This is a genomic window from Paraburkholderia humisilvae, assembly GCF_902859855.1.
GTDB lineage: Bacteria > Pseudomonadota > Gammaproteobacteria > Burkholderiales > Burkholderiaceae > Paraburkholderia > Paraburkholderia humisilvae.
Window position 1 is genome coordinate 1 of record NZ_CADIKH010000027.1, and the last position, 57,047, is coordinate 57,047.

Annotated in this window: 52 protein-coding genes, 3 tRNA genes, 2 pseudogenes and 1 riboswitch (1 of these 58 running past the window's edge); of the genes and pseudogenes, 32 read left to right on the plus strand and 25 right to left on the minus strand. The window is 64.4% G+C overall.

The window, feature by feature from the left end; all coding sequences use genetic code 11:
* Positions 1-95: 95 nt before the first annotated feature.
* The 5 genes from HV796_RS25180 to rph form a co-directional block, all read right to left on the minus strand.
* Positions 96-521, minus strand: coding sequence for a hypothetical protein (locus HV796_RS25180; RefSeq protein WP_175229222.1), 426 nt, complete (start codon positions 519-521; stop codon positions 96-98).
* A gap of 154 nt (positions 522-675) precedes the next feature.
* A tRNA-Ser gene (locus tag HV796_RS25185) sits at positions 676-765 on the minus strand.
* A gap of 52 nt (positions 766-817) precedes the next feature.
* Positions 818-2,035, minus strand: a complete 1,218-nt coding sequence (gene hemW / locus HV796_RS25190; protein WP_175229223.1) for a radical SAM family heme chaperone HemW — start codon at positions 2,033-2,035, stop codon at positions 818-820.
* Positions 2,032-2,679, minus strand: coding sequence for an RdgB/HAM1 family non-canonical purine NTP pyrophosphatase (rdgB, locus tag HV796_RS25195; protein WP_175229224.1), 648 nt, complete (start codon positions 2,677-2,679; stop codon positions 2,032-2,034). The genes hemW and rdgB overlap by 4 nt, the downstream gene beginning before the upstream one ends.
* A complete protein-coding gene (rph, locus tag HV796_RS25200; RefSeq protein WP_175229225.1) occupies positions 2,672-3,412 on the minus strand; it encodes a ribonuclease PH in 741 nt (246 codons plus the stop codon). Before rph ends, rdgB begins: the two co-directional genes overlap by 8 nt.
* A 198-nt stretch (positions 3,413-3,610) precedes the next feature.
* On the opposite strand from rph, the gene HV796_RS25205 reads away from it, so the two are divergent.
* From HV796_RS25205 to HV796_RS25225, 5 genes are all read left to right on the plus strand, one after another.
* Positions 3,611-4,534 (plus strand): YicC/YloC family endoribonuclease, encoded by a 924-nt coding sequence (locus HV796_RS25205; RefSeq protein WP_175229226.1) that lies wholly within the window; start codon positions 3,611-3,613, stop codon positions 4,532-4,534.
* A gap of 78 nt (positions 4,535-4,612) precedes the next feature.
* Complete coding sequence (gene gmk, locus HV796_RS25210) at positions 4,613-5,296, plus strand: guanylate kinase (protein WP_175229227.1); 684 nt, start codon at positions 4,613-4,615, stop codon at positions 5,294-5,296.
* Positions 5,297-5,356: 60 nt separating this feature from the next.
* Positions 5,357-5,560 (plus strand): DNA-directed RNA polymerase subunit omega, encoded by a 204-nt coding sequence (gene rpoZ / locus HV796_RS25215; RefSeq protein ID WP_006025620.1) that lies wholly within the window; start codon positions 5,357-5,359, stop codon positions 5,558-5,560.
* 96 nt (positions 5,561-5,656) lie between these two features.
* Positions 5,657-8,050, plus strand: coding sequence for a RelA/SpoT family protein (locus tag HV796_RS25220; RefSeq protein WP_377692836.1), 2,394 nt, complete (start codon positions 5,657-5,659; stop codon positions 8,048-8,050).
* A 126-nt stretch (positions 8,051-8,176) separates the two neighbouring features.
* Positions 8,177-8,680, plus strand: a complete 504-nt coding sequence (locus tag HV796_RS25225) for a phage protein NinX family protein (RefSeq protein ID WP_175229228.1) — start codon at positions 8,177-8,179, stop codon at positions 8,678-8,680.
* An 82-nt stretch (positions 8,681-8,762) separates the two neighbouring features.
* Here HV796_RS25225 and HV796_RS25230 read toward each other — a convergent pair.
* Positions 8,763-8,839, minus strand: a tRNA-Arg gene (locus HV796_RS25230).
* A 219-nt stretch (positions 8,840-9,058) separates the two neighbouring features.
* Between HV796_RS25230 and greB the strand changes: the two genes are divergently transcribed.
* Positions 9,059-9,631, plus strand: coding sequence for a transcription elongation factor GreB (greB, locus tag HV796_RS25235; protein WP_175229229.1), 573 nt, complete (start codon positions 9,059-9,061; stop codon positions 9,629-9,631).
* Between the two features lie 82 nt (positions 9,632-9,713).
* Here the strand turns inward: greB and HV796_RS25240 are convergent, their stop codons facing one another.
* Both HV796_RS25240 and HV796_RS25245 read right to left on the minus strand, forming a co-directional pair.
* Positions 9,714-10,859 (minus strand): porin, encoded by a 1,146-nt coding sequence (locus HV796_RS25240; RefSeq protein ID WP_175229230.1) that lies wholly within the window; start codon positions 10,857-10,859, stop codon positions 9,714-9,716.
* A gap of 530 nt (positions 10,860-11,389) precedes the next feature.
* Complete coding sequence (locus HV796_RS25245) at positions 11,390-11,632, minus strand: hypothetical protein (protein WP_175229231.1); 243 nt, start codon at positions 11,630-11,632, stop codon at positions 11,390-11,392.
* A 340-nt stretch (positions 11,633-11,972) separates the two neighbouring features.
* Here HV796_RS25245 and HV796_RS25250 point away from each other — a divergent pair, with 340 nt between their 5' ends.
* Together HV796_RS25250 and HV796_RS25255 are read left to right on the plus strand one after the other, a co-directional pair.
* Positions 11,973-12,176: a cold-shock protein gene (locus HV796_RS25250; RefSeq protein ID WP_175229232.1), complete on the plus strand. Its 204-nt coding sequence runs from the start codon at positions 11,973-11,975 to the stop codon at positions 12,174-12,176.
* A 325-nt stretch (positions 12,177-12,501) separates the two neighbouring features.
* On the plus strand, positions 12,502-13,731 hold the full coding sequence (locus HV796_RS25255) for an exonuclease domain-containing protein (protein WP_175229233.1): 1,230 nt from the start codon (positions 12,502-12,504) through the stop codon (positions 13,729-13,731).
* Here HV796_RS25255 and HV796_RS25260 read toward each other — a convergent pair.
* Together HV796_RS25260 and HV796_RS25265 are read right to left on the minus strand one after the other, a co-directional pair.
* Positions 13,728-14,324, minus strand: a complete 597-nt coding sequence (locus HV796_RS25260; RefSeq protein ID WP_175229234.1) for a chorismate mutase — start codon at positions 14,322-14,324, stop codon at positions 13,728-13,730. The genes HV796_RS25255 and HV796_RS25260 overlap by 4 nt on opposite strands.
* Positions 14,325-14,638: 314 nt before the next feature.
* Positions 14,639-14,788 carry a hypothetical protein gene (locus HV796_RS25265; protein ID WP_166676390.1) on the minus strand — a complete coding sequence of 50 codons (150 nt, stop codon included), beginning with the start codon at positions 14,786-14,788 and terminating at the stop codon, positions 14,639-14,641.
* A gap of 349 nt (positions 14,789-15,137) precedes the next feature.
* Here HV796_RS25265 and HV796_RS45885 point away from each other — a divergent pair, with 349 nt between their 5' ends.
* Positions 15,138-15,425, plus strand: a complete 288-nt coding sequence (locus HV796_RS45885) for a hypothetical protein (protein ID WP_175229235.1) — start codon at positions 15,138-15,140, stop codon at positions 15,423-15,425.
* A gap of 288 nt (positions 15,426-15,713) precedes the next feature.
* Positions 15,714-15,957: pseudogene (locus HV796_RS25275) on the plus strand (exo-alpha-sialidase); the annotation flags it as partial.
* 56 nt (positions 15,958-16,013) lie between these two features.
* Here the strand turns inward: HV796_RS25275 and HV796_RS25280 are convergent.
* The gene (locus HV796_RS25280; protein ID WP_175229236.1) at positions 16,014-17,153 is read right to left on the minus strand and encodes an aldo/keto reductase; all 1,140 of its coding nucleotides are present in this window, start codon (positions 17,151-17,153) and stop codon (positions 16,014-16,016) included.
* Between the two features lie 157 nt (positions 17,154-17,310).
* On the opposite strand from HV796_RS25280, the gene HV796_RS25285 reads away from it, so the two are divergent.
* Positions 17,311-18,228, plus strand: coding sequence for a LysR family transcriptional regulator (locus HV796_RS25285; protein WP_175229237.1), 918 nt, complete (start codon positions 17,311-17,313; stop codon positions 18,226-18,228).
* 90 nt (positions 18,229-18,318) lie between these two features.
* On the opposite strand, the gene HV796_RS25290 is transcribed toward HV796_RS25285, so the two are convergent.
* The 5 genes from HV796_RS25290 to pepN form a co-directional block, all read right to left on the minus strand.
* Positions 18,319-18,394, minus strand: a tRNA-Thr gene (locus HV796_RS25290).
* A gap of 54 nt (positions 18,395-18,448) precedes the next feature.
* Complete coding sequence (locus HV796_RS25295; protein WP_175229238.1) at positions 18,449-19,465, minus strand: class 1 fructose-bisphosphatase; 1,017 nt, start codon at positions 19,463-19,465, stop codon at positions 18,449-18,451.
* A gap of 280 nt (positions 19,466-19,745) precedes the next feature.
* Positions 19,746-20,246, minus strand: coding sequence for a HigA family addiction module antitoxin (locus HV796_RS25300; RefSeq protein WP_175229239.1), 501 nt, complete (start codon positions 20,244-20,246; stop codon positions 19,746-19,748).
* 17 nt (positions 20,247-20,263) lie between these two features.
* A complete protein-coding gene (locus HV796_RS25305; protein WP_175229240.1) occupies positions 20,264-20,545 on the minus strand; it encodes a type II toxin-antitoxin system RelE/ParE family toxin in 282 nt (93 codons plus the stop codon).
* Between the two features lie 179 nt (positions 20,546-20,724).
* Positions 20,725-23,433 carry an aminopeptidase N gene (pepN, locus tag HV796_RS25310; protein ID WP_175229241.1) on the minus strand — a complete coding sequence of 903 codons (2,709 nt, stop codon included), beginning with the start codon at positions 23,431-23,433 and terminating at the stop codon, positions 20,725-20,727.
* Between the two features lie 257 nt (positions 23,434-23,690).
* On the opposite strand from pepN, the gene HV796_RS25315 reads away from it, so the two are divergent.
* The gene (locus HV796_RS25315) at positions 23,691-24,404 is read left to right on the plus strand and encodes a DUF4136 domain-containing protein (RefSeq protein WP_175229242.1); all 714 of its coding nucleotides are present in this window, start codon (positions 23,691-23,693) and stop codon (positions 24,402-24,404) included.
* A 52-nt stretch (positions 24,405-24,456) separates the two neighbouring features.
* On the opposite strand, the gene HV796_RS25320 is transcribed toward HV796_RS25315, so the two are convergent.
* The gene (locus tag HV796_RS25320; protein WP_175229243.1) at positions 24,457-25,029 is read right to left on the minus strand and encodes a TMEM165/GDT1 family protein; all 573 of its coding nucleotides are present in this window, start codon (positions 25,027-25,029) and stop codon (positions 24,457-24,459) included.
* A 12-nt stretch (positions 25,030-25,041) separates the two neighbouring features.
* Positions 25,042-25,222, minus strand: a riboswitch (yybP-ykoY riboswitch).
* A gap of 514 nt (positions 25,223-25,736) precedes the next feature.
* Here HV796_RS25320 and HV796_RS25325 point away from each other — a divergent pair.
* The 18 genes and pseudogenes from HV796_RS25325 to HV796_RS25410 all read left to right on the plus strand — a co-directional run bounded on the left by HV796_RS25325 (position 25,737) and on the right by HV796_RS25410 (position 43,038).
* Positions 25,737-26,483, plus strand: a complete 747-nt coding sequence (locus tag HV796_RS25325; protein WP_175229244.1) for a beta-ketoacyl synthase chain length factor — start codon at positions 25,737-25,739, stop codon at positions 26,481-26,483.
* Entirely contained in the window at positions 26,467-27,255 is a 789-nt protein-coding gene (locus HV796_RS25330) for a lysophospholipid acyltransferase family protein (protein ID WP_175229245.1), read from the plus strand. The genes HV796_RS25325 and HV796_RS25330 overlap by 17 nt, the downstream gene beginning before the upstream one ends.
* Complete coding sequence (locus HV796_RS25335) at positions 27,236-27,535, plus strand: phosphopantetheine-binding protein (protein ID WP_175229246.1); 300 nt, start codon at positions 27,236-27,238, stop codon at positions 27,533-27,535. The genes HV796_RS25330 and HV796_RS25335 overlap by 20 nt, the downstream gene beginning before the upstream one ends.
* A gap of 3 nt (positions 27,536-27,538) precedes the next feature.
* Positions 27,539-27,790 (plus strand): acyl carrier protein, encoded by a 252-nt coding sequence (locus HV796_RS25340; RefSeq protein ID WP_175229247.1) that lies wholly within the window; start codon positions 27,539-27,541, stop codon positions 27,788-27,790.
* The gene (locus HV796_RS25345) at positions 27,790-28,428 is read left to right on the plus strand and encodes a COG4648 family protein (RefSeq protein WP_246356030.1); all 639 of its coding nucleotides are present in this window, start codon (positions 27,790-27,792) and stop codon (positions 28,426-28,428) included. The genes HV796_RS25340 and HV796_RS25345 overlap by 1 nt, the downstream gene beginning before the upstream one ends.
* 2 nt (positions 28,429-28,430) lie before the next feature.
* The gene (locus HV796_RS25350) at positions 28,431-30,140 is read left to right on the plus strand and encodes an ApeI family dehydratase (RefSeq protein ID WP_175229304.1); all 1,710 of its coding nucleotides are present in this window, start codon (positions 28,431-28,433) and stop codon (positions 30,138-30,140) included.
* The gene (locus HV796_RS25355) at positions 30,137-31,963 is read left to right on the plus strand and encodes a glycosyltransferase family 2 protein (protein WP_175229248.1); all 1,827 of its coding nucleotides are present in this window, start codon (positions 30,137-30,139) and stop codon (positions 31,961-31,963) included. Before HV796_RS25350 ends, HV796_RS25355 begins: the two co-directional genes overlap by 4 nt.
* Positions 31,950-33,593: an HAL/PAL/TAL family ammonia-lyase gene (locus HV796_RS25360; RefSeq protein ID WP_175229249.1), complete on the plus strand. Its 1,644-nt coding sequence runs from the start codon at positions 31,950-31,952 to the stop codon at positions 33,591-33,593. The genes HV796_RS25355 and HV796_RS25360 overlap by 14 nt, the downstream gene beginning before the upstream one ends.
* Positions 33,577-34,017 (plus strand): acyl-CoA thioesterase, encoded by a 441-nt coding sequence (locus tag HV796_RS25365; RefSeq protein WP_175229250.1) that lies wholly within the window; start codon positions 33,577-33,579, stop codon positions 34,015-34,017. The genes HV796_RS25360 and HV796_RS25365 overlap by 17 nt, the downstream gene beginning before the upstream one ends.
* A complete protein-coding gene (locus tag HV796_RS25370) occupies positions 34,005-34,736 on the plus strand; it encodes a LolA family protein (protein WP_175229251.1) in 732 nt (243 codons plus the stop codon). Before HV796_RS25365 ends, HV796_RS25370 begins: the two co-directional genes overlap by 13 nt.
* Positions 34,736-37,156 carry an MMPL family transporter gene (locus HV796_RS25375; protein WP_175229252.1) on the plus strand — a complete coding sequence of 807 codons (2,421 nt, stop codon included), beginning with the start codon at positions 34,736-34,738 and terminating at the stop codon, positions 37,154-37,156. The genes HV796_RS25370 and HV796_RS25375 overlap by 1 nt, the downstream gene beginning before the upstream one ends.
* A complete protein-coding gene (locus tag HV796_RS25380) occupies positions 37,153-38,361 on the plus strand; it encodes a beta-ketoacyl-[acyl-carrier-protein] synthase family protein (RefSeq protein WP_175229253.1) in 1,209 nt (402 codons plus the stop codon). The genes HV796_RS25375 and HV796_RS25380 overlap by 4 nt, the downstream gene beginning before the upstream one ends.
* Positions 38,362-38,368: 7 nt before the next feature.
* Positions 38,369-38,872 (plus strand): hotdog family protein, encoded by a 504-nt coding sequence (locus tag HV796_RS25385; protein ID WP_175229254.1) that lies wholly within the window; start codon positions 38,369-38,371, stop codon positions 38,870-38,872.
* Positions 38,869-39,594: a 3-ketoacyl-ACP reductase FabG2 gene (locus tag HV796_RS25390; protein ID WP_175229255.1), complete on the plus strand. Its 726-nt coding sequence runs from the start codon at positions 38,869-38,871 to the stop codon at positions 39,592-39,594. Before HV796_RS25385 ends, HV796_RS25390 begins: the two co-directional genes overlap by 4 nt.
* Positions 39,594-40,820 (plus strand): annotated as a pseudogene (locus HV796_RS25395) (beta-ketoacyl-ACP synthase). Before HV796_RS25390 ends, HV796_RS25395 begins: the two are co-directional and overlap by 1 nt.
* Positions 40,817-42,097 (plus strand): beta-ketoacyl-[acyl-carrier-protein] synthase family protein, encoded by a 1,281-nt coding sequence (locus HV796_RS25400; protein ID WP_175229256.1) that lies wholly within the window; start codon positions 40,817-40,819, stop codon positions 42,095-42,097. The pseudogene HV796_RS25395 and the gene HV796_RS25400 overlap by 4 nt, the downstream one beginning before the upstream one ends.
* Before the next feature lie 43 nt (positions 42,098-42,140).
* Positions 42,141-42,566 (plus strand): signal peptidase, encoded by a 426-nt coding sequence (locus HV796_RS25405; RefSeq protein WP_175229257.1) that lies wholly within the window; start codon positions 42,141-42,143, stop codon positions 42,564-42,566.
* Positions 42,567-42,600: 34 nt separating this feature from the next.
* Positions 42,601-43,038: an excinuclease ABC subunit A gene (locus tag HV796_RS25410; RefSeq protein ID WP_377692867.1), complete on the plus strand. Its 438-nt coding sequence runs from the start codon at positions 42,601-42,603 to the stop codon at positions 43,036-43,038.
* Positions 43,039-43,066: 28 nt separating this feature from the next.
* Here the strand turns inward: HV796_RS25410 and HV796_RS25415 are convergent, their stop codons facing one another.
* Positions 43,067-43,801, minus strand: coding sequence for a class I SAM-dependent methyltransferase (locus HV796_RS25415; protein ID WP_175229259.1), 735 nt, complete (start codon positions 43,799-43,801; stop codon positions 43,067-43,069).
* Positions 43,802-43,924: 123 nt separating this feature from the next.
* On the opposite strand from HV796_RS25415, the gene HV796_RS25420 reads away from it, so the two are divergent.
* A complete protein-coding gene (locus HV796_RS25420; RefSeq protein ID WP_175229260.1) occupies positions 43,925-45,175 on the plus strand; it encodes an NAD(P)/FAD-dependent oxidoreductase in 1,251 nt (416 codons plus the stop codon).
* A gap of 72 nt (positions 45,176-45,247) precedes the next feature.
* Here HV796_RS25420 and guaD read toward each other — a convergent pair whose 3' ends face one another.
* From guaD to HV796_RS25455, 7 genes are all read right to left on the minus strand, one after another.
* Complete coding sequence (gene guaD / locus HV796_RS25425; protein WP_175229261.1) at positions 45,248-46,585, minus strand: guanine deaminase; 1,338 nt, start codon at positions 46,583-46,585, stop codon at positions 45,248-45,250.
* A 41-nt stretch (positions 46,586-46,626) separates the two neighbouring features.
* Positions 46,627-47,679, minus strand: coding sequence for an adenosine deaminase (locus HV796_RS25430; protein ID WP_175229262.1), 1,053 nt, complete (start codon positions 47,677-47,679; stop codon positions 46,627-46,629).
* Between the two features lie 40 nt (positions 47,680-47,719).
* Complete coding sequence (xdhC, locus tag HV796_RS25435) at positions 47,720-48,733, minus strand: xanthine dehydrogenase accessory protein XdhC (RefSeq protein ID WP_175229305.1); 1,014 nt, start codon at positions 48,731-48,733, stop codon at positions 47,720-47,722.
* Positions 48,734-48,857: 124 nt separating this feature from the next.
* Positions 48,858-51,296 carry a xanthine dehydrogenase molybdopterin binding subunit gene (gene xdhB / locus HV796_RS25440; RefSeq protein ID WP_246356035.1) on the minus strand — a complete coding sequence of 813 codons (2,439 nt, stop codon included), beginning with the start codon at positions 51,294-51,296 and terminating at the stop codon, positions 48,858-48,860.
* Positions 51,297-51,388: 92 nt separating this feature from the next.
* Positions 51,389-52,918 carry a xanthine dehydrogenase small subunit gene (gene xdhA / locus HV796_RS25445; RefSeq protein WP_175229264.1) on the minus strand — a complete coding sequence of 510 codons (1,530 nt, stop codon included), beginning with the start codon at positions 52,916-52,918 and terminating at the stop codon, positions 51,389-51,391.
* Between the two features lie 371 nt (positions 52,919-53,289).
* Positions 53,290-53,799 (minus strand): disulfide bond formation protein B, encoded by a 510-nt coding sequence (locus HV796_RS25450; protein WP_175229265.1) that lies wholly within the window; start codon positions 53,797-53,799, stop codon positions 53,290-53,292.
* A gap of 74 nt (positions 53,800-53,873) precedes the next feature.
* On the minus strand, positions 53,874-55,250 hold the full coding sequence (locus HV796_RS25455) for an amidase (protein WP_175229266.1): 1,377 nt from the start codon (positions 55,248-55,250) through the stop codon (positions 53,874-53,876).
* 149 nt (positions 55,251-55,399) lie between these two features.
* Between HV796_RS25455 and HV796_RS25460 the strand changes: the two genes are divergently transcribed.
* On the plus strand, positions 55,400-57,047 hold the 5' portion of the coding sequence (locus HV796_RS25460) for a cation:proton antiporter (RefSeq protein ID WP_175229267.1). 110 nt of this gene lie beyond the right edge of the window; 1,648 of the gene's 1,758 nt are visible here — the first part of the coding sequence; it begins with the start codon at positions 55,400-55,402; its stop codon lies beyond the right edge, outside the window.

A 57,047-nucleotide genomic window follows, 5' to 3' on the forward strand; every position in this document is an offset into this window, starting at 1 on the left:
CCCGTCAACACTTCCATCACTTCGTTCTTGTTGTTAGTCATATACACAGTCTTATGCCTACCCGCTATTGTAAGTGGGAGACTGTGTCCGGACTTTCAGGGGGCTGTTCCACCGACCACAACAGGAAGGAAGTTCCATACCGTGAGATAAGGAGCCCATCGTTGTGAGGGGAGCGCCCAGCCGATGATTCCCGGTCCATCGTATGCGTCAGGCTTATGAACGTTCCACCAGTTCAGTAGACGATCTGTGGCAATTGCGCTACCCAAAAGTCCAAGAAGCGAAATAACAGCGACACCCAGCCCTGCGTAGCAGATTGCCTTCATCATTGGAACTGCAGTCTCTCGTGGCAATTCTTTAGATACCAGTGCACCAAATCCGGCAAACAAGAATCCTTCGAACGCAGTCAGCCACGTAATCCGATGATTTAAGACAGTTGACTCGTGCACCAACATCTGACGGACGTCCTCGGACATCTGCCGTGCGGCTACACGATCGATATCAGTGCCTGGATTCGTACTCATCTATCCCCTCCATGTCCGCGCGTCGAGTTCAGAGCAGAGTATCGGTTCAATAACCGGGCCTATGTGGGATCGGTCACACGACTTCGATTTTTGGCGGGCTCTATGGTGGGTACAAAATAAAAACGGGCCGATGGGCCCGTATTCACTGATGCTCTGGCGGAGGGCGTGGGATTCGAACCCACGAAGGCCGTAAAGCCTTGCCGGTTTTCAAGACCGGTGCATTCAACCGCTCTGCCAGCCCTCCGAGCCCAAAATTATAACCTGAACTGCGCCGCCGACCTCCGCGCAGTGAACCTTTATGGCGATTCTTTAAGAAACAGCGCCTGCAAATCATTCAGAAACGCTTGGCCCAGCGGCGTCGGCGCGATCTTCTCATAGTCCCGCGTGATCAGCTTGCGCCGTTCCGCTTCCTGCAACGCGGGTTCGATCGACGTCATCGTCAGTCCGGTGCGCTCGATGAAGCGATGCACCGGAAAGCCCTCGACCAGCCGCAGCGCGTTCAACATGAACTCGAACGGCAGATCGCGTGTGCCGACCTCGTGCTCTTCCTGCACCGCGCGGCCGGCTTTGGCTTCCTCGATAAACGTCGACGGATGCTTGTAGCGCATTTGCCGCACGATCCGGTTCGGAAACGACAGCTTCGTATGCGCGCCCGCGCCGATGCCGAGATAGTCGCCGAAACGCCAGTAGTTCAGATTGTGCTTGCATTGCCGATGCGGCTTCGCATACGCGGACACCTCATAGCGCTCGTAACCCGCGTCGGCCGTACGTTCGTGGATCCAGTCCTGCATGTCCGCGGACGCATCGTCGTCGGGCAGCGGCGGCGGAAACTTCGCGAACAGCGTGTTCGGTTCGAGCGTCAGGTGATACAGCGACAGATGCGGTGGCGCGTAGGACAGCGCCGTTTCGACATCCGCCTGACATTCGGCGAGCGTTTGCTGCGGCAGCGCAAACATCAGGTCGAGGTTGAAGTTGTCGAACGTGTGCGCGGCAACGTCGACCGCATGACGCGCCTGCGCCGCATCGTGAATGCGGCCAAGCGCTTTCAGATGCGTTTCATTGAAGCTCTGGATGCCCACCGACAACCGGTTGACGCCACTCGCGCGAAACTGCGCGAACTTTGCTGCTTCAAACGTACCGGGGTTCGCTTCGAGCGTGATCTCGGCATCGGCATCGAGCGGCAGCAGCGCGCGCACGTCGGACAACAGCCGGTCGAGCCCCGGCGCGGACAGCAGGCTCGGTGTGCCGCCGCCGATAAACACCGTATGCACCTGGCGGCCCCAGACGAGCGGCAACGCGTGTTCGAGATCGGCGCGCAGCGCATCGAGGTAGTCGTCTTCCGGAAAACGATCGCCTTTCCATTCGTGCGAGTTGAAGTCGCAGTACGGACACTTGCGCACGCACCATGGGAAGTGCACGTAAAGCGCAAGCGGCGGTAGCGACGTGAGGCGGATGCTGCCCGGAGCAGTAAACGTCTGGATCACACCGCCGCCGCCGGCGGACGCGGCGCTCACGCGTCCTCCTCGAGCCGCGCAAGCAATTGCCGCAGCGCAATCGCGCGATGGCTCGTCCTGTTTTTCACCGACGGTTCGAGCTCGGCGGCCGTCGCGTTGAGGGCAGGAACATAGAAATGCGGATCGTAGCCGAAGCCATGCGCACCGCGCGGTGCGTCGACGATTTCGCCTTGCCAGCGCCCTTCGGCAATCAGCGGCTCGGGATCGTCGGCCGCGCGCACGAGGACCAGCACGCAGAAGTAATACGCGCGGCGGTCCGCGACGTCCGCGAGCTGCGCGACCAGGCGCGCATTGTTCGCGGCGTCGCTTTTCTCGCCGCCGGCAAGCTGCGCATAGCGCGCCGAATAGACGCCAGGCGCGCCGTGCAACGCGCGCACGCATAGGCCGGAATCGTCGGCGAGCGCGGGCAGCCCGGTGAGCCGCGCCGCGTGACGTGCCTTCGCCAACGCGTTTTCGACAAACGTCTGATGAGGTTCTTCTGCCTCAGGCACGTTGAGCGTGCCCTGCGCGATCAGTTCGATGCCCGCCGCGGCCAGCATGGCCGCGAACTCGCGCAGCTTGCCGGCGTTGTTCGATGCGAGTACCACCTTGCCCCGCGTCGGCTTCACTGTGCCGCCGTAGCCGGCTTCCTGACGATCATTCACCCTGTAACTCCAATGCTTCCTTCTGCTTCGCGATCAGCGTTTCAATGCCGCTTTGCGCGAGGTCGAGCAGCGCGTTCATTTCATCGCGCGTAAACGGCTCGCCTTCCGCGGTGCCCTGGATTTCTACAAAGCCGCCGTCGCCGGTCATCACGACATTCATGTCGGTATCGCACTGCGAGTCTTCGTCGTAGTCGAGATCGAGCACCGGCAGCCCGTCGAACACACCGACCGAGATCGCCGCGACATAGTCGGTGATCGGCGATGCTTCGATGCGGCCGGTGGCGAGCAGCTTCGCGATCGCATCGTGTGCCGCGACGAACGCGCCGGTGATGCTCGCCGTGCGCGTGCCGCCATCCGCCTGGATCACGTCGCAGTCGATATGCAGCGTGCGCGCGCCCAGCCGCTCGAGGTCGAACACCGAGCGCAGCGCGCGGCCGATCAGCCGTTGAATCTCCTGCGTGCGGCCGGTCTGCTTGCCGCGCGCCGCTTCGCGGTCGCTGCGCGTATGGGTCGCGCGCGGCAGCATCCCGTATTCGGCGGTGAGCCAGCCCTGGCCGCGGTCGCGCAGAAAGGCGGGCACCTGCTCGGCGATGCTCGCCGTGCAGATCACCTTGGTATCGCCGAACTCGATCAGCACGGAACCTTCGGCATGTTTCGTGTAATGGCGCGTGATGCGCACGTCGCGTAGCTGGTCGGCGCGGCGGCCGCTCGGGCGGGTCGTGAGGTCGTTCATTGTGGTCGTCGGAAGGAGGGCGCTCGGGAAACGTCGATTTTACCGCCGATCCCGCCGCTGGCCGCAGACGCACGTCCGACGGGCACTTCCGCCAAAAATGGGATAATGCGCGTTCCCCGCCCCGCGTCTCGTACACGCCGGGCGGCCCGCATCCGGGGCCGTGCGCAGCGCCGCACGCCCCTCTTCGCGAGACGAACGATGATCTACAGCATGACTGGTTATGCGAGCGCCACACGCGAGCTCGCCGCGGCGTCCGGTAATGGCGGCGTCAGTGTGTCCGTTGAACTGCGCACGGTGAATTCGCGTTTTCTCGATCTCAACTTCCGCATGCCGGAAGACGTGCGCGTCTGCGAACCGACGCTGCGCGAAATGCTGATGAGCAAGCTGTCGCGTGGCAAGGTCGACATTCGCGTGAACCTGCAGCGCAGCGAACAAACGGCTAACGCCGGTGCATTGAACCGCGACGCGCTCGATCAGCTGGCCGGGCTGGAACGCGCGGTGCTCGAAGCCTTTCCGCAGGCTGCGCGGCTGCGCACCGGCGAAATTCTTCGCTGGCCCGGTGTGCTCGCCGAAAGCGGTGTATCGGCCGACGTGCTGCGCGACGCAGTGCTCGAATGCGGCAAACAGGCGATTGCCGAGCTGATCGACGTGCGCGCGCGCGAAGGCGCGCAGCTTGCGGCGATGCTGCTCGCGAACGTCACCGAAATGGAGTCGATCGTCACGAAGATCACGCCGCTCGTGCCGGAGCTGATTGCAAAGCACCAGCAGAAGATCGTCGAGCGCCTGCAGGAAGCGCTAGGTGTCGCGGCGCCCGATGCTTCGGCGACGATCGTGTCGCGCGAGGAAATCGCCGAACGCATCCGTCAGGAAGTGACGATGTACGGCATTCGCATCGATATCGCCGAAGAACTGTCGCGGCTCACCGCGCATCTGAACGAGACGCGCCACGTCATCCAGAAGGGCGGCAAGGTCGGCAAACGGCTCGACTTCATGATGCAGGAGTTGAACCGCGAAGCGAATACACTGGGCTCGAAGGCGGCGGCGAAAGAGCTCGCCGATTCGTCGATGACGCTGAAGCTCCTGATCGAGCAGATGCGCGAGCAGGTGCAGAATCTCGAATAAAGAGGCGCACGCGAGCGGACTCATCGGCCGCTTGCGAAGCGCAGATCAAAGAGCAGGTTACAGGCAGGAGCTACGGGCATGACCGACCCTACTCGCGAAACCACCGCGCCGCGCAATCCTTACACGGGCGTTTATCCGGGCAACCTGTTCATGGTTGTCGCACCGTCCGGCGCGGGCAAATCGACGCTCGTCAATGCGCTGCTCGCGCGCGATCCGGCGATCCGTCTGTCGATTTCGTACACGACGCGCCCGCCGCGCCCTAAAGAGCAGGACGGCGAGCACTATCACTTCACCAGCGTCGAGGACTTTCTCGCGCGCCATGCGTCCGGCGAGTTTCTCGAAAGCGCGGAAGTGCATGGCAACTACTACGCGACGTCGCGGCTCTGGATAGAAGAGCAGATGAAAAGCGGCCATGATGTGCTGCTCGAAATCGACTGGCAGGGCGCACAACAGGTGAAGCGTCAGTTTCACAATGCCGTTGAGATTTTCATCCTGCCGCCGTCGCTCGAGGCACTCGAAGATCGACTGAGAAAGCGCGGCCAGGATGAGACGAACGTGATCACGCGGCGGCTGCTCGCGGCCGGTGGCGAGATGGCACATGCGGCCGAAGCGGAGTATGTCGTGATCAACGAAAATTTCGATCGCGCGCTCGCCGAATTGCAATGCCTCGTCGCGGCGACGCGCCTGCGCTTCGGATCGCAGTACGCACGGCACACGAACCTCTTCGTGCAGCTTGGCATCCATTTGCCGCACGCGGGCTGACCGGGCGTCGATTCGAACACATAAGGTAGAATAAGCAACAACCAGAGAAGGAATTTCAACATGGCCCGCATTACCGTCGAAGACTGTCTGAAACAGATCCCGAATCGCTTCGAGCTGGCGCTCGCCGCGACGTACCGCGCGCGTCAGCTCGCACAAGGCCACACGCCGAAGATCGAAAGTCGCGACAAGCCCACCGTTGTCGCGCTGCGTGAAATCGCGGCGGGCCAGGTCGGCGTCGAAATGCTGAAGAAGGTGCCGGTATAAGCTTGCACCTTCACCCGCTGTCGTTCGTCATGTAATTCACCCACGCGTGCGGACTTGCGCGTCGCTAGCGTCGATTAACCCGGTCAGGAGGCGGACATGAGCTCGAATCCCTCGTCCTCCATGTCGGACGTCGCATCCCACACGGACCACACGGACGACGCGCACGATACTGACGCACCTTCGTCCGCACGCAAGTACATCGACGCGGTCCTCGAACAATCGTTTCGCCATCTGTTCGGGCCGACCGCGACGCCGGAGCAGCCACGCCGGCACGACGTCGTCTCGATCGCCAAGCTGACCGCCGCGTTATCCGGCTACCTGTCGCCGGAAGACATCAAGGCCGTCAAGGCGGCGTTCCACTTCAGCGACGAAGCCCACCTCGGGCAATACCGCCAAAGCGGCGAACCCTACATCACGCATCCGGTTGCGGTCGCGGAAATTTGCGCCGGCTGGAAGCTCGACGTGCAGTCGATCATGGCCGCGCTGCTGCACGACGTGATGGAAGACCAGGGGGTGACCAAGGCCGAGCTCGCCGAGCGCTTTGGCGCGAAGGTCGCGGAACTGGTCGACGGGTTGTCGAAACTGGATAAGATGGAGTTTCGCAATCGCGAGGAAGCGCAGGCGGAGAACTTCCGCAAGATGCTGCTCGCGATGGCACGCGATGTGCGCGTGATTCTCGTCAAGCTCGCGGACCGGCTGCACAACATGCGCACGCTCGGCGCGGTGCCGCCTGAGAAGCGCCGGCGCGTTGCACGCGAGACGCTCGATATCTATGCGCCGATTGCGCATCGGCTCGGTTTGAACAATACGTATCGCGAGCTGCAGGACCTGAGCTTCGCGAACTTCAATCCGCATCGGTACGCGACGCTCGAGAAGGCGGTGAAGGCCGCGCGCGGCAACCGGCGCGAAGTGGTCGGCAAGATTCTCGAATCGGTGCAGCGCGCGCTGACCGATGCAAAGCTCGATGCGGAAGTCACCGGTCGCGAGAAAACTATCTTCAGCATCTACAAGAAGATGCGCGACAAGCAGTTGTCGTTCTCGCAGGTGCTCGATGTGTACGGTTTCCGCGTGGTTGTGGAAAGCCCGCTCGAGTGCTATACGTGTATTGGCGCGCTGCACGCGCTCTACAAGCCGGTGCCGGGCAAATTCAAGGACTACATCGCGATTCCGAAGGTCAACGGCTATCAGTCGTTGCATACGACGCTGGTCGGACCGTTCGGCGCGCCGATCGAATTCCAGGTGCGCACCCGCAAAATGCATGAGATCGCGGAGGCCGGCGTCGCCGCGCACTGGCTGTACAAGAACGGCGGTGCGGATCTGAACGATGTGCAGAAGCGCGCACACCAGTGGCTGAAGTCGCTGCTCGATATTCAAAGTGAGGTTGGTGATTCGAGCGAGTTCCTCGAGCACGTCAAGATCGATCTGTTTCCGGATGCGGTCTATGTGTTCACGCCGAAGTCCAAAATCATGGCGTTGCCGCGCGGCGCGACCGCGCTCGACTTCGCGTATTCGATTCACAGCGACCTCGGCAATCAGTGTGTCGCGGTGAAGATCAACAATGAATTGCTGCCGCTGCGCACCGAGTTGAAGAGCGGCGACATCGTCGAGGTGATCACCGCGCCGTATTCGAAGCCGAATCCGGCGTGGCTCGGCTTTGTGCGCACCGGTAAGGCGCGTACCGCGATTCGCCACTATCTGAAGACGATGCGGCTCAATGAGTCGGTGCAACTGGGCGAGCGGCTCGTCGACCAGTCGTTGAAGGGCTATGGGTTATCGCTCGCCGATGTCACGCCCGAAGCGTGGGAAAAGCTCGTGCAGTGGACCGGCAACAAGAATCGCCAGGAAATCTTCGCCGATATCGGCTTGGGCCGACGGGTCGCCGCGGTGATGGCCAAACGCATCGAAGTGCTGATGAGCGGCCACGATGGCGACGATGACGGTCATCATCCGCGCGCCGAACATGGCGCTACGAACGCACCGCCTGTCGTCATTACCGGCACTGAAGGCATGTCGGTTCAGTTGTCCGCATGCTGCCGGCCGATTCCGGGTGACAACATCATGGGGTATATCGGCATCGGCCTCGGCATGGCGATCCACACCACCGATTGCCGCGTGGCGCAGCGAATCCATCGGCGCGATCCGGGTCGCTGGATCGACGTTGCGTGGGCGCCGCAGCCGGGGCGTCTGTTCGATGTCGCGGTCAAGGTGCTCGTCAAGAACACGAAGGGTGTGTTTGCACGCGTCGCGGCGGATATTACCTCTGCCGATGCGAATATCGTCCATATCGCGATGGACGAAGATCAGTCGCAGGAATCGACGGTGCTACGCTTTGTCATTCAGGTGAGCGACCGCGTGCATCTGGCCAACGTGATGCGGCGCGCGCGGACCAACCCTGATGTGATGCGCATCGCGCGCGAGCGGCCGAGCGAAGAAGGACATCATCGCCACGATGGCGGCATGCGGATCGATCGCGAGCGGGCCGACTACTGACGCTTGCGACGTCTCTGGCGCCTCGCGCCGGGTTGGATTGCCGGATGTCTGTGTGTGTGTCCACCAGGTTCTCGTGCAGCTTGCTGCAATGCAATGAACCTGCGTTTGTTATCGGGAGCGAACCCAGTGAACGTAGCGGACTTGAGCGGTTTAGCGCTCGACTATTGGGTCGCGCGCAGTCTGCACGACTTCGTGCGCGAAATTCACTTCACCGACAGCGGCCGCACCGTGTCGATTCGCGGCAATGTCTGGGGGCGGCCGTGGGACGGGCGCTTTACGCCATCGACGTCGTGGGAGGTCGCGGCGGTCGTTTTTGACCGCGCCCGACGGATCGAGGTGCGCGAGCGCTTGCGCAGCGGCGCGGTGCATTGTGTGGCCGAATTCGAAGGCGACGACGACATGGACGGTCAACGGGTCGCGCAAGCGCGTGGTGAATCGCTGCGCATCGCGATGCTGCGGGCATTCGTTGCAAGCCGTTTCGGCGATACCGTCGACGATGTGCTGCGGCAGTCGCAAGCGTTGTTCGGCATGCGCGCGGAGCCGGTCGGCGAGCAGACGGCGATGAGCGCCATTGACGACCCGCCGATGCCCGATGCGCAGATCGGCGACATCAAGTCCGCCCCGCGCTAGGTCCCGCGCCAGGCGCCGCGCAAGGAGCAAAGGACAGCCTGGAAAAACAAAGGGCCTTCCTGATGGAAGGCCCTTTCGAGAATGGTGCGGCTGGCAGGATTCGAACCCACGACCCCTTGGTTCGTAGCCAAGTACTCTATCCAACTGAGCTACAGCCGCACGCAGAAACGGGATTATAGCAAAGCTGAGGGAAAAGGGAAGCAGCAATCGGCGATTTGTCCCGCTGCGGCGATCGTGTAGGCTTGATGGGCAGGGCGTTTGAGCATCCGTCCGGGCTTCGTATGTTGTGTGCTTCATTGCTTCATTGCCTGGCGCAAACCAGACGTCATTCAGGGTTGACGCTGATTCGATGGGCGTTGACGGTATGGGTGGATCATCATGAACAAGGCTTTTGTCAAAGAATCGAGTGACGACAATGACGACGATCTTGACGTCGCGCAACCCGACGTTCCCGCGGGAACGAAAAACTACATCACGCCAGCCGGCTATCGCAGGTTGCGCGACGAATTGCTGCATCTGATCGATGAAGAGCGGCCAGAAGTCGTGAAGCTCGTGTCGTGGGCCGCATCGAATGGCGATCGGTCCGAGAACGGTGACTATATCTACGGCAAGCGCCGGCTGCGTGAAATCGACCGGCGCATCCGCTTTCTGACAAGGCGCCTGAATCTTGCGGAAGTGGTCAACAGCAGCAGGCAGGAGAACACCGATCAGGTGTTCTTTGGCGCGACCGTCGACTATGCGACCGGCAATGGCGAATCGCATACGGTCACGATTGTCGGTGTCGACGAGGTCGATCTGGATCATGGGCACGTGAGCTGGATTTCGCCGATCGCGCGTGCGTTGTTGAAGGCGAAGATCGGTGATCAGGTCACGTTGCACACGCCGGCCGGGCCGGAGTCAATCGATGTGCTGGAGGTACGGTATCCGTCCGCGGCAGAGGAAGGGGCGTAACCGCCGGCGTGTCGCTGCGGCGACACCAATAAAAAAGGCGCCGCAAGCGGCGCCTTCAAAACTGCGGATACTGCTGTAGTGCTTAGAAGCGGTGACGCAGACCAGCCGTAACAGCGACCTGGTTGCTCGTCGACGACTGACCGCTCAGGCCGTTGATGATCGGGTGAAGGACCGCGTTTTCGTTGGTGACCTGGTATTCAGCCTGCAGGTACACGTCCGTACGCTTCGACAGCGCGTAGTCCGTCTGCAGGTTGACCTGGTTAAAGTGCTGGCTCGTCGCGTCGACGTTCGTACGCGTGTACGTGTACGAACCGGCGATGCTCAGGGCCGGCGTCAGAGCGTAGCGCGCGTTAGCTTCGAAGTTCTGGAAGCGTGCGCCCTGCGGATTGCCGGTGAAGGTCGCCTGCGTACCAGCGCCGGAGCCGAGGCCGGCGAGGTCCTGCAGATTGGTCTGCGTGTACACGAGGCCGAACGTTGCCGGTCCGAGCGTGTAGTTGGCACCCGCGCCCCACGTTTGCTGGCGGGTAGCGAAGAACGTGTTGTCAAGCGCGACCGCGCCGGACGAGTTGATCGTGCCCTGGCTGATTGCGCCGGCGCTGTTGTTGAGCTGCAAGTAGCCCGCGCCGAAGTTGAAGCCCGCGAAGCTATACGACGCGCCCGCGCTGTACACGCGGTTGTTCGCGAAGCCGTCGGCCTGGTTCGAGAAGCCGTACAACGCGCCGAACTTGAAGCCCGCGTAGTTGACGCTCGTGAACTTCACCGAGTTGTTCACGCGGAACGAGTTGTTCAGGTTGTCGTTATCGAACGGGTGGGCAAACTGCGTGCCGCCGTATTGCGTGCCCGTCAGTGCCAGCGGAGCGACGTAGTCGACCATGCTGTCATATTGACGGCCAAGGGTAACGGCGCCGAACTGGTCGCTCGCAAGACCAACGAACGCTTGACGGCCGAACATCCGGCTACCTTGCTTGAGCGTACCGTCATTGATGCCGAAGCCGTTTTCCAACGTGAAGATTGCCTTCAGACCGCCACCGAGGTCTTCAGCACCGCGCAAGCCCCAACGGCTACCGTTGATCGAGCCGCTCGTTTCTTGCCAGTTGCTGTGGCCCTTCTGGTTGTTCGTATAGGTGATGCCGGCGTCAATCAGGCCGTACAGCGTAACGCTGCTCTGCGCGTGGGCGGCAGTAGCAAACACGCCCGTCAGGGCGGCGACCATGAGTGTCTTTTTCATCTTTGTAACTCCGAGAACAGGATGGGTTTTGGAAACCCAGGCTTGAAGAAAACCTACACGCGAGGCGCTGCGAGAGGCGAATTTCGCGTGAAAACGCGCTTACACCGAGCGCGTTCGTTTTCCGGTAGGCAAAGTGTAGAGACGCTGGTCGCCACGTGACCGTTCCAGTTTCCGCAATAAAGTATTACGAGATGGGAAATGATGAGGATTCCCCCTCGAAGCCTTACTGGCAAAGGCCTTACAGGTATTCGGGATGACCCTGGGGTATGATTCAGCGACGTGGCGTTGTGTAATTGCTACGTCAAATGATGCGGAAAAACAACAAAATTCCCGGCAAAGTTCAGATTATTGCCGAAAGGGGAATGATCGATTGTGGGCGGTGCGGATAATTAAATTCAAATGGGGCGCTATACTGAAATTTCTGCTTTCCGAAGCAGACTTTTTCGTTGACGAAAAAGATCTCCAAACTTTGTCAGCGCGACTTTTCAGTCGCGCTTTTTTTTGCTCGTCCGTTCGGGGATTTCCGGAGTTCAGCGGCGCCCGGCCTTGACCTGGACCGGCACGCATTCGAGACCCGGAGCCACGCTCCAATCCTCCATAACGTAGTGGCGTGCGTCCATTGGGGAAGACAGCAGGTTCTGCCAGTGATCGCCGTGCCAGACCGGATCGATCTGGAACGGGGTCGGCAGCGTCGTGGCTTGGAGTTGGGCGGGATTTTTCTCAGACGAATCAGAGAACAGTGCCGTGAAGCGGCGAATAACGTGTAACAGCATGACAGCCTCCCTAAAACCTACTGCTGTGGACCATCATGTAATGCGCGTTAGGCTTCAACAACCCGTAGAAACACTTACGAATCTCACGTTTTGTTACATGTCGGCATAAATTTCCCATTTAGCCAGACGCGGCGGTAAGAATGCCGTTAACGACTTATTGCGCCGTTTAAAAGAAAAGCACGGAATGCCCGCTGCATTAGTCAAACTATCATTTGACACTGGTAAACGAGTGCTTGACGATTTGTGGCATTTACACGTATAAATGCGAGGCTGATATCGAGTGAGGTTCGGTTCGGTGCAATGTGTTGTTCGTCTCAAAAACAAATTCGAGGAAATGGATATGGAAACCGGTGTCGTCAAATGGTTCAACGATGCTAAGGGCTTTGGTTTTATCACCTCCGATGCGGGTGGCGACGATTTGTTCGCGCACTTCTCCGAAATTCGCGCTGAAGGGTTCAAGTCGTTGAAGGAGAACCAGCGTGTCTCCTTCGAGGTCAAGACCGGCCCGAAGGGGAAGCAGGCAGCGAACATCCAGCCGCTGTAACAGCATCGCGCGAACCCGGCGCCTGACAGAAGCCCTCGCATTGGCGAGGGCTTTTTATTTTTTTGCCTTGAAACGGCATTACGTGGAAAACCGGATCAGGAATCGGTAGGCAGTGAATCAGATAATCTCAATTAATTATAAGATTTATCTCATAAACAATAAATTCATTACTTGAAAATGCGCTGGGACATTACGTTTGGCCAAAGCCCATGAGGTTGATCGGCGCACCCGCGGCGGCGAGGCTAACACAAAACTTTCGCGCCGGCCGGCGGGTCGATGGTGCATACTTGGGCTGAAATAGTCGCACTTAAACCCTTTCTTATTCATGTCTGAACAGTTCCTGGCGGCGTCGGCTGCGCTCGATGTGCCGATCGCGTTTGTCGACCTTGAAACGACCGGCGGCTCGACCGGTGTGCATCGGATCACCGAGGTCGGTGTGGTCGAAATCGGTCCGCAAGGCGTGTCCCGCTGGAGTTCGCTGGTCGATCCGCAACAGCCGATCCCGCCATTCATCCAGCAATTGACCGGCATTACCGACGCGATGGTACGAGGCGCGCCGACCTTCGACGCGATTGCGCCCGAGCTGTTTGCCCGCCTCGAAGGCAAGCTGTTCGTCGCGCACAACGCGAGTTTCGATCGCGGCTTCCTGCGCAGCGAGTTCGAGCGCGCTGGACTCGCATTCAACCCGGACGTGCTGTGCACGGTCCGCCTGTCGCGCGCGCTGTTCCCCGCCGAAAAGCGCCACGGGCTCGATGCGTTGGTCGAGCGGCACGCGCTCGTGCCGTCGGACCGGCATCGCGCGCTCGCCGATGCGGATTTGCTGTGGCAATTCTGGCAACGCCTGCATGAGCTCGTGCCGCTCGACGCGCTTCGCGCCCAGATCGACCGCACGTTGCGGCGCTACCGGCTGCTCGGCGACCTCACCGAAGACTCGCTCGACGCGGCCCCGGCTGGCTGCGGCATCTATATGTTTTACGGGGAAGGCGACGTGCCGCTGTATGTCGGCCGTAGTGTGCGTGTCCGGCAGCGGATTCGCGCTCATCTCACCGGGGAACGACGCTCGTCGAAGGATCTGCGGCTTGCCCAGCTGGTGCGTCGGGTCGACTGGCGCGCAACCGGTGGCGAACTGGGCGCGCTGCTTGCCGAAGCGCAATGGATTGCCACGCTGCGCCCGAGCCACAACCGCGCGCCGCGGTCGTCGAGGCACGATCCGGTCGACGCGCCATGGCCATTCGACGGCGCGATTGTGTTCGAAGAGAGTGGTGTGGACCGCGGTGAGCCTGCGGGGGAACGCGCGGGAGAACATGCGTGCACCCTTCACGTCGTCGATCGTTGGTGCTATCTCGGCCATGCGCGATCGCTCGCGCAAGCCGATGCGCTGCTCGCGCAAAACGCGACGCGTGCGTTTGAGCTTTCGACTTACCGGATCATGCAGACCCATCTCGCACGCGGACTCCGTGTGATGCCGCTCGTGCCGTCGGAGTCCCTGGCGTCGCGCGAGTCTCCGGCCACGCCGGTCGTCGAGGACGCCTCCACGGTGGCAAACGCCGGTTAGCCCGTCGCGCCGACCCCGCCCGATTCGCAGACATGCCCGAGCGCCCGGGTAAGCGCGGCCGATTGCGCCGCGTCGTAACGCGTCAGCGATTTCCAGTTAGCGACGCCCTGCGCGACTCGCGTCGGGCAATCGGGCATCGAGCGCATTGTTTGCACACGCGCCAGCCCCGCGAGCATCGATTGCGTCAGGCGGTCCAGCTGTGGACGCGTGCGCGAGTCGAGATCCGGCGCCGGTCCTTCCGGCGGCCGCAGCTTGCGCCACTGTTCGAACAGCGCATTCTGGATATCTTTGTTCGCGTCGATCTGATCCTGGAAGAACGCGTGCGCGAAGTCCGGGTCGATGCCGACTGCCTGCGCGCGCTTCGCAACGTCGGCGAGCAGCGCGGTTTCGCGGCTTGCGTCGTCGACCGGGCGATGATTCAGCCACTTCCACTGCGCGACAGGTTCGGCAAGTGCCAATCGCTGCGAGACAAGCGAAATCAGGTTAGTGAGGGCGGTGTCATCGGAGTCGGCTTGAGCGTGGGCGGACGCGAACGCGATTGCGAACGCTGATCCCAGCGCGCATAGTGCGCCGACGCGACGTGAACTTGCCATAGAAGAGAGGAAGGACGGAAAACGGGTAGGGCCAAGGGTAGCCCGCCCGGAGGGTTGTGCCGCTACGACGACTACCGTACGCGACGGGGCAAGGTTCGAACGATACGCGCATCGGCGCGCTTACGCCAACCGACGCAGCCGCATAACGTGCGCTCACGCTGGTCCGACCCGCCAGCAACGCGTGCGATGACGCGGCGCATCAGCTTATAGCGAAGCTCGCGAACCCACGGTCGCGTGCGGAAGGACGCGAGCGTGCAACGCAACCCGCGGCATCGCACGTGCAGCATCGCCCCTCGCGAAGTCCCCGTTCGTCGTTACTTCGGTTCGCACGACTTGCGCTGCTCGTCGAAAAACGCTCGCACGTGCTCTGGCAATTCGGCCCCGAGAAATTCGACGCCTGCGGGTTCCGGATCCGGGCTGAACACCTTGTCGGGGGTCGGAATCTTCGGCGGTTTCGTGTCCATGATCTTTCTCCTTTACAAATCAATTATCTGCCTCAGTCCCCGTTTGCCACTAGTGCGGTTGACCGCAAAACGACTGTTTGAACACGTTGTTGTTGCTTTAACGGCACATCGGTTTCGCGATTGAAGATGCTTGAATAAAATTTATCGCTTGTCCTTAGTACTTCGCACGGACCACTTCCACACCACTTCAAGTCCACTTCGAACAGGGCCTGCTCGAGCCCTTGCTACACCGCGTGTTTACTTTTGCCCAGGTAGCGATGAAACGTTCAATGCGCTAGAAGGGCTTCGTATGCGTTCTCTTCTACGAACGTTCGAATCGCCGTCGTTTTTTGTGCGTCGCAGCGTTCGCGTGCCTTCCACGTGGGCCGACCCGGACTCCGCGCAAGTGCATCCGCGCGACGCGCACGCGTCTTCCGGCACACCGCTGCCTTCCACCATAACGACCGATTCGGACAGTACGTTGACGTCGCCGCAAACGCTGAAGGCGGTCAACGTAACCGCTGCGTCCGCGCAACCGGCGTTCGACCTGGATACATCGGGCGTTGTCGAGGCGATCGGCCGCGACCCGATCGACGCACGCAACGTGGTCGCGACGGACGACGTATTCAAGTACGCGCCGGAACCTTCTAGTACGTAAACGCTTCACCGGCGATCGCAATTCCGTCTTCGCAGGTCGTGAATTCAACGAGCTGCAAATCGCGCGCAGCAGTAGAACAAAAGCGTGCGAATGGGCTATGCGATCACCGATCACGTTGACGCGACGCTCACGCTCGGCCGTTGCGCGTACCTCACGACACGGACGTGGCCAAACGTTTCTGACCGTTGTGGCAGGAAATGCCGTTTATGCCGGCAATGTGACATCCGGAGGCACGAATTACAGCACCGCGTCGAGCGCGTTCGCGCTGCGCAACGGTGATCAGGAGAACTGGTCCTGCGCGTTCCGCTTGCGACCCGCGCCGCGTTCGATGCGCGGCGTCGGCTGTGGGTCGCGTGGCTCGGAGGGCAGCACGGGGTTGTCGCGCAGTCGGATGATCGGGGCCACACGTTGTCCGCGCCGGCGGTAGTGAATGCAATTGCCGGAGCCGATCTGCACGAACGCGCGCAACCCGCCGGAAATCCCGGCGAGTCCCGATGCGCGCACCGTCTATATGAAGTGGTCGATGCCGCTCGCTCGATATGCGGCGCCAATAGCCGCAATCAGCTAGTCGGTAACCATTGAAGGACGTCAACGGGTCGTCGCGTTGGCCGCGTTCGCTTCCGGCGCGGGCACGACCACCGGTCGATCGTATGCGGCCGGCTTTGATGCCACTTCGACGTGCCCGTGAATGCGTGCCTGATGTCCGTCGGCGAACATGTAGTAGGGGAATGGCCGGGCCGGTGCCGATACCGCATCGAGCCGCGCGATCTGTTCGGGGGCGAGCATGAAGTCGAGCGAGCCCAGCGTCTGTTGCAACTGCTCGGGCTTTGTCGCGCCGACGATGATGCTCGACACGCCGCGCTTCTGATAAAGCCAGTTCAGCGCGACCTGGGCCATCGGCCGGTTCACGTCGTTCGCGACTTGCTCGAGTTCGGCGACGATCCGGAAGTTGCGTTCGGTCAGCTTGTCGAAGCCCGGCGGCGGCGCGCTCGCGAGCGATGCAAGCCGGCCGCTGCCGGATACGTGCGAGGGCGCGCCGTCACGCGACGGCCGGTATTTGCCCGACAGCACGCCCATGCCGAGCGGGCTCCAGGGCACAAGACCCATACCGAGTTGCGCGGCGAGGTCAGCGAACTCGTGTTCCGCGTGGCGCTCGATCAGCGAGTATTCGAGCTGCATCGCCGCGACCGGTTCGAAGCCGCGCCACTCGGCGAGCGTCTGCGCGCGGCCCGCAAACCACGCGGGCGTATCCGACAGCCCGACATAGCGGATCTTGCCGGCGCGCACCGCATCGTCCATCGCGCGCATGACCTCGTCCACTGGCGTCATCCGATCCCATGTGTGCAGGTAGTAGAGATCGATGTAGTCGGTGGCGAGGCGCTTGAGCGAACCGTCGAGCGCGCGCAGCAGATTCTTGCGATGGTTGCCGCCGGCGTTCGGATTGCCCGGCTCGGCGTTATACGTGTACTTGGTCGCAATCACGAGGCGATCGCGCAGGCCGCGTTGCGCGACGAACTTGCCGACCCAGCGTTCGCTCGTGCCCTCGGTGTAGCCGTCGGCCGTATCGATGAAGTTGCCGCCTGCGTCGACGTAGAGATCGAACAGCCGTTGCGCGGTCTGTTCTTCGGCGCCCCAGCCCCATTCGGTGCCGAACGTCATCGTGCCTAGCGAAATGGGGCTGACGCGCAGGCCGGATCGGCCCAGCAGCGTATAGCGGTTCATCGTCATCGCAGTCTCCTGATTTGTCTGAGTGCCGGCGCAGCGCCGGTTCATGGGTTCATGCTTCGTGCTCGTATTGCGATGCCTATCGTGCACCGGATCGTTTCGTGGAAAAATCGGGTCCAGCTACAAGGATTATGAAGATTTGCTTCGTAATGGAAACGATATGGACTCGACCCAGCTACCGGCTTTGATGGCGTTCGCGTCGGTCGCGCGACACGGCAGCTTTACGCGTGCGGCGGGCGCGTCGGGCGTGTCCGCGTCCGCGTTGTCGCAGACGGTTCGTGCATTGGAAGCGCAAGTGAACGTGCGCCTGTTCAACCGGACGACGCGCAGCGTTTCGCTAACCGAAGCCGGCGCACAGTTTCTCGAACGCGTGCAGCCCGCGCTTGCGGCGCTCGAGGCGGCGTTCGACGCGCTCGACGAAACGCGCGAGCATCCGGCGGGCACGTTGCGAATCAATCTGCCGCGCATCGCGAGCGAAATGCTGGTGTTGCCGCATCTTGCGGAGTTTGGCCGGCTGTATCCGCACATTCGTCTTGAGATGACGCTCGACGATGGGCTTGCGGATCTGGTTGCGGAGGGTTTCGACGCGGGGATTCGTCTGGGTGAGCGGCTCGCGCGCGATATGGTCGCGATACCGCTGAGCGGCGAACTGCGCGCGATTGTCGCCGGCGCGCCCACGTATTTCGAGCGCTATCCGGTGCCGCTCACGCCGGATGACCTCGCGATGCACGATTGCCTTCAATATCGCTTTGCGACCCGTGGTGGCATTTATCGATGGGAGCTTGCACAGCCTGATGAGCGGTCAAGGGTGTTCGAGGTGGAGACGCACGGACATTTCATCACGAACGATCTGCATACGATGGTGCGCGCGGCGGAGCAGGGCGTCGGCCTGCTGCATGTGATCGACGATTATGTGCGTGCGCAACTGGATGACGGCAGGCTTATCCGTGTGCTGGATGACTGGTGTCCACGGTTCCCGGGGTTTTATCTGTACACCGCTAGCCGGGCCCATATGCCGCTCAAGCTACGGGCGTTGATTGATTTCCTGCAGAAGAAGCGCAAGGGGGCGGTGCTTTGATGGCAGTGGCGCGGGGCGGTGAATGTGCAAACGGCGCCCTGAACGCAAAAAGCCCAGTCGCAACGACTGGGCTCCGTGCTTGATTCTGGTTGGTGCCGGAAAGAGGAATCGAACCCCCGACCTTCGCATTACGAATGCGCTGCTCTACCGTCTGAGCTATTCCGGCATCAGAAGAACCGCGATTATAGGGACTTCTTTATCCGTTTGACAAGCCCCAAGCCTATTTTTTTCTTTCGAGATGGTAGCGGGTCACGCGGTCGACTTCGTTCTTCGAGCCAAGGAATACGGCGACACGCTCATGCAAATGTTGCGGTGTGATGTCAAGGATGCGTTTTTCGCCGTTGGTCGCCGCGCCGCCCGCCTGCTCGACGATAAACGCCATCGGATTGGCTTCGTACATCAGCCGCAGCTTGCCGGGCCGATCCGGCGTGCGCTTGTCCGCCGGATACATGAAAATGCCGCCGCGGTTCAGGATGCGGTGCACATCCGCGACCATCGACGCGATCCAGCGCATGTTGAAGTCCGCCTGCCGCGGGCCGTCCTTGCCGGCGTTCAGCTCATTGATGTACTGCTGCACCGGCTCGTGCCATTGGCGCGAGTTCGACGCATTGATCGCATATTCGCGGGTATCGACTGGAATGCGCATATCGCTTTGCGTGAGCACCCACGAGCCCAGCTCGCGATCGAGCGTAAAGCAGTTGACACCATTGCCGGTTGTCAGCACCAGCACCGTTTGCGGACCGTACACCGCGTAGCCGGCCGCGACCTGCTGCGTGCCCGGCTGCAGGAACGATTGTTCGGTCGGCTGCTGGCCGTCCGGACAGCGCAGCACCGAGAAGATCGTGCCGATCGATACGTTCACGTCGATATTCGACGAGCCGTCGAGCGGATCGAACACGAGCAGATATTCGCCGCGCGGATAGTTGGCCGGAATCGGAAAGAACTGTTCCATCTCCTCCGACGCCATCCCGGCGAGATTGCCGCCCCACTCGTTCGCTTCGAGCAGGATTTCGTTCGACAGGATGTCGAGCTTTTTCTGCACTTCGCCTTGCACGTTTTCGCTGCCGGCGGTGCCGAGCGCATCGCCGAGCGCGCCCTTGCTGACGTGATAGCTGATCGCCTTGCACGCGCGTGCAACGACTTCGATCAACAGGCGCAGATCGGCAGGCAGATTGTTGTTTTCGCGCTGCTGCTCGATCAGGTACTTCGTGAGAGTGGTGCGGCGTTGCAGGGACATTGCAGTGCTCCGAACAGGCTTGGGGAATGTCCCGATTTTACCCGCTCGCCTGACATGATTCCGCATAAAGAAAATGCGCGTCGCAGGTTGCCGCAATTTTGCGACGAAGCATTGACAGGGGCGCGTGCAGCAAAGCAGGTCACGTACGCTGCGTACAGTTCGCCGGCGAGCGCCGCCCCGTCGGCTTTGCATACCGGCCGCGCGCTCACATGACGCTTGTCGAGACAGGTCGTGACGGCCCGGAGCGCTGCGCCGCAGTCCCGCGGCGGCTGGTTGCGCGTCAGGTCTTGCGCGACGACGTGATGGCCGTACTTCGCGTCGCACTCCGGGTTGCGCCGCGGGCCGTACTGCGGCTAACCCGCTGCGCCGCGCTGGTCGCGAGCGCGGCGGCGCGCGCATGCGCGGCCTGCGTTTTCGGCGGCTTCGGCCGCTCGCGCGGCGGCAGCGGTTCGATTTCGCGTTCGATTTGCGCGCCCGATTCCTCAGTGACGACGCGCAGGTCGTACGCGATCTGCAGGTTCATCCAGAAGAGCGGACTGGTGCCGAAATAGCGTGCGAGGCGCAGCGCGGTTTCCGGCGACACTGCACGCTTGCCGCGCACCACATCGTTGATGCGCGGAGCCGGCACACGTAGCGCGAGTGCGAGCGCATTCACCGACATGCCGCGCGGGTCGAGAAACTCCGCGCGCAGCACTTCGCCGGGGTGCACCGCGGCGATGCGCTCGCCGGTAGCAATGTCCGAAAAATCTGTGCTGGCCAGTTCGGAACGTTTGATGACCATACCGCCCTCCGTTTGTATCAGTGATAGTCGACGATTTGCACGTTCAGCGCTTCGCCTTCGACGAAGTAGAAACAGATTCGCCATTGGTCGTTGATGCGAATGCTCCATTGGCCGCTGCGCTCGCCCTGCAACGCCTCGAGGCGATTGCCCGGCGGCGCGAACAGATCCGATATCGACGCGGCCGCATCGATCAGTAGCAGCTTGCGATGCGCGATGGACTGAATGTGCGCCGGTAATGTGCGAGCAAAGCCACCCGCAAAAACGAGGGCAGTTGCCTTATCGCCAAATGTTGAAATCATAGGTAGTGTATAACGCACGACGTTAAATGTGAAGTGTTATCAGGGTGCGTTTACTTTGACCTCTTTGCGCGTGCTCGAGTAGTCGACCGAATGGCCAGGGTGCGTGCAAATAAAAAAGCCGGCAACATGTGCCGGCTTGTGTGCTGCAAGAACGGAAACGGGTCGTGCGGGTCGCTTCGTCAGGCGAGTGCCTTCTCGACAATCTCCCGCACGTCGCGCGACCTCACGTGTGCGGCGACCTTTTCGAGCGCGCCGCGCATCTGCTCGCGCAGCGCGGGCGTAAAGCGGCGCCACAGCTCGAGCGTGCGCGCAAGGCGCGCGGCGACTTGCGGGTTGAGCGCATCGAGCGCAATGACCTGCTCGGCCCAGAATGCGTAACCGGAGCCGTCTGGCGCGTGGAATTGCGCCGGATTCGCTGCGCAGAAGCTGAAGATCAGTGAGCGAGCGCGATTCGGGTTCTTCAGGTTGAACGCGGGGTGCGTCATCAGCCGGCGCACGATGTCGATCACCGGGCGCTGTGGCGTGCCGCGCTGGGTTGCCTGCAACGCGAACCATTTGTCGATCACGAGCGGTTCCTTTTCGAAGCGCCGGTAGAAATCGTCGAGTGCGTGCTGCGCTTCGCCATTGCCGGAGTTCGCCGCCGCGGTGAGCAGCGCGGACAGCGCGGCCGAGCGGTCGGTCATATTGTTCGCCGCCGCATATTGCGCGGACGCGAGGCGCACCGCGTCGCGTGGGTCGTCGAGCTCGGCGAGATACGCGAGCGCGAGATTCTTCAGGCCGCGATGGCCGGCGTCGTCCGGCGTCGACTGATAGGCGCCCGGCGTCTGATGCCGTTCGTAGATCGCGAGCCAGTCGCGCTGCAGCGCGCTCGCGAGGCGCTGACGAACGAACTGGCGCGCACGGTGCACCGCCGCCGGGTTGGATTCGTCCATCTGCTCGGCCAGATACGCTTCGGACGGCAGCATCAGCGCCAGTTCGCGGAACGCCGGCGACAGCGTCTCGTCGTTCAGCACGCGGGCGAATGCGGCGACCACCGCGTCGGCGAGCCTGAGCGGCGCGCCGCTGGACGCATGGTCGGCCAGCGTCAGCAACTCGCGCGTCGCGAGGCGTTGGCCCGCTTCCCAGCGGTTGAACGGATCGCTGTCATGCGCGAGCAGGAACGCGAGTTCGTCGTCGCTATAGTCGTACTCGACGACAACCGGCGCCGAGAAATTGCGCAGCAGCGACGGCAACGGCTTTTCGGCGACATCGATGAACGTGAAGGTCTGTTCGCTTTCACTGAATTCGAGCACGCGCGTGGTGGCGGAGGAGGGCCCGCTTTCGCCTTCCAGGCGCAGCGGCAGGTCTGCGCCGTCCGCGCCGATCAGGCCGATCGCAAACGGAATCAGCAACGGCCCTTGCTGTGTTTCGCGCGCCGCCTGCGAGCTGTCGCCATAGCCCTGTTTGAGCGTGACGCGATAACGGCGTTGCGCCGCATCGTAGCCGGTCGACACGGTCACGCGCGGCGTGCCGGCCTGGCTATACCAGCGCTCGAATTGCGCGAGATCGCGGCCGTTCGCGTCGGCCATCGCCTCGCGGAAATCGTCGCAAGTCACCGCGTGCCCGTCGTGGCACTTGAAGTACAGATCCATCCCGCGTCTGAAGCCGTCGCGGCCGAACAGCGTCTGATACATCCGCACGACTTCCGCGCCTTTTTCATAGACGGTCATCGTGTAGAAGTTGTTGATTTCGACATAACTTTCCGGCCTCACCGGATGCGCCATCGGACCCGCGTCTTCGGCGAACTGCATCTGACGCAGCACGCGCACGTCTTCGATACGCTTCGTTGCGCGCGCGCCTTCGTCGCCGGCATGGCTGTCGCCGGCGCCGCCCGCCATGTCGGCGGAGAATTCCTGGTCGCGAAATACCGTCAGACCTTCCTTCAGGCTTAGCTGGAACCAGTCGCGGCACGTCACGCGGTTGCCGGTCCAGTTATGGAAATACTCATGGCCCACCACCGCTTCGATGTTCGAAAAGTCGGTATCAGTGGCCGTTTCCGGGTTCGCGAGCACGTACTTCGTGTTGAAGATGTTCAGGCCTTTGTTCTCCATCGCGCCCATGTTGAAGTCGCTGACCGCGACGATCATGAAGCGGTCGAGATCCAGTTCGAGCCCGAAGCGCCGTTCGTCCCAACGAATCGAATGGATCAGCGAGTCCATCGCATGCCGCGTCTTGTCGAGATCGTGCGGTTCGACCCAGACCTGCAGCAGCTTTTCCTGGCCCGAGCCGCTCTTCACGCGCTCCTCGAGCGCGACCAGTTTGCCGGCGACGAGCGCGAACAGATAACTTGGCTTCCTGAACGGATCTTCCCAGCGCGCAAAGTGCCGGCCGTCCGGCAGATCCCCTTTTTCAAGCAGATTGCCGTTCGACAGCAGCACCGGGTACGCCTCCTTGTCGGCGCGCAACGTCACCGTGTAGGTCGCCATCACGTCCGGGCGGTCGAGGAACCAGGTAATGCGGCGAAAGCCCTCCGCCTCGCACTGCGTGAAAAAGTTGCCGCTCGACACATAGAGGCCCGACAGCGTCGTGTTTTCCGCGGGATTGCAGGTGCCGACGAGCGTTAGCTCGAACGCATCGGGCAGGTTCTCGAGCGTCAGGCCGTGCTCGTGCACGCGCACGGCGGCGTGCGGCGTGCCCTCGACCGTCGCGCTCACGAAGTCGAGTTGTTCTCCCATCAGTTCCAGGTGCGCGGCGCGGGCTGCGTCCGGGTTACGGCGCACACGCATCGTGTTGCTGATGGTGGTGCGTTCAGGCACGAGGTCGAACTCCAGCGCGACGGTATCGATCAGGAAGGCGGGCGGCGCGTAATCGGCGCGGCGGATGACGGGGGGCGTAGCGGTATCGGCCATGGTCGGTAGAAAATGAGAGTCTCGAAGCCGGCTTGCGCAGCGCGCGAGCCGGGCGGATCGGGTTATTTTAAAAGCAAAGGCGCGCTTCGTCCGGCGCGGGCTTCCCGGTCCGTTCCAGCGGCTTGCGGCAAAAGGGTTAGCGCCGCACGGACAGCCGCTGCGCGGCCCGAACTTTTCGCGCGGCCGAACGGTCAGCGTATTATCTGGGCCGCCTGCGCGGCGTGCGCGGGCGGCGACAGCGACAGAAAGGAATGGCGATGAAGCTCGATCGATGGACCCGTCAAGCGGCGCTGATGTTGACCGCGCTGGCTACGTTACTGGCAGGCTGCACGTCATATGTGACGACCCAGGTGACCGCGTTCTCCAACTGGGAAGGCGGCAGCGACGCGAGCCGCACCTACGCATTTGAGCGCAACCCTTCGCAGCAGAACAGCCTCGAAGACTCAACCTACGAACAGGTGGTGGCGAACGAACTGGCGACGCATGCGTTCACCCAGGCCGATCTGCAGCACGCGCATTACCTGGTCGCGATTGCTTATGGCACGCGCTCCGACATGGCGGTGTCTTCTACGCCGGCTTACTACTACGACCCGTGGCCGGGCCCTTATTACTGGGGCCGCCCGTACGGGTGGGGCGGCTGGGGTCCCTGGGGGCCGTACGGCCCGTACGGCGGCGGATATGTGACACAAAGCTATCCGGTGTTCACGCATACGCTCGGCATTCGTATCACCGACCGCGCAAGCGGCAAGGAAGTCTATAACGTGACCGCGCGCAGCTCGGGCGATGAACCGTCGCTCGTGTATGCGATGCCCTACCTCGCGCGCAGTGCATTGGCGGATTTCCCGCTCGGCAACGGCGTGGTGCGCACCGTGAAGCTTCCGGTCGATCAGCAGAGCGGCGCGCCGAACGAAGTCGCAGCGGGCGTCGCGGCGCCCGCTGCGCCGGCGTCAGGCGCAAAAACGGTGCAGTAGGCGGCCGCGCGGCGGGCGGCGGTGCGATAGCGGTTCAGCAGCAGGTCGTGGCTCAGATCCCGACGCCGCATAGCGCGAGCACGCCGAGCACGACGAACATCACTGCGGCGATGCCGTGCACGAGCCTGGTCGGAAGCTTGTGCGCGAAGCGATCACCGAGCAGGATGGCCGGCACATTCGCGATCATCATCCCCAGCGTGGTGCCGGCGACGACGCCAAAGAAGTCGTGGAAGCGCGCAGCAAGCGCGACGGTGGCGAGTTGCGTTTTGTCGCCCATTTCCGCGAGGAAGAACGTGACGACCGTCGCACCGAATACGCCGAGATGCGAGCGGTTGGCATTGGCCTCGCCTTCCTCGAGCTTGTCGGGCACGAGAATCCACAGCCCCATGCCGACAAACGATGCGGCGAGCGCCCAGCGCATGACGGTTGGCGTGACGAGAGAGCCGAGCCACGCACCGAGCGCGCCGGCGCCGGCGTGATTGACCAGCGTTGCGGCGAGCACACCGAGAATGATCGGTATTGGCTTGCGATAGCGGGCTGCGAGAACGAGCGAGAGGAGTTGTGTCTTGTCGCCGATTTCGGCGAGCGCGACCGCGCCGGTCGAGACCAGAAAGGCTTCATTCACGTTTTATTGATTTCCTCGGGCCGGATGTGAGCGAGCGACGATCCATCGCGCACCGGGCCCTATTGCAGCGCGCTTTGGATCATCGGTCTCGCCAGGCCAGAGGCTGTGTCTGCCATGGCCGCACGGGCCAAGCTTGTTGACAGACACCCCCGCTGACGACGCAGCAGGGCGGCTACTCCCCAATGAGCGGCGAAGTATAGCACGGCAGTTTGCGTGGAGCGCCCCGTTTGTCGCGCTTTTTTGTCAAGCTGGCCTTTCGGGATATTTCATTGCGACGCGGCTTCTTTCAAACTCCGTCTTCGCCAGGCGCGTCGGAATCCTGAATGCCGGGTCATGTTTCGTAAAGCGATGCGTTTTGAATACCGTGTCATTGTTTAACGTTTGCTTCGGCGCGGCCTGCGTGAGTCCGCCGTCTGCCGCGTCGCATGGGCGAGACGGACGATCGCGAACGGGCCCGTTTCTGGCTGATTTATTGACGAATGTTGAGTATGATCACGGCCTGTCGCGAACATCGCGACAAGACACCATGAAGGTTTGGCGACACGACGCTAAATAAATATTGGTTTGTGCCGTTATATATCGCTAAACCGAAGCAGGACCGGACGACCTGATCGGCGATCGATCTCGATGAAGGATGAGCCTGTGCGCCGTCATGGGCCGGCTTACCTTTCGCAGGCCCCCGCAATCCCATTCGCATGAGCACCGAAATGACCAATTTGCACTGGAGCCTTCCGGTCGCTCGGTGGTCCACATGGCCTGTCGCCGCATCCGCCGCCCCCGATATGGGCTTTATCGAGCCGATCGTACGGCGTCGCCTGAGCAGCCTGTCGCGTATCGCGTTGAAGGTTGCGCACGATTGCGCGGCAGGCCGCGATAGCGTTCGCGTGCTGTTCGCATCCCGGCACGGAGAATTGCGTCGGACTACCGAGATTCTGCGTTCGATCAGCGCAGGCGAGCCGGTATCGCCGACTTCGTTCAGCCTGTCCGTGCTGAATGCGATGTCCGGTGTGTTCGGCATCGCACGCGGTGACCGGTCGGTTGCGGGCGCGTTGTCGGCGGGCGCCGAGACGCTCGGCTACGCGCTGCTCGAAGCTTACGCGCAGTACGCGACGCAGCCGTCGGAACCGGTGCTGCTGGTGTATGCGGACGAGCCGGCGGATCCGGCGTATGGCGCGATCGAAGACGAAGTGAACGGCGGCGCGCTGGCGATTCTGCTCGACGCGTCCGCAGCGGCGGGACGCCTGTCGTGCAGAACGGTGAGTGCAGGCGCGTTGGCCTCCAGCGACGCGAACACGGACAGGACGTCCACCGGCATGGCAGCCGGTGCGCTCGCGCCGGCGGTCTTCGCCACGCAAAGCGAGGCGCTGCTGTATTGCCTCACAGCGCGGACCGCGGCGCAGTGGCGGCGGGGTTTCGTAACATGGGAGTGGAACTGGCATGACGGCCAGGTTTGACTACTACTGGCGCTTGTTTGCCACCGGCATGAGCTTCGTGGCATTCGGCATCTGCGGGCTCGCCTTTTCGCTGCTGGCGTTCCCGTTCGCGTGCCTTTGGCCGGACCGCGCAGCGCGGCAGCGCGCGGTATCCGAACTGATCCACGCGTACTTTCGCGCGCTGGTCGCCGTCCTGCGGGCCATCGGCGTGATGAAGCTCGACGCGGTCGGCGCACAGGCGCTGCGTGTGCGCGGACCCGCCATCGTCGTGGCGAACCATCCGACGTGGCTCGATGTGATGGTGCTGCTGTCACTGACGCCGCGCGCGTGCTGCGTCGTCAAAAGCGCGCATTGGGGCAATCCGGTTTTCTGGGGAATCGTGCGCGCCGCCGGATATGTGAGCAACGCCGATCCGGTCGCACTCGTCGAAACGGGCGCGCGCCAGCTTGCCGCCGGCTACACGATGATCATTTTTCCAGAAGGCACGCGCAGCCCGGCGCCGAACCGGTTGCATGCGTTTTCGCGTGGCTTCGCGTACATGGCGCTCGGCACCCGCGCGCCGGTGTTGCCGGTGCTGATGGATTGCGATCCGCCGGCTTTCTCAAAAGGGATGCGCTGGTACGACGTACCGGCGCGCGCGTTTCATATGCGTGTCAACGTGCTTGCGCCGGTCGCGGTCGAAGGGTTCGCCGCGCCTGACGTGCCGGCGGCGCTCGCGGCGCGCCGCATGACGAATGCGATCGAAGCTCACATTACCCAGCATCTGCTCGACTATGGATTCTTTAAAGCTTGAGATCAAACAGCTTCTGATCGAAGCGCTCGATCTTGAAGACCTCGCACCCGCCGACATCGACGACGACGCTCCGTTATTTTCGACCGACGGCGTGGGCCTTGATTCGATCGATGCGCTCGAGATCGGCATCGTATTGCGCAAGCACTACCAGTTGACGATCGCGGCGAACGATGAAAGCACGCGCGAGCACTTCCGTTCGATCAACACGCTTGCGGCGCTGGTGGCGAGCCAGCGCGAACCGGCGCAGGCCGGCAGTCAGACAATAAAGAAAGGGGAGTAGACCGTGACCGACACAGAAATTCTTGAGCGCATTCGCGCGATCTTCAAGGAGAACTTCGCGATCGAGCCTGAACGCGTAACGCCTGATGCCCATCTGTTCGAAGAACTCGATCTGGACAGCATCGACGCGGTCGATCTCGCGATCAAGCTGCAGGAAATGACCGGACGCCGGATCAAGCCGGAGGAGTTCAAGTCGGTGCGCACGGTGGGCGATGTGATCGTGGCGGTCGAGTCGCTGCTCGCGGCGCAGGGCTGATGCAGCCCGACCGTTCGCGCACGTTGCCCGCCGGCGGCGCGGTGCGGCGGCGCGCGGCACGTACGCTGAGCGTCGCGGCGAAGCTCGCTTATCCGGTCGTGATTCTGGGCGCGTGGCACGGGCATGCGCCGCGTTATATCGGCGGCATGCTGTTTGCGTTGTTCTGTCTGCAGCAGTTGCCGCGCAGCCGCGCGTTCGCGGCATCGATCAAACGTTTCTCGCTGCTCGACTGGACGGTTGCCGCACTGCTCGGGTGCGGCTCGGCGCTGATCGTGCTGACCAACAGCGAACTGCTGCTGCGCATCTATCCGTCGCTCGTGAATCTGGGCTTGCTGATCGCGGTCGGCGCGACGCTCGTGCACGGGCCGTCGATGGTCGAGAAGTTCGCCAGACTGCGCACGCCGGATCTCAGCGCGACGGCGGTCCGCTACACCCGCCGCGTCACGCAGGTGTGGTGCGCGTTCTTCCTGCTAAACGGCGCGTTTTCGCTCTACACCGCGCTGTGCTGGCCGCGTCACGCATGGTCGCTGTATAACGGCGCGGTCGCGTACGGCCTGATCGGCGCGCTGCTGGTTGCCGAAATCGTCTGGCGCCGTCTGGTCGTGCTGCCACGCGTTGCCCGCTCGGAGGCGGCATGAGCCTGGTCGCGCTGCACGACCTGCTGCGCGCCACGCGCGCGTCGCAAACCCCGGTTTGCCGCGATGCGGTGCACGCGGCATCCATCGATTTCGCCGCGTTCCGCGCGCGGGTCCACGCGCTGGCCTCGTGGTTGCGCACGCACGCCGGAGCGCGCTGCGCGCTATGCATCGACGACACCTATGACTTTGCGTGTGCGCTCTTCGCGCTGTTCGCGTGCGGCAAGGAGCCGGTCATTCCGGCCAGTGCGACGCCAGGCTATCTGGCCGATCTTGCCGGCGGCTACGACACAGTGGTGACCGATGCGGACCTGCAGGCGATCGGCAGCGAGCTGACAGCAGACCGCGCCGCGCACGGCGATCGCGCGCTCGACCCGGATGCGCCGCTGACGCTGTACACATCGGGTAGCAGCGGCGCACCGAAGGCGGTCCGCAAGACGCTCGCACAGTTCGACGCCGAGGTCCGAACGCTCGAGCGCGAGTGGGGCGCGCTCGCCGGCGATGCAACAGTCGTCGCGAGCGTGCCGCATCGCCATATCTACGGCTTGCTGTTTCGCGTGCTATGGCCGCTGGCGGCAGGGCGTCCGTTCGATCGCACCGCGCTTGGCGAGCCGCAGCAGTTGCAGGCGCGCATCGACGCCTATCACGCGACGGTAGTCGTGTCCGCGCCCGCGCAGTTGTCGCGCTGGCCCGCGTTGCCTGGATTCGCGACACTCGCGCCGGCGCCGCGTGCATTCTTCTCGTCCGGCGGTCCGCTCGATCGTCCGGCTGCCGATGAATACGCTACGGCATTCGGCACGGCGCCGGTCGAAATCTACGGCAGCACCGAGACCGGCGGTATCGGCTGGCGCCGTCAAAGCGAGTCGTCCGCATGGCGGCCGCTGGCCGGCGTCGCCGCGCGGCGCGGTGCGGAAGGCGCACTCGAAGTGCGCTCACCGCATCTGGGGCATGACGGCTGGCATCGCACCGACGATGCCGTGACCTTCGACGGCGACGGCCGCTTCAGTCTGCAAGGCAGGCTTGATCGCATCGTGAAGCTCGATGGCAAGCGCGTGTCGCTGCCGGAGCTGGAAGCGCGGCTCGCGTTGCATCCGGCCGTCGCGCAGGCAGCGGTGGTGCTGCTTGCCGGTGCGTCGCGCGAGCGCGTCGGCGCGGTGGTGGCGTTAAGCGATGCGGGCAGTGCCGCGTTGCGCGGCAGCGGGCGTGTTGCACTCGCGAAGACCTTGCACCGACACCTTGCCGCGTATTTCGACGCGGTCGTGCTGCCGCGTCGCTGGCGGTTCCGTATCGCGTTGCCGTTCGACGCGCGCGGCAAACTGCCGGCCGTCGCCTTAACCGATGCGTTCCGGCCGGACGCGCAGGGCGTTGAAGTGCTGGCACAAACGCGCAGTGGCGACGACTTCCATTACGACCTGCGCGTACCGCCGACGCTGGTGCATTTTGCCGGCCACTTCCCGGGCGTGCCGATCCTGCCGGGCGTGGTGCAGCTCGACTGGGCGATCCGCTTTGCGGCCGAGCACGTGCCGGGCGTGCGCGCGGTCGCATCGGTTGACCGGTTGAAGTTCATGGCGCCGGTGCGACCCGGCGCGCTGCTCAGCCTGGCGCTGTCGCACGACGCGTCGCGGCGGCGCGTTCAGTTCGCCTACCGGCTCGGTGAGCGGGATTGCGCATCAGGTGTGATCGTGTACCGGGAACAAGCGGGAGAGCGCGCATGAGCTTTGCCGCCTGTATCGTGATTCCGATCTACAACCACAAGGATGCGATCGGCGACACCGTGGCGCGGCTCGCGGTGCATCGGCTGCCGATCTTCGTGGTCGACGACGGCAGCGATGACGCGACGCAAAAGGTGCTGCAGGCGCTGTCTGCGCAATACGCGCCGCAACTGACGCTGCTGCGCCTGCCGGAAAATGGCGGCAAGGGCGCGGCCGTGATGGCCGGGCTGCGCGCCGCGCGCGATGCCGGCTATACGCACGCGCTACAGATCGACGCGGACGGCCAGCACGACGCGAACGACGTGCCCCGCTTCGTCGCGGCGGCGCGCGCGGCGCCCGCGGCCGTGATCATCGGGCGTCCGGTGTACGACGCGAGCGTGCCGAAGGCGCGGCTGATCGGCCGCTATCTGACGCATCTGTGGGTGTGGATCGAAACGCTGTCGTTCACCATCCGCGATTCGATGTGCGGCTTCCGGATCTATCCGCTCGCCAGTGCGTGCGCGCTGATCGAGCGCGTCGCGCTGCCAACCCGCATGGACTTCGATATCGAGATTCTGGTGCGTCTGTACTGGCGGCGCGCGGCGTTTCGCACGATTCCGACGCGTGTCACGTACGCGGCCGACGGCGTGTCCCACTTCGATGTTTGGAGCGACAACCTGCGCATCTCGCGTAGTCATACGCGGCTCGTCTGCGGCATGGTGGTGCGCTTGCCGATGCTGCTCGCGCACAAGGCCATGCCGCGCGATGCGGGCATGCCGCTCGACGCGGACATCCGCACCGGCACCGGCCTTAACACAGCGACGCATGAAGTCGCGCGCGTCGACAGCCGTCACTGGGCGCGTATCGCGGAGCGCGGCAGCCGCGCCGGCATGCTGACGCTTGCGCTGAGTTGCCGCTGGTTCGGCCCGCGCGCGACGGGCTGGTTGCTGCATCCGATCGTTGCGTATTTTCTGCTGACCGGCCGCGCCGCACGCGCGGCGTCGCGACTCTATTTCACGCGTCTCGCGAGCGCCGCACAGGGCGAGCCTGTGCCGCGTCCAGGGTGGCGCTCCGCGTATCGCCAGATGTTCGCGTTCGCGCAGGCGGGGCTCGACAAGCTTGCCGCATGGTCCGGGCGCGTGAATGCCGATGCGGTCGAATTCGACGACCCGCGCATCTTCGAGGCGCTCGCGGCGAGCGGACGCGGTGCGCTCGTCATCGGCGCTCACCTCGGCAACCTCGAAATGATGCGCGCACTCGCGATGCGCGGCGCTTATACGAAGATCACCGCGATCGTCTATACCGAACACGCGCGGCGTTTCAACAGCGTGCTGGCTGGTGCGAACAGCCGCTTCGCACAGCGCCTCGTCGAAGTGAGCGACTTCGGCCCGCAGACGTCGATGATGATGCAGGAGCGCATCGAAGCCGGCGAACTGCTGGTGATTGTCGGCGACCGTGTGCCCACAAGCGAGGCGGGCCGCACGGTGAATGCGCAGTTTCTCGGCGCAAGCGCGCCGTTCGCACAAGGGCCCTACGTGCTCGCGCATGCATTGCGCTGCCCGGTGTATCTGTTCTTCTGCCTGAAGGAGCGCGCCGGCCACCGCGTGTACTTCGAGCCATTCGCCGAGCGCATCGATCTGCCGCGCGGCGAGCGCACCGCGCAGATCGCCGCATGGGCGCAACGCTATGCGCTGCGTCTCGAATACTACTGCCGCAAGGCGCCTTATCAATGGTTCAACTTTTACGATTTCTGGTCCCGTGCCGCGCACGCGCAACCGGCTCGGCGGGGTGTCGTCGACCCGCGCGCGCCGGCGAGATCGAATGGAGAAGCGAATGGCCGAGCATGATCTGATCGACGGCGCGCACACGATGGGCGAGTACACAACCGATGCGCACGCAACCGGTGCGACGGCTGCCCCGTCGGCACCGGTGGTGGTCGGCGGCCGTCGCATGACGATCGAAGAAGTGGTCGCGATTGCGCGGCACCGCGCGCCGGTGGCACTGAACGCCGATCCGGCGTGGCGCGCGCGGATTGAACGCGGCGCGGCGTTCCTGCGCCGCCATCTCGCGTCCGGCGCGACGGTCTACGGCGTGACGACCGGTTATGGCGAAGCGTGCGTGGTCGACGTGCCGATGGCGCTCGTCGAAGCGCTGCCGCTGCAACTGACGCGCTACCACGGTTGCGGGATGGGCGCGTATCTCGACGACGGGCAGACGCTCGCGGTCATCGCCGCGCGACTCAATTCGCTGGCGTACGGTCTGTCGGGCGTGCGGCCGGTGCTGCTCGAACGGCTCGCCGATCTGATCAATCATCGCGTGCTGCCACGCATCCCGTCGGAAGGCTCGGTCGGCGCGAGTGGCGATCTGACGCCGCTGTCGTATGTCGCCGCCGCGCTCGCCGGCGAGCGCGACGTGCTGTTTCGCGGCGCACTGCGCGACGCACGCGGCGTATGGGCCGAGCTCGGTCACGCGCCGCTCGTGCTGGCGCCGAAGGAAGGGCTCGCGTTGATGAACGGCACCGCGGTGATGACCGGGCTTGCCTGTCTCGCGTTCGCGCGAGCCGATCATCTGACCCGTATCGCGGCGCGATTGACCGCGTTGTCGACGGTCGCGCTCGACGGCCGCGCCGCGCATTTCGACGCACTGATCTTCGCGGCGAAACCGCACGCGGGTCAGGCCGAAGCGGCCGCATGGATTCGCGCGGACCTCGCCGGCCGCGCCGATACACCCGGGCATCGGCTGCAGGACCGCTATTCGGTGCGCTGCGCGCCGCATGTGATCGGCGTGGCGCGCGATGCGCTGTCGTGGGTCCGGCGCGATATCGAGAACGAACTCAATAGCGCGAACGACAATCCGCTGATCGATCCGGACAGCGAGCAGGTGCTGCACGGCGGCAACTTCTACGGCGGTCACATCGCGTTCGCGATGGACGCGCTGAAGACGGCGGTCGCGAATCTCGCGGACCTGATGGACCGGCAGTTCGCGCTACTGGTCGACGATAAATTCAACAACGGCCTGCCGCGCAACCTGTCGGGCGCGGCACCCGAGCGCGCACCGATCAATCATGGCTTCAAGGCGGTGCAGATCTCGTCGTCCGCGTGGACCGCCGAGGCGCTGAAGCTGACGATGCCCGCGAGCGTGTTCTCGCGTTCGACCGAATCGCACAACCAGGACAAGGTCAGCATGGGCACGATCGCCGCGCGCGATTGTCTGCGCGTGATCGAGTTGACCGAGCAGGTGGCCGCCGCGCATACGCTGGCCGCGATCCAGGCGTTGCGGCTACGGGTGCGCGGCGCCGCGTCGACGCTGGTGCCCACGCCGCTCTGTGCGTTCGCGGACAGCGTGAGCGCGCAGTCGCCGTTCGTCGACGAAGACCGGCCGCTCGAGCACGATCTGCGCGCGCTGACCGCGCGGATCGCCGATTGCGCGCTGGTCGATGGGTTTGGCGGGGAGGGCGGCGATGCACGCAATCGTTAAGCCGGTGCCCGCGCTCAGCGCGAGCGCATCCGTCGAAGTGCCGTTTCACGACGTCGATGCGATGAACGTCTGCTGGCACGGTCACTATCTGAAGTACTTCGAGATTGGCCGCGCGGCGTTGCTGCGCGCGTTCGACTACGACTATCGCGAGATGCAGGCGTCCGGCTACCTGTGGCCCGTCGTCGAAGCGCATCTGAAGTACGTGCGGCCGGCCACGTATGGTCAGGCGCTCGACGTGCAGGCGGAACTGCTCGAGTATCAGAACCGGCTGAAGATCGGTTATCAGATCGTCGATCGCGCGTCCGGCACACGGCTCACGAAGGGCTACACGATTCAGGTCGCAGTCGAGGCGGCGACGCAGGAATTGCAGTTCGTGTCGCCGCCGGTGGTGTTCGACAAGCTGGAGCGCGCATGGGCACGCTGAATCGACGGTCATCCTGGCGGGCGACGCCTGCACGGCTGCTGTGCGCGACCCGGGTCGCCGCGCTGTTCGCGGTCCCGCTGGCGGGCGTGAGCGCGCTTGCCACGCTGTGCATCGCGCCTGCGGGCGCCGCGACGAGCGCGAGCGTGGCCGGCAATCCGTCGCTGGTCGCGACGATCGCCGCGCACCTTGCCGAAGCGAAAGGCGTGCGCGCGCAATTCAAGCAGACGCAGACCCTCGCTGCAATGCGCGAGCCGCTGGTCAGCACCGGTTCGCTGCTGTTTGTCCGCGACCGCGGCGTGCTGTGGGAGATCGATACGCCGTACCGGACCACCTATGTGATCGACGACGCCGGCGTGAATGAAGTGAACGCGAACGGCCAGCGCACCAGGGGTTCAGGCGCGCGTGGTGCGGGCGGCGCGCACGGCGTCGCGCAGGTGTCGCGGATGATGCGCGCGATGCTGGGCGGCGACCTGTCGGCGTTATACGCGCAATTCAACGTCGATGCGCGCGGCACGACCGCGCATTGGCAGATGCAACTGACGCCGAATCAGCCGCAGCTCGCGCAGTCGATCCGCAGCTTGCAGATGGCCGGCGGCGCGTATCTGCAGACATTGCGCATCACGCTCGCGAACGGCGACGTCACGCAAATCGACTTCACCGGCAGCACCGCGGTCGATGCGCCGAGTTCCGCTGAACGCGCGCTGTTCGGGGCGTCGTGATGGATCTTCTGGCGCAACAGCGGTTCGTGTGGCGGCGCTGGGGCATCCGTGCCGCATGGCTGATGATCGCGCTCGCCGCGGCGCTCTTTTGCGTGTGGCGCTTCGCCGGTCCCGCGCCGCTGCAGACGAATCTGCTCGCACTGCTGCCTGAGACCGAGGCCGACCCGGTCGCCGAGAAAGCGGTGGACACGCTTGCCGCCGCGCTTGGCGAGCGCACCGTGCTGGTCGTCACGAGCCGCGACGCCGGTCACGCGAAAACGGCCGCCGCCGATCTCGCCGCGACACTGACGGCGAGTGGCGCGTTTCGCTCAGTGACGGCGAAGTTGCCGCCATTCGATCTGTCGCAAATCGGCGGCCTTTATCTGCCGTACCGCTTCAATCTGCTGACGCCGGCGGACCGCGCGGTGCTCACCGACGGATCGGTCGCGCTGCACGACGCGCTGGCACGGCGTCTGTACAACCCGCTGCGCGGCGGTCTTGCGACTCCACTCGCCGACGATCCGTTCGGCTGGCTCGAACACTGGCTCGCGGTGTTGCCGCTCGCGACGTCGAACCTCGACGTGGAAGACGGGCTGCTGGTCGCGCACCGGGGCGACGCCACCAGCGTGCTGGTGGTGGCGACGCTGCCGGGCTCCGCGTATGAAACGCAAGTCGAGCAGGCGGTGCTGGGCGCGGTATCGCGCGGCGAAGCGCAACTTCGCACGCAGTTTCCCGATGTGTCGCTCGCGCGCACCGGCGCGGTGTTTTATGCGCAGGCGGCGCGCAGCGCGGCCGAGCGCGACGTGCATCTGATTGCCGCGGTTTCCGTGTGCGGCATCGCGTTGCTGATGCTGTGGGTGTTTCGTTCGCCGCGCCTGCTGGTGCTTGGTTTCGTGTCGACCGCGCTGGGGATTGTCTGCGCGCTCGCGGCGACACTGCTCGTGTTCGGCAAGCTGCATCTGGTGACGCTCGTGTTCGGCGCGAGTCTGATCGGTGAGGCGGTCGACTACTCGATCCAGTATTTCGTCGTCTATCTCGGCGCGTCGCGCGCCCAGCGCGTTCGCTGGAATCCGTGGCGGGGCGCGCGCGCGGTGCGTCCGGCGCTGACGGTTGCGCTCACCACGAGTCTGCTCGGCTACGCGATTCTCGCGTGCGTCCCGTTCCCCGCGTTGCGGCAGATCGCCTGCTTCGCGATCGTCGGGATCTGCGCGGCGTTCGCGTCAGTGCTGACGTTGCTGCCCGCGTTGCTGCCGCACGCGCCAAAACGCGATTCGCGGCGTCTGTTCGACGCGGCCGCGCGTCTGCTCGAACGCTGGCATCGGTGGCTCGGCGGGCGTCGAGCGTGGCTCGTCGCCGCGTTGCTGTGCGCGGTGTCGGTGCCGGGATGGCTGCGTCTGTCGGGTGACGACGACATCCATTTGCTGGTCCAGCGCGATGCGACGCTTGCCGCCCAGGAGCAGGTCATCCGTGCGGCAATCGGCGTTGAAAACACCGCACAGTTCTTCGTCGTGCGCGGTGCGACGCCCGAGCTCGTGCTGCAGCGCGCGGAGGCGCTCGGTGCCGCGCTCGACGGGCTCGGCGGCACGCAGTCAGTCGACGGCTGGCAGTCGGTCACGTCGTTCGTGCCATCCGTACAACGTCAGGCGGACGATCGCGCGCTGCTCGCGCAGCACGTCTTCGGTGACCCCGCCGGACTGCGCGCGACCCTCGTCGCCGCGGGCTTTCGCGATACCGTGGCCGATGCGTGGCTCGATGCGTACCGGCAGTCGGCGAACGCTGGCCCGCTGACGCTTGATCACTGGCTCGCCGCGCCGTGGTCGACGCCGTTCCGCCATCTGTGGCTCGGCGCGACCGATACCGTGCCGCCCGGCTACGCGGCGCTCGTGATCCCGCGCCGCGTGAACGACACGAACCGGCCGTTGCTCGAGCGCACCGCGCACACGCTGCCCGGTGTCGTGCTGGTCGACAAGGCGGCGAGCGTGTCGAAGCTGTTCGGCGCGTATCGGCTCGACAGCATGCTGTGGCTGGCCGGCGCACTGGCGCTTGTGCTGATGCTGTCGATGTTCCGCTACGGGCTGTCCGGCGGCGTCGCGGTCGTGCTGCCGGTGCTGCTTGCGATGGGGGTGACGCTCGCGGTATTCGGCTATGCGCGCATCCCGCTCAACCTGTTCAACTGTCTCGCGCTGATGCTCGTGCTCGGCGTCGGCTCGAACTACGCGGTGTTTCTGCGCGAAGGGTGTCTGCGCGACGGCGCCGATCTCGGCGCGGTATGGACCGGCGTGCTGTTGTCCGCGGCGACGACGCTGCTGTCGTTCGGCATGCTCGGCGCCAGCTCGATGCCCGCGCTGCATAGCTTCGGCGTCACGCTTGCGCTCGGCATTGCCGTGTCGGTGCTGCTTGCGCCGATCGGCATGTCCACGCATTCACGGAGCACCGCATGAGCGCCTGGCATCAAACGGGACCCGCGACGCGGCCCGTCTATCTGCACGCCCCCGGCATGATCAATGCGCTTGGCCACGATGTCGAATCGATCGCGCACGCGCTTGCCGCCGGACACGCGCAAGGCATGACCATGATGCGCACCGGCATCGGCGACATGCTGGTCGGCCGTGTGATGGACCCGCTCGAGATCGCGCCGCCGGAAACGCTGGCGCGCTACGACTGCCGCAACAACCGGATACTGCTCGCCGCGCTCGCGCAGATCGCGCCGCACGTCGAAGCGGCGCGCGCGCGCTTTGGCCCGCACCGTATCGGTGTGGTGCTCGGCACCAGCACGTCCGGCATCGCGGCCGCCGAGGCGGCGTTTGCCCATCAGGCGCGCGAAGGCACGCTGCCCCGACATTTCGACTACCGGCAAATGGAAATCGGCGCCGCCGCGCCATTTGCCGCGGCGGCGCTTGGCGTCGACGGTCCGGCCTTCACGGTGTCGACCGCGTGCACGTCGAGTGCGAAGGCGTTTGTGTCCGCGCGCCGGCTGTTGCAACTGCAGTTGTGCGACGCGGTGGTCGTGGGCGGCGTCGACTCGCTATGCGAGTTGACCGTGCAAGGCTTTGCGTCGCTCGAATCGACCAGCGCGACGCGCACCAATCCGATGAGTGTGAACCGCTGCGGCATCAACGTCGGCGAAGGCGCGGCGGTGTTCCTGATGAGCCGCGAGGAAGGCCCAGTCGCGCTGGTCGGCGCGGGTGAGGCGAGCGACGCTCACCATATTTCCGCACCGGACCCGCACGGCATCGGCGGCGAGCTTGCGTTGCGCGAAGCATTGCGCGACGCGAATCTGTCGCCGTCCGCGATTGGCTATGTGAATCTGCACGCGACCGCGACGCGCAAAAACGATGAAATGGAAGCGCACCTGATGACGCGCGTTTTCGCGCACGGCGTCGCGGCGAGCGGCACGAAGCCGTACACCGGCCATCAACTCGGCGCGGCCGGCGCGACCGAACTCGGCTTCGCGTGGCTCACGCTTGCGCGCGACGGCATTGCGCTACCGCGCCATTGCTGGGACGGACAGGCCGACCCTGCGCTGCCGCCGCTTGACCTTGTCGAAAACGAACGCTATCTGCCGCGCGGCACGGGTCCGCGCTATGTGATGAGCAACTCGTTTGCATTCGGCGGCAGCAATGCCAGCCTGATTCTCGCAGGGTGAACCGACCATGGCCGAAACGAATTCACTGATTGCGCATTGCGTCGACGCCGACCCGGCGTTCGCGCCGATCGACGAGATTCTGCCGCATCGCGGAACGATGCTGCTGATCGAGCGCGTCAGCGCGTGCACCGACGACACGCTGACCGCGCACGCGACAGTCGACGCGCACGCGTGGTATGCGGACGCCGACGGCGCGATGCCCGCGTGGATCGGCGTCGAACTGATGGCGCAGGCGATTGCCGCGCATGTGTCGGTAATCGCGCTGCGCGCGGGCGGCCGCGCGCGGCCCGGCGTGCTGCTCGGCTCGCGCAGCTATCAGGCGCACGTGCCGGCCTTCACGCGCGGCGCGCCATTGCGCATCGATGTCAAGGAAGTGCTGCGCAGCACCGAAGGGCACGGTGCGTACGAATGCACGATCGATCACGACGGCGCACGGGTGGCCGAAGCGGTCATCAAGGTGTTCCAGCCGACCGATTTTCACGCATTTATCGAAGGGAGTATCGAGTCATGAGTCGCCGCGTTCTCGTTACCGGCGCAAGCCGCGGCATCGGCCGCGCGATTGCTTATCAACTGGCCGCGGATGGCTTCGCGGTGAGCGTCGGCTGTCGCACCGGCCGCAGCGAAGCGGAGGCGATCATCGCCGGTATCACCGCGCAGGGCGGCGCCGCGCGCGTGCTGCAGTTCGACGTGCGCGAGCGCGCCACGTGCCGCGCGGTGCTCGAAGCCGATGTCGCGGCGCATGGTCCGTACTACGGCATCGTGTGCAGCGCCGGCGTCACGCGTGACGCCGCCTTTCCCGCGCTGACCGACGACGACTGGGACATCGTAATCGAAACCGGGCTCGATGCGTTCTACAACGTCGTCCATCCGCTGACCATGCCGATGGTGCGCGCCAAGCAGGGTGGCCGCATCGTCACGATCGCATCGGTATCCGGCGTGATCGGCAATCGCGGCCAGGTCAACTACAGCGCGGCGAAAGCAGGCCTGATCGGCGCGACCAAGGCGCTGGCCGTCGAACTCGCGTCGCGCGGCATCACGGTCAACTGCGTTGCGCCCGGCCTGATCGAAACCGGCATGCTCGACGACGTGCCGCTCGAGCATGCGCTGAAGACCGTGCCGATGAACCGCGTCGGCCAGCCCGCCGAAGTGGCGGCGGTGGTCAGCTTCCTGATGTCGGATGCGGCGTCTTACGTGACGCGCCAGGTGCTCGGCGTGAATGGCGGGATGGTGTGATGAAGCGCGTCGTCATTACCGGCATGGGCGGCGTGACCGCATTCGGCAGCCGCTGGGACGAGATCGAAGCGGCGCTGAAGGCCGGCCGCAACGCGGTGCGGCGCATGCCGCAATGGGATTACTTCGAGTCGCTGCATACGCGTCTGGCGTGTCCGCTGCCGGCCTTTGATACGCCTGCGCACTACCCGCGCAAGAAGACGCGTGCGATGGGGCCGGTTTCGATGTACGCGGTGCGCGCCAGCGAACTGGCGCTCGCGGACGCGGGCCTTGCCGACGATGCCTCGATTGCCGACGGCCGCATGGGCGTTGCGTACGGTTCGTCGTCCGGCTCGGTCGAGCCGATTCGCGCGTTCGGCGCGATGCTCGATACCGGCTCGATGACCAGCGTCACGTCGAACAGCTACGTGCAGATGATGCCGCATACCACGGCCGTCAACGTGAGCCTGTTCTGGGATCTGAAAGGCCGCATCGTGCCGACGTCGTCCGCGTGCGTGTCGGGCAGCTAGGCAATCGGCTACGCGTACGAGACGATCGCGACCGGCAAGGCTGCGCTGATGCTCGCAGGTGGCGCGGAGGAGCTGTCAGGGCCGGCGGTCGCCGTGTTCGACACGCTTTACGCGACCAGTACGCGCAACGATGAAGCGCATCTGACGCCGCGCCCGTTCGACGCGGCGCGTGATGGCCTTGTCGTCGGCGAAGGCGCGGCGACGCTGGTGCTCGAAGAGTATGAGCATGCACGTGCCCGCGGCGCGCGCATCCATGCGGAGGTGGTCGGCTTCGGCTGCAACTCGGACGGCGCGCATATGACGCAGCCGAGCGCCAATACGATGGCGCGCGCGATGCAGCTGGCGCTCGACGACGCACAGTTGCATGGCGACGCGATCGCATACGTGAATGCGCACGGCACCGCGACGGACCGTGGCGATGTCGCCGAAAGCGCGGCGACCGCACAGACGTTCGGCGCGCGCATGCCGATCAGCTCGCTGAAGAGCTATATCGGGCATACGCTCGGTGCGTGCGGCGCGATCGAGGCGTGGTGGACGATCGAGATGATGAAACGCAACTGGTATGCGCCGACGCTGAACCTCACGCAAGTCGACCCCGCGTGCGCACCGCTCGATTACATCACCGGCGCCGGCCGTGAGATGGATGCCGAGTACGCGATGAGCAACAACTTCGCGTTCGGCGGCATCAACACGTCGCTGATTTTCAGGCGTGTTCGATGAACGCACCGCATCAGCCCGAACTCAAGCGCGGAACTCAGCGCGAAACTCAGCGCGAAATCCGCCGCGTCGTCGTGACCGGCATGGGCATCGTGTCGTGTCTCGGCAATTCGCTCGAGCGCGTGTCGGCCGCATTGCGCGACGGCACGAGCGGCATCGTGCGCGTCGACGCGTGGCGCGAACGCGGCTTCGCGAGCCAGGTGGCGGGCGTCGCGTCGACTGACGACGCGCCGCCGTTTGCGCGCAAGCTCGAACGCTTTATGGGCGACACCGCGCGCTTTGCCTGTCACGCGGCGCGCCGCGCACTCGACGACGCGGGTCTGCCGCCCGATGCGCTCCGATCGCCGCGCGCCGGCGCGGTGATCGGCTCGGGCGTCGGCACGATGTCGACCTACGACGCGGCGATCTCGGCCGCGCTCACGCGCGGCGTCGACAAGGTGCCGCCATACACGGTGCCGCAGGCGATGAGCAGCACGGCGTCCGCGAATGTCGCCCAGCTGTTCGGCATCGAGGGGGTCGCGTATTCGCCGTCGTCGGCGTGCACCACGTCCGCGCTCGCGATCGGCCAGGCGATGCAACTGGTCGCCAGTGGCGCGCAGGATATCGTGCTCGCGGGCGGCAGCGAAGGGCTGCACGACAACATGACCTTGATGTTCGATGCGATGCACGCGCTGTCGCGCCGCTCGAACGACGAACCGCAGCGCGCATCGTGTCCGTACGACATCGCGCGGGATGGTTTCGTGATCGCATCCGGGGGTGGTGTGCTGGTGCTCGAGTCGCTCGAGCATGCCCGCGCGCGCGGGGCGCGCATCCACGCCGAACTGACCGGGTTCGGGCAGTGCACCGATGGCGCAGGGATGGTGACGCCGCGCGCACAGGGCATCGCGCGCGCGATCAACGGCGCGCTCGCGGATGCCGGCCGGCCGATACCCGATTACGTGAACACGCACGGGCCGTCGACACCGCTTGGCGATCTCGAGGAACTGCGCGCGATGCAGACGGTATGGGGCGCGCGCGTCCCGCCGTTTTCGTCGACGAAAGGATTGACCGGGCATCCGCTCGGCGCCTGCGGCGTGCACGAAGCGATCTATGCGCTGCTGATGATGCGCGACGGGTTTATCGCCGGTACGCCGCGAATTGCGACGCCGGATCCTTGCATCGACGGCATGCCGCTGGTTCGTGCGACGCGCGCAGCGACGCTCGACCGCGTGATGTCGATTTCATTCGGGTTCGGCGGCAGTTGCGCGAGCCTGATGTTCGAGGCATGGAAGGGCTGCTAGCGCGAACAGGTCCGTGGTTTTCTTCACAACGAGGTGAACAACAATGAAAGTCAGAAGCACGATCGGGGTGCTGGCGGTGGTCGCCATGACGCAAGCCGGCTGTGCAACGCACGTCGAGTCATTGCCGTTGCAAGCGGTGACGAGCCAGAGTGCCGCGCAGACGGACATCGCGCTGTATTTCGGCACGCAGGCGCATCCTGAGGTGAAGCGCTCGCTGGGCGAGCGGACGCAATCGGTCCATATCGCGCGCAAGAGCGATGGCAAGGCGTCATGCGATCAGGCGCTTGCCGATGCGTTGCAGAAGCTGCGCGGTTATGCGCACGAGCATCAGGCGAACGCGGTGATCAATATCTCGACGCGCTTTCACAGCACCGAGACATCGTCCGATACGAACTACACGTGCGGCCTGAGCACCAGCGCCGCATCCATCATTGTGCGCGGCGATGTCGTCGTGCTCGAAGCGCAGTAAAACCACTGACGGAGAATGAAAAATGAAAAAGCAATTGAAACGCCAGTTGACCATTGCCGTTTTGACTGTTGGATGCGCGGCATCGTCGCATGTGTTCGCGCGCGATACGATCGGCACCTATGCGATCGACCCGGCGCTGAAGAGCGACGCCGGCAAGGTCAGCGATGACGTTGCGCTGTATTTTGCCGGTCAGAAACATCCGGGCGTCGCGAAGTCGTTCGGCGAAGTCGCAACCAACAAGAAGACCAACGCGTTCGGCAAGACCGACGAGGTCGCCTGCCAGCACGTGTTCCTGTCCGCGGTACTCGCACTGCAGGAGCGTGCGCGCAAGGAAGGCGGCAACGCGGTGATCAATATCAAGAGCAACTATAAGAACGAGGTGCGTGAGAGCGCAACCGAGTTCACCTGCGGCGCGGGCGCGATGGTCGCAGGCGTTGCGCTGAAGGGCGACATCGTGACGCTGAAGAAGTAATGACGTGGCGGGCCACGCCCGCCGTTCGTCAGGCGCGCTTGACCGCTGCGACGTTGACGAGCGTCTCGCGACGCTTACCCGGCTGCGGACGATGCAGACCGAGACGCTCGAAGAGACCGAAGTCGGTCGCGCGGCTCCACCACAGATACGGTAGCGACACATTGCGTTCGCTAAACGCGAAGCCGCCGTTGCGGATCATGTCGAGGTAACCCTGCGCGCTCTTCTGCACGTGCATCGGGTGACGGAACAGCAGGCGTATCACCCACGACTTGATGTACGCATCGGTCGATTCGGCGAATAGCAGCAGGCCGCCCGGCTTCAGCACCCGATGAAATTCGGCGAGTGCGCGTTCCTGCTCGACAAGGTGATGGAAGGTCTGATGGCAGAACACGATGTCGGCGCTCGCGTCTTGCACCGGCAGCGTCGCGCAGTCGCCGTGCAGCAGTTCGAAGGCGGTGACCAGATGGCGCTCGCGACACGCACGGGCCGCCTCGGCCGCAAGCGTCAGCGACGGTTCGTGAAAGTCGACGCCGACGATGCGCGATGGTTTGAACGCTTCGGTGAGCAGCCGGAACGAAATGCCCTGTCCGCAGCCCGCGTCGACGAGTACCGGTTGCTCAGGCAGCGGCACGTCGATAAGCCGTTTCAGGTCGTTGATCGCGACGCGCAACACATGGTGTTCCCACGTGTGGGTGCGCAAAAACCAGACGCCGAATGCCGACTCGGGCACATACGGCACGCTGGATGTTTCGGACGACGGCATAAGCTTCCCCGTGGGTTGTTCAGTTCATTGTGTGGTCGCGCGACATTGTAATCGCGGCGGCAAAACCGCGTGGCGGATGCCGTATTGAACGCAGTGATTTTTGATCGGAGTCAATGCAGCAAAATGAATAACGATAATGCAAATAACATCGTGACTGACGTCGCGATTATCGGGGCCGGTCCGTCGGGTGCAGTCGCGGCGGCGCTCCTCAGGAAAGCCGGGCGCTCGGTGCTGGTGCTCGAGCGTCAGCACTTTCCGCGTTTCTCGATTGGCGAAAGCCTGCTGCCGCAAAGCATGGCGTACCTCGAAGAAGCGGGCATGCTGCAGGCGGTGGTCGAAGCGGGCTTTCAGTTCAAGAACGGTGCGCACTTCGTGCATCGCGAACGTTCCGCGGCATTTGACTTCCGTGACAAGCATTCGCCTGGCTGGGGCACCACTTATCAGGTCGAGCGCGCGGCATTCGACGATCTACTGATCCGCTGCGCGATGCGCGACGGCGCCGACGTGCGCTTCGGCCACACGGTCCGGGCGATGCAAACGGGCGATGCGCCCGTGCTCGACGTCGAGGATGAAGCGGGCGTGGCCTATCAGGTACGCGCACGTTTCGTATTCGACGCGAGCGGCTTCGGCCGGGTGCTGCCGCGCCTGTTGAATCTCGAGGCACCCACCCGCATGCCGACCCGCGCCGCGATTTTCACGCATGCACGCGATGCGAACCCGCCGGGTGCGTATGACCGCAACAAGATTCTGGTCGCGGTGCATCCGGAACATCGCGACGTCTGGTACTGGATGATCCCGCTCGCGGGCGGCCGCGTGTCGTTGGGTTGCGTCGCCGAGGCGAGCTTTCTTGACGTGCCGGAGGACGAGCGTGAAGCGCGGTTGCGTGCGCTGCTGCGAGCCGAACCGACCTTTGCCGCGCTGATCGGCGACGCGCCGTTCCTGATGCCGGTGCGCCAGATCGGCGGCTACGCGGCGAACGTGGAGCGGCTGCACGGGCCGGGATACGTACTGCTCGGCAACGCAGGCGAGTTCCTCGATCCGGTTTTTTCGTCAGGCGTGACGATCGCGCTGCGCTCCGCGCATCTTGCGGTTCAGACGCTGCTGCGGCATCTGAATGGTGAAGCGGTGGACTGGCTCGCGGCCTACGATCGGCCGCTGCGTAAAGGTATCGATACGTTCCGCGCGTTCGTCGAGCGCTGGTATACCGGGCAATTGCAGGACATCATCTTTTATCCGGAGCAGACGCCGTCGATTTGCCGGATGGTCAGCGCCGTGCTGGCCGGCTATGCGTGGGACGAATCGAATCCGTTCGTCGCGGACCCGGCACGGCGACTCGATGCGATCTATGAGCTTGCGTGCGCGCCGGCAAAGTGACGTGATGAGCGATGCGGCCGGTGTCGGCGTCGCAGCGCTGCGTACGCAGCGCCCGGCCGCATCGCGATGCGCTCAAGCGGCGACCTTCGTCTTCCTTGTCGCGTGTTCACGCGCCGCATCGCGCCGATGCACACGCTGGCCGGCCGCGTACGTTTCATAGACTGCCCGATCGTCGCCAAGCAGCGCGAACGCGAAAAGCAGCTCGTCGAGCGAGTTGCTGCGCGACGTGCGGCGCGCTAGCAGCGGCGTCGCTTGCGGATCGAGCACGACGAAGTCCGCTTCGGTGCGCGGCTTTAACGTGCCGACGCGGTCGGCCAGATCGAGCGCCTGCGCCGCGCCCGCCGTTGCGAGCCAGAACATGCGCGTCGCGCTCAGGTGATAGCCGGTCAGGCGCGCGACCTTATGCGCCTCGTTCATCGTCTGCAGCATCGAAAACGACGTGCCGCCGCCGACGTCGGTCGCAAGCGCGAGCGGCATGCCGGTTTCATCCGCCTTCGCGAAATCGAACAGGCCGCTGCCAAGGAACAGATTCGACGTCGGGCAGTGCGCCGCGACAGCGCCGGTCTGCGCCATCCGCTTGCGGTCCGTGTCGTCGAGATAGATACAGTGGCCGTACACCGCGCGACGGCGCAGCAGCCCGTAGTGATCGTAGACGTCGAGATAGCTGCGATGTCCGGGGAACAGCTCGGCGACCCATTTGACCTCGTCCGTGTTCTCCGCGACATGGCTTTGAATGAACACGTCCGGATACTGACGCGCCAGCTCGCCGCACGCACGCATCTGCGCGTCGGTCGAAGTCGGCGCAAAGCGCGGCGTGAGCGCGTACATCTGCCGCCCCTTGTTGTGCCAGCGGCCGATCAGCTCCGCGCTATCGTCGTAGCCGGACTGTGCGGTGTCGCGCAGGAACTCAGGGCAATGACGATCCATCAGCACCTTGCCCGCGACCATCCGCAGGTTGCGCGACGCGCTTTCGCTAAAGAGCGCGTCGGCTGAATCCTTGTGCACCGTGCAGTAGACGAGCGCGGTCGTCGTGCCGCACGCGAGCAGCTCGTCGACGAAAAAGCGCGCGGTGTCGCGTGCGTATGCGGGGTCTTCGAAACCGCGCTCGGTCGGGAACGTGTACGTGTCGAGCCACGGCAGCAGTCCGGGTGCCGGCGACGCGATCATGTCGGTCTGCGGATAGTGGATGTGCGTATCGATGAAGCCCGGCACGATCAGCTTGTCGCGCAGCTCGTGCACCGGCGTGCCGGGCGCGAGCCGCGGCGCGCCCGACGCATACGCGCCGGCCGCGACCACATGACCGTCTTCGACGATCAGCAGGCCGTCTTCGTCGAAGACCGCCGCGTGGGACGATTGCGCGGGATCGCCGTTGAACGTGAGCAGTTGTGCGCGAAAAGCCGATTGAGTCATGACTGAACGTGTCTCCGTAGTGTAGGAATGATGGCGCGGTTTCAGCGCGCAGGCACCGCATGCCAGTGCGTGTCGAGTTGCGCGATCAGCGCAGCACGCTCTTGCGGCGTGACGAACGACGCATCGAAGCCGTTGCGGATGATTGTGTAGACCTCCGCGTCGGTCAGATTGAGCGCATCGATCGTCGCGAGATAGTTTTCGTTCACATAGCCGCCGAAGTAAGCCGGGTCATCCGAATTCACGGTGACCGCCACACCTTGATCGAGCAGGTCCTTTAACGTGTGCTTGGTCAGGTCGTCGAACACGCACAGCTTGATGTTCGACAGCGGGCAGACGGTCAGCGCGACGCGCGTGTCCGCGAGGCGCGTGACGAGCGCAGGGTCTTCGATGCTGCGCACGCCGTGATCGACGCGGTCGACGTACAGCAGATCGAGCGCTTCATAGATGTACGACGGGGGCCCTTCCTCGCCGGCATGTGCGACGAGTTTCAGCCCTTGCGCGCGCGCCTTCGCGAACACGCGCTCGAATTTCGATGGCGGATGGCCGCGCTCGGACGAATCGAGGCCGACACCGATCAGCCGGTGTGGATACTGCTCGAAAAGCGGCAGCGCGGCGTCGAAGGTTGCCAGCGCGTCCTCTTCCGACAGGTGGCGCAGGAAGCACAGAATCAGTTTGCTCGACAGGCCGCGGCGCTCGGCGTCGGCGAGCGCGCGTTCGATGCCGGCGACCACGGTCGCGATCGACACACCGCGTTCGGTATGCGTTTGCGGGTCGAAGAAAATTTCCGCGTGCACGACGTGGTCGGCGAGCGCGCGTTCCGCGTAGGCCATCGTCATGTCGTAGAAGTCCTGCTCTTTCAGCAGCACACTTGCGCCGGCATAGTAAATGTCGAGAAACGATTGCAGATCGGTGAAGGCATAAGCGGCGCGCAATGCGTCGATCGATTCATACGGGAGCTTGACGCCGTTGCGTTCAGCGAGCCGGAAAATCAGCTCGGGTTCGAGCGATCCTTCGATGTGGATATGCAATTCGGCTTTCGGTGCGCGCGCAACCTTATCGGCGAGCGGCGAGCGTGCGGTTGTCGTTGTATTCATCGGGCGGCCCATGATGCGTTTCTGGTTGGTTTGAATCGGGTCAGGCGGTTTGCGTCGGCGCAGCGTGCGCGTTGGCTTCGACGGCGCGCAGTATCTGTGCGGCCGCCGAGATCGCGATGATTTCCGGCGACTTGTCTTCGATGCCTTCGACGCCGAGCGGGCATTGCATCCGCGCAATACGCGCGGGATCGATGCCGCGCGCGGCGAGCCGGTGTTCGAACTGCTTGCGCTTCGTGTGCGAGCCGATCATGCCGAAGAAAGCGAAGTCGCCGCGCTGCAGGATGCGTTCGGCCAGCGCGAGATCGCGCTGGTGGTCGTGCGTCATCACGATGAAGTACGTATTCGGTGCGGCGCGATCGACGGCTTCGTCGGGCGCGTCGTTCGCATCGATCGTCGCGTTGTCCACCTGCAGCGTGTCCGGCGGCGGGAACTGCGCGTCGCGCTCATCGACCCAACGCACATGGCACGGCAGCGTGCCGAGCACACGCACCAACGCGGCGCCGACATGCCCGGCGCCGAACAGCACGACGGCGAAGTCGCGCGGCGCGATGGTTTCCGTGAGCAGCGCGCCGCTCTCGTCAAAGCCCGCGCCGTCCCATAGCAGACAGTCGGCGCTTTCGACGCCGGGTTCCGGGTCGGATAGCATCACCGCGTCCCGCGTGGCACCGAATGACACGCTGCGCACGGTCGACTGGCCCGCTGCGACGCGCTTGGCCAGCGACGTGACCCAGCCGAGGTCGCCGACATCGAGCCGCTCGAACGCGAGCACGACCGCGCCGCCGCAACATTGCCCGAGGCTCGGGCCGAGCGCGAAACGTTCGAGTCTGCGCGTATGCGGCGTGCGCATCCCGTCGCGCAGCACCTGGCGCGCGGTTTCGATGGCCTTCCATTCGAGATGGCCGCCGCCAATCGTATGTCGGGCCGCTTCGCGCGTGACGATCATCTTCGTGCCGGCTTCGCGCGGCGCCGAACCTTCGGCGCGCGCGACCGTCACGAGCACGACGGCGTCACCGTGCGCGAGCAGATGTTGCAGGTCGGTAAGCCACGCATGCATCCGGCTGTTCTCCATGCATTGCCGCGGCGGGGGTGCGCGCGCGGGCGGTTGATCGGTGCGCGGCGCGCTGGTGGCGCGTCGCACGGTGTGGTTCCGGTTCTCGTGCTGCCGTTCCAGCTGTGATTCACGCTGTCTCCGTCGGTTTTGCGACTGGGCCCTCGCCTGAATCTCTGCTTGAACCTTCGTTCGGGGCGCAGCTTGGACCTTCCCTCGCCGCGACCGTTGTGTCCGCACGCAATGTGTCCAGCGCGTCGAGGATCGCCTCGGGTGTCGCGGGCGCGCGCAGCGGCGGCGCGTGGCGTGCGTCAGGCACCGCTGCGGCGATCGCATCGCGAATCGCGAGCAGCACCGAAAACGATAGCAGCAGCGGCGGCTCGCCGACCGCTTTCGACCGGAACACGGTCGGCTCCACATTGTCGGTCCGATACAGGCGCACGTTGAACGCGGCGGGCGTATCGCTGACCGCCGGAATCTTGTACGTCGACGGCGCATGGGTCATCAGGCGTCCGTCGCGGCTCCACCAGAGCTCTTCGGTCGTGAGCCAGCCCATGCCCTGAATGAAGCCGCCCTCGATCTGGCCCAGATCGATCGCCGGATTGATCGAGCGGCCCGCGTCGTGCAGCAGGTCCGCGCGTAGCAGCTTCCATTCGCCGGTCAGCGTGTCGATCACCACTTCGGATACCGCTGCGCCGTACGCGAAGTAGTAGAACGGATGACCGGTCAGTGTGTTCGAATCCCAGTGCACCTTCGGCGTCGCGTAGAAACCGTCGGACCACAACTGTACGCGCGCAAGGTAGGCGGCGTTGACGAGTTGCGCGAATGGCCAGACCGTGCCGTTCGATTGCACTGTACCGCCTGCGAACGTGACGTGTCGCGCATCCCCGCCGAGCAGCCTCGCCGCAAGCGCGGCGAGGCGCTCGCGTATCTTGCGCGCCGCGTCTTCGGCGGCCTTGCCGTTCAGGTCGCTGCCTGTCGAAGCGGCGGTTGCCGATGTATTGGCCACTTTCGACGTGTCGGTTGCCGTGACCCGCACGCGCGACAGCGGCAAGCCGAATTCGCTCGCGACCACCTGCGCGACCTTCGTATTGAGTCCTTGGCCCATCTCGGTGCCGCCGTGATTGACGAGCACGGAACCGTCCCGGTACACGTGCACCAGCGCGCCGGCCTGATTCAGGAAAGGGACATTGAACGAAATGCCGAACTTGACGGGCGTCAGCGCAATGCCGCGCTTGAGCACGGGGCTACGCGCGTTCAGTGTGGCGAGCGCCGTGCGCCGCGCGCGATAGTCGCTCGATGCGAGCAGTTCGTCGACGAGCGGCTCGAGGATATTGTCTTCGACGCGCTGCCCATACGGCGTGACATCGCGCTCGCCGACACCGTAGAAGTTTGCGCGGCGTACGTCGAGCGGGTCGAGCCCGAGTTCGCGCGCAATGCTGTCGATCAGCACTTCCATCACGAGCGCGCCTTGCGGTCCGCCGAAGCCGCGAAACGCGGTGTTCGACTGCGTATTCGTCTTGCAGGCCAGCGACACGATTTCGACGTCGGACAGATAGTACGCATTGTCGAAATGGCACAGCGCGCGCGTCGCGACCGCGCCCGACAGATCCGCCGAGAAGCCCGCGCGCAGCGCGATCTCGACACGCACACCGAGGATGCGGCCGTGCTCGTCGAAGCCGGCTTCATACGCGTACACCGCATCGTGCCGTTTGCCGGTGATCATGAAGTCGTCGTCGCGATCGGCGCGCAGCTTGATCGGGCGCTGCAGCCGATGCGCGGCGAGCGCCGCGATGCACGCGAAAATCGCCGATTGCGATTCCTTGCCGCCGAAGCCGCCGCCCATTCGCCGGCATTCGCACACCACGTTGTGCGCCGGCCAGCCGAGCATATGCGCGACCACCAGTTGCATCTCGGTCGGGTGCTGGGTCGAGCTATAGACGTGCATGCCGTCCATTTCCTTCGGTAGCGCGTACGCGATCTGTCCTTCGAGATAGAACTGTTCCTGGCCGCCGACTTCGAATGTGCCCGCAAGCCGATGCGGTGCCGCCGCGATCCGGTCGGCTGGCGTGCCGCGCGTCAGATGCAGCGGCGGTATCACGAACTGTTGTCGCGCCTTGGCGTCACTCGCGGTGAGCACCGCTTCGAGCGGTTCGTAGCGCACGACGTCTTCGCTTGTCGCGAGCGCTGCGGCGCGGCGCGCGAGATCGTGGCTGGTCGCGATCACGACGAACACCGGCTGGCCGAGGTACAGCACTTCGCCGTCGGCGAGAATCGGGTCGTCGTGAACGACCGGGCCGCAGTTGTTCTCACCCGGGATGTCGGCCGCGGTGAACACCGCGATCACGCCGGGCGCGTGCTTCACCGCGGTCAGGTCGAGCGACACAATCCGCGCATGCGCATGGCGCGACAGCCCGAGTGCGGCATGCAGCGTGCCGTGCAGTTCAGGGATGTCATCGGTGTAGGTCGCTTCGCCGCTCACGTGGAGCGCGGCGGATTCGTGCGGCAGCGGCACGCCGATCGCGGCGGCATCAGCGGCGGCGTGAGGCGGGGATGTATCGGCGGACATATGAGCGGACGTGTTAGCGGCCGCCGCGTCCTGCGTCGAATCAGGCCCGGAACGCGCGGCCGGCGCGATGAACGGATCGGATCGCGGGTTCATCACAAAGGCTCCTCCAGCGTCGCGTCGGTGTCCGCTCCGAACGCGAAAGCGCTGACGTCGACGAGCGGCAGTGGTGCTTCGTCGCGGGTTTCCAGCTGGAAGCGCCAGAGCAGATTGCGCGCGACTTTCAGCCGGTACGCGCTCGACGCGCGCATGTCGGTGAGCGGCTGGTAGTCGGTGGCAAGCGCGTCCATCGCACGGCGCGCGGCTGTTTCATCCCACGCGGCGCCGGTCAACGCCGCTTCGGCACGTCGCGCGCGCTGCGGCGTTGCGGCCATGCCGCCGAAGGCGACGCGTGCCTCCGCGATCACGCCATCGGCGATGCGCAGCGCGAATGCGCCGCATAGCGCCGAAATATCCTGGTCGTAGCGCTTCGACACTTTGTAGGTACGAAAGCGCAGATGGGTATCCGGCCGCGGCACACGGATCGCGGTGACGAATTCGCCCGCCGCGAGAGCGGTTTTCTGGTAACCGGTGTAGAACGCATCGAGCGGCAGCGTACGGATAGCCGATTCGCGCCGCAGCACGACCTGCGCATCGAGCGCGAGCAGCGCGGGCATCGAGTCGCCGATTGGTGAGCCGTTCGCGACATTGCCGCCGAGCGTGCCCGCATTGCGGATCGGCAACGACGCGAAGCGCGTCCACAGTTCGGCGAGTTCGGGGTAGTCGACGGCGAGTGCCGCGTACGCCGATTCGAGCGACGCCGCCGCGCCGATCGTCAGCATTTGCGCATCGCGTTCGATCGTCTTCAGTTCAGCGACGTTGCCGATAAACAGCAGGTCGCCTAAATCGCGGAACTGTTTGGTGACCCACAAGCCCACATCGGTGCCGCCCGCGACGATGCGGGCGTGCGGATATCGCGCGCGGAGTGCGGCAAGCGCATCGGCGGTGAGCGGCGCATGGAATGTCGGCGTGCCGAATCTGTCGCCGCGCGCGTCGGGTCCGCTGAATTCGAACGTCTGCGTGCGTTTGATCGATTCAAGCGCGCGCGTGAGCGCGACACGGTCGAGCACGTCGCGTGGGTAGTCGAACATTTTTTGCGCGGCTTCGACGATCGGCCGGTAGCCGGTGCAGCGGCACAGGTTGCCGGACAACGCGGCATTGATTTCGTCGCGGGTCGGCAAGCCGGCGTCCGCCGGCTGGTTCTGATAGAGCGCCCACATCGACATCACGAAGCCCGGCGTGCAGAACCCGCATTGCGAGCCGTGACAGTCGAGCATCGCCTGTTGAACCGGATGCAGCGCGCCGTGCTCCGTGCGCAGGTCTTCGACGGTGAACAGCGCACGGCCGTCGAGGGTCGGCAAAAACTGGATGCACGCGTTGACCGCCTTCAACTCGAGCGCGCCGTGCGCATCCAGTTCGCCGACGACGACCGTGCACGCGCCGCAATCGCCTTCCGCACAGCCTTCCTTGGTGCCGGTGCAGCGCAAATCCTCGCGCAGGTACTGAAGCACCGTGCGCGTCGCGGGCACGTCGCGCACTTCGTGCACGGCGCCCTGACGATAGAAACGGATGGTGTGCTTTGTCATGGCAAATCCGGAAGACATTGCGGACCGGGCGCGCGTTACGCATGGGCCCGTATCGGCCGGGCTCGCGCACGTAGATCGCCATCCTTGTTGCGAAGATAGCACCACCTCGTCTCGAAAATATTCCCCGATGGTGATGAAGGCTATTCCGGCGCGGCCATGCGGGATGGCTGAAACGGCGGTGCGAACCTCGTCAGCGCGCGCGGAAATCGCGCAAAGCCGCGTCGCGCAAGGCGATGCGGCCAGTATGCGAAAGCTGGCCGGCGCGCGGCGCGGCGCAAGCGCACGGCCAGGTGTTTACGCGAACACGCGGTCGCGTTCGCAAGAAGGAAAGGTGGGCCGCGCGTGGAGACGACACAGCGAACTCAGCGAACTCAGCGAACGCGCCGGTGCCGCCACAGGCTGGTTGCAAGCGCGACGAAAGCGAGTGCGAAACCGATCAGCGACCAGCCCGGCAACGAAATGCCGAAGAGCGGCGGATACGACGTTTCGCACAGCCCCGCGACCTTGAACACCGAAGGCAGCCAGTGCGCGGGCGGCAACCCGTCAACGATCGGTTGCAGCTCGTCGAACCCGCAGCTGAAGTTCGGATGCGCCTGGATATAGACATGCCGCGCGGCGGTCACGATGCCGCCCGCGGCGGACAGCAGCGCGAGCAGTTCGAGCAGGCGCACGCCGCGCCAGCCGTGAAAGCGCGAGCCGAGCCACGCGAAAATCGCGATCAGCAGGTAAAAGTAGCGCTGGATGATGCACAGCGGGCACGGGTCCTGATGCTCGACGAACTGCAGATAAAGCGCGCCGCCCACCAGCGCGACGCAGATGAGGGCCAGCAGGACCAACAGGTTGCGCTCGCGGCGCAGCAGCAGGGCGTTGTCGTTGTACATGGGTCGGTAGCGTTGCATGGATCCCGGACGGGTGCCGCGATTCTAGCGCGAACATCCGGCGGTTCGTCGAACGGCTAGCGGATCGTGTTCAGCACCGCTTCGACCGCGCGCCCGAGTGCGAGCAGCGCATCGTCGCCATGCGGCGCGCCGGCGAGCATCAGGCCCACCGGGGCGCTGCCGCGCGGATGGCACGGCAGCGACAGCGCGCAGGCGTCGAGGAAGTTGAACGCGCTCGGATTGCGCAGAATGCGGCCGTTGATGCTGAAGAACGCGTCGTCGTCGCGCGTCACGTCCGCGACGCGCGGCGGCACCATCGGCGTGGTCGGCGCGACGAGCGCGTCGAAGCGCTGCCAGAGCGGGCGGGCCGCGCCGATCATCGCGGCGCGTTCGGCCAGCAGATCGAGGTAGTCGACGGCGCTGGCGGGCTCCCCCTTCATGATGCGCAACAGCACGTGCGGGTCGTATTGATCGCGATGCCGCTCGAGCAGCGGGCGGTGCCACGCATAAGCCTCAATCGACGAAAAGCCGATCCGATTGATCTCGGGCAACCGGTCGAGCGCCGCGAAGCGTACGTCCGAGACGATCGCGCCCGCGGCTTCGAGATGCTTGAGCGCGGTGTCGAGCGCCTGCTCGACCTCGGGGTCGAGACCTTCGTTCATATAGTTGGTCAGCACGCCGAGGCGCACGCCTTCGAGCGGACGCGCCGCCGGGATCACCGGTTCGAGGCCGGCCAGCATCCGGTCGACGAGCGCACAGCAGGCGACCGTCACGCCGATCGGGCCGAACGAATCCAGCGTGGTCGACAGCGGCACGCCGCCTTCCCGTGGCACGCGCGCCGCGGTCGGTTTGAAGCCGGTCAGCCCGCAGAACGACGCGGGCACGCGGATCGAGCCACCGGTATCGGTGCCGAGCGCAACCGCCGCCATGCCGTCGGCGACCGATGCCGCCGCGCCGGACGACGACCCGCCCGATACCCGTTCGTCGCCTTTCACGTCGCGCCGGTACGGTGACAGCGGATTGCCGTAGTGCGGGTTCAGGCCGACCGCGGAGAACGCGAACTCGCTCATGTTGGTGCGCCCGATCAGCACGGCGCCCGCGCGTTTCAGACGTGCGACGCTCAGCGCGTCGGTCCGCGCGGGCGGCGCGTCGGCGAGCGCGAGCGACCCGGCGCGCGTGCGCTGGCCGGCGATATCGAACAGGTCCTTGATCGAGACCGGAACGCCGGCGAGCGGCGACAGCACCGTGCCGGCCGCGCGCAGCCTGTCGTGCGCGTCGGCGGCGGCGCGTGCGCCTGGCGCGTCGACGTCGATAAACACGGTCGACCCCTGGCCGGCGGGATCGGCGATCCGCTCGAGCGCGGTTTCGATGAGCGCGCGGCTCGTCGTGCGGCCTGCGGCCAGATCGGCGGCGAGTTGGGCGAGGGGCGGGAAGGGTGTGAATTCGGTGGTCATGGTGTGAAGTCGCGATCGGGAGCCAGAACGGCTCCTATTGTGACGTGTCCATTAATTGGACCGCTGCTCATGCGCATCAATCATTCGGCGATATCGCTTTGTGCGATACCATCGCAGCTTGAAGTTTACTTTTTGTAAGGAATTCGGCTATGCACCAAGGTATCGGCTTCATTCAGGATCTGGCAGTCGTGATGGCGTTGGCAGGCGTCGTCACGGTACTGTTCCATCGCCTGAAGCAGCCGGTGGTGCTCGGCTATATCGCGGCTGGCGTGATCATCGGCCCCTATACGCCGCCTTTCCAGCTGATCCGCGATCAGCAGACCATCCAGACGCTCGGCGAACTCGGCGTCGTGTTCCTGATGTTCTCGCTCGGGCTTGAGTTCAGCCTGCGCAAGCTGTTCCGCGTCGGGGCGACAGCGATCGTCGCCGCGCTGTCGGAAATCGTGTTGATGGTGTGGATCGGCTACGAGATCGGCAGCGCGTTCGGCTGGAGCTTGATGGATGCGCTTTTTCTCGGTGCGATTCTCGCGATCTCGTCGACCACGATCATCGTGAAGGCGCTCGCGGAACTCGGCTTGAAGCGCGAAGCATTCGCGCAGTCCGTGTTCGGCATTCTGATTGTCGAAGATATCCTGGGCATCGCGATCCTCGTGCTGCTGTCCGGCATCGCGCAGACGGGCTCGCTGTCCGCGGGCGTTGCGTTCGTCACGCTCGGCAAGCTGCTGCTCTTCATGACGGTGTCGCTCGTGATCGGCATTCTGGTCGTGCCGCGCGCACTGAATTACGTGGCGCGCTCGCGCAGTGACGAAATGCTGCTCGTGTCAGTGCTCGGCTTCTGCTTCGGGTTCTGCCTGCTGGTCGTCAAGCTCGACTACAGCATTGCGCTCGGCGCGTTCCTGATCGGCGCGATCATGGCCGAGTCGCGCCATCTGCATCGCATCGAGCATCTGATCGCGCCGCTGCGCGATGCGTTCTCCGCGATCTTCTTCGTGACGATCGGGCTGATGCTGAACCCGGCGGTCCTCGTTGACTACGCGTGGCCGATCGCGGTCATCACGGTCGCGGTGATCGTCGGCAAGATCGTGTCGTGCGGTCTGGGCACTTTTCTCTCCGGCAAGGACGGACGCACCGCGATGCGGGTCGGCATGACCGTGTCGCAGATCGGCGAGTTCTCATTCATCATCGCGTCGCTCGGCCTGACACTGAAGGTGACGAGCGCCTTTCTGTATCCGATCGCGGTTGCCGTCTCGGCGCTGACGACGCTGTTCACGCCGTATCTGATCCGCGCGGCCGATCCGTTGACCCAGCGCCTCGCGCGGTCGATGCCGCGCGCGGTGTCCAATGTGTTCGGTCTGTACGGGCAGTGGCTGCGTAGCCTGCATCCCGCGAGCGGCGAGCCGACGCTTTTTGGCATCACGCGCCGGATCATTCTGCAGATCGCGGTGAATCTCGCGCTGGTCGTGGCGATTTTTCTCGGTGCGTCGTACGGCGCGCCGGTCGCGAGCCCGCTGCTGGCCGGCTGGGTGCCAGCCGAACCGATGCAGCGTGTCGTGCTGTGGAGCGCGGCGCTGATCGTGTCATTGCCGTTTCTGATCGCCGTTTACAGGAAGACGAAAGCGCTCGCGCTATTGCTGGCCGAAGTCAGCGTGCAGCCGGCGAATGCAGGGTTCCTGACGCGCGCGCTGCGCTACGCGATTTCGGATCTGGTGCCGGTCGTGTCGATGATTGGTGTTTTTCTGCTGGTGGCCGCGCTGTCGGGCACGATCCTGCCGCCGACCGGCCTGCTGATCGCGGTGC

Bases quoted from the DNA above. Each gene is read 5' to 3' on its own strand.
- HV796_RS25180 (WP_175229222.1), bottom strand. From the start codon at position 521: ATGAGTACGAATCCAGGCACTGATATCGATCGTGTAGCCGCACGGCAG.
- rph (WP_175229225.1), bottom strand. From the start codon at position 3,412: ATGAACGACCTCACGACCCGCCCGAGCGGCCGCCGCGCCGACCAGCTA.
- HV796_RS25205 (WP_175229226.1), top strand. From the start codon at position 3,611: ATGATCTACAGCATGACTGGTTATGCGAGCGCCACACGCGAGCTCGCC.
- gmk (WP_175229227.1), top strand. From the start codon at position 4,613: ATGACCGACCCTACTCGCGAAACCACCGCGCCGCGCAATCCTTACACG.
- rpoZ (WP_006025620.1), top strand. From the start codon at position 5,357: ATGGCCCGCATTACCGTCGAAGACTGTCTGAAACAGATCCCGAATCGC.
- HV796_RS25220 (WP_377692836.1), top strand. From the start codon at position 5,657: ATGAGCTCGAATCCCTCGTCCTCCATGTCGGACGTCGCATCCCACACG.
- greB (WP_175229229.1), top strand. From the start codon at position 9,059: ATGAACAAGGCTTTTGTCAAAGAATCGAGTGACGACAATGACGACGAT.
- HV796_RS25240 (WP_175229230.1), bottom strand. From the start codon at position 10,859: ATGAAAAAGACACTCATGGTCGCCGCCCTGACGGGCGTGTTTGCTACT.
- HV796_RS25245 (WP_175229231.1), bottom strand. From the start codon at position 11,632: ATGCTGTTACACGTTATTCGCCGCTTCACGGCACTGTTCTCTGATTCG.
- HV796_RS25250 (WP_175229232.1), top strand. From the start codon at position 11,973: ATGGAAACCGGTGTCGTCAAATGGTTCAACGATGCTAAGGGCTTTGGT.
- HV796_RS25255 (WP_175229233.1), top strand. From the start codon at position 12,502: ATGTCTGAACAGTTCCTGGCGGCGTCGGCTGCGCTCGATGTGCCGATC.
- HV796_RS25260 (WP_175229234.1), bottom strand. From the start codon at position 14,324: ATGGCAAGTTCACGTCGCGTCGGCGCACTATGCGCGCTGGGATCAGCG.
- HV796_RS25265 (WP_166676390.1), bottom strand. From the start codon at position 14,788: ATGGACACGAAACCGCCGAAGATTCCGACCCCCGACAAGGTGTTCAGC.
- HV796_RS25280 (WP_175229236.1), bottom strand. From the start codon at position 17,153: ATGACGATGAACCGCTATACGCTGCTGGGCCGATCCGGCCTGCGCGTC.
- HV796_RS25285 (WP_175229237.1), top strand. From the start codon at position 17,311: ATGGACTCGACCCAGCTACCGGCTTTGATGGCGTTCGCGTCGGTCGCG.
- HV796_RS25295 (WP_175229238.1), bottom strand. From the start codon at position 19,465: ATGTCCCTGCAACGCCGCACCACTCTCACGAAGTACCTGATCGAGCAG.
- HV796_RS25300 (WP_175229239.1), bottom strand. From the start codon at position 20,246: ATGGTCATCAAACGTTCCGAACTGGCCAGCACAGATTTTTCGGACATT.
- HV796_RS25305 (WP_175229240.1), bottom strand. From the start codon at position 20,545: ATGATTTCAACATTTGGCGATAAGGCAACTGCCCTCGTTTTTGCGGGT.
- pepN (WP_175229241.1), bottom strand. From the start codon at position 23,433: ATGGCCGATACCGCTACGCCCCCCGTCATCCGCCGCGCCGATTACGCG.
- HV796_RS25315 (WP_175229242.1), top strand. From the start codon at position 23,691: ATGAAGCTCGATCGATGGACCCGTCAAGCGGCGCTGATGTTGACCGCG.
- HV796_RS25325 (WP_175229244.1), top strand. From the start codon at position 25,737: ATGACCAATTTGCACTGGAGCCTTCCGGTCGCTCGGTGGTCCACATGG.
- HV796_RS25330 (WP_175229245.1), top strand. From the start codon at position 26,467: ATGACGGCCAGGTTTGACTACTACTGGCGCTTGTTTGCCACCGGCATG.
- HV796_RS25335 (WP_175229246.1), top strand. From the start codon at position 27,236: ATGGATTCTTTAAAGCTTGAGATCAAACAGCTTCTGATCGAAGCGCTC.
- HV796_RS25345 (WP_246356030.1), top strand. From the start codon at position 27,790: ATGCAGCCCGACCGTTCGCGCACGTTGCCCGCCGGCGGCGCGGTGCGG.
- HV796_RS25355 (WP_175229248.1), top strand. From the start codon at position 30,137: ATGAGCTTTGCCGCCTGTATCGTGATTCCGATCTACAACCACAAGGAT.
- HV796_RS25360 (WP_175229249.1), top strand. From the start codon at position 31,950: ATGGCCGAGCATGATCTGATCGACGGCGCGCACACGATGGGCGAGTAC.
- HV796_RS25365 (WP_175229250.1), top strand. From the start codon at position 33,577: ATGCACGCAATCGTTAAGCCGGTGCCCGCGCTCAGCGCGAGCGCATCC.
- HV796_RS25370 (WP_175229251.1), top strand. From the start codon at position 34,005: ATGGGCACGCTGAATCGACGGTCATCCTGGCGGGCGACGCCTGCACGG.
- HV796_RS25375 (WP_175229252.1), top strand. From the start codon at position 34,736: ATGGATCTTCTGGCGCAACAGCGGTTCGTGTGGCGGCGCTGGGGCATC.
- HV796_RS25380 (WP_175229253.1), top strand. From the start codon at position 37,153: ATGAGCGCCTGGCATCAAACGGGACCCGCGACGCGGCCCGTCTATCTG.
- HV796_RS25385 (WP_175229254.1), top strand. From the start codon at position 38,369: ATGGCCGAAACGAATTCACTGATTGCGCATTGCGTCGACGCCGACCCG.
- HV796_RS25390 (WP_175229255.1), top strand. From the start codon at position 38,869: ATGAGTCGCCGCGTTCTCGTTACCGGCGCAAGCCGCGGCATCGGCCGC.
- HV796_RS25400 (WP_175229256.1), top strand. From the start codon at position 40,817: ATGAACGCACCGCATCAGCCCGAACTCAAGCGCGGAACTCAGCGCGAA.
- HV796_RS25405 (WP_175229257.1), top strand. From the start codon at position 42,141: ATGAAAGTCAGAAGCACGATCGGGGTGCTGGCGGTGGTCGCCATGACG.
- HV796_RS25415 (WP_175229259.1), bottom strand. From the start codon at position 43,801: ATGCCGTCGTCCGAAACATCCAGCGTGCCGTATGTGCCCGAGTCGGCA.
- HV796_RS25420 (WP_175229260.1), top strand. From the start codon at position 43,925: ATGAATAACGATAATGCAAATAACATCGTGACTGACGTCGCGATTATC.
- guaD (WP_175229261.1), bottom strand. From the start codon at position 46,585: ATGACTCAATCGGCTTTTCGCGCACAACTGCTCACGTTCAACGGCGAT.
- HV796_RS25430 (WP_175229262.1), bottom strand. From the start codon at position 47,679: ATGAATACAACGACAACCGCACGCTCGCCGCTCGCCGATAAGGTTGCG.
- xdhC (WP_175229305.1), bottom strand. From the start codon at position 48,733: ATGCATGCGTGGCTTACCGACCTGCAACATCTGCTCGCGCACGGTGAC.
- xdhB (WP_246356035.1), bottom strand. From the start codon at position 51,296: ATGTCCGCCGATACATCCCCGCCTCACGCCGCCGCTGATGCCGCCGCG.
- xdhA (WP_175229264.1), bottom strand. From the start codon at position 52,918: ATGACAAAGCACACCATCCGTTTCTATCGTCAGGGCGCCGTGCACGAA.
- HV796_RS25450 (WP_175229265.1), bottom strand. From the start codon at position 53,799: ATGTACAACGACAACGCCCTGCTGCTGCGCCGCGAGCGCAACCTGTTG.
- HV796_RS25455 (WP_175229266.1), bottom strand. From the start codon at position 55,250: ATGACCACCGAATTCACACCCTTCCCGCCCCTCGCCCAACTCGCCGCC.